The organism is Flavobacterium cheongpyeongense (assembly GCF_003202435.1).
GTDB classification, from domain to species: domain Bacteria; phylum Bacteroidota; class Bacteroidia; order Flavobacteriales; family Flavobacteriaceae; genus Flavobacterium; species Flavobacterium cheongpyeongense.
This window is the reverse complement of the sequence record NZ_QJHK01000002.1, coordinates 230,686-288,356: the sequence shown is the minus strand read 5'-3', so window position 1 is coordinate 288,356 and position 57,671 is coordinate 230,686. Positions and strand designations below refer to the sequence as shown.

The following is a 57,671-nucleotide window of genomic DNA, read 5'->3' as shown; positions in this document are numbered from 1 at the left end:
TCTTTAGCCCGAATTCGGTTTGCTGAAAGATTTGTTACCTGAATTTTTAAAATATTTTTTCCTTGTTTTAATTTTCCAATATTCAATTTATACGGAACCGACCAAGCCGTACCAATAAATTCATCGTTAACCCATACTTTTGCACTTTCCCGAACGTCACCCAAATTTAAGCTCCATGATTCTGTTTTAGCATTCGGATTGTCAAATTCAAGCGTGTATGTTGCTGATCCTGAAAAAGCTTCAGCTTCCGGACTAAGCTTTGTCCATGATTCTAAATTTGAAGTTGTTGCAGATGGAGGTAATACTGGTCCGCCTTTGTCAAAATTTATTTTCCAGTTTCCTTTTAATGCGATTGGTTCAGCAGTTGGTTCGAAGTAATTCCATTTTTTTTGAGTTGCTGTGTTTTCAGTTTTTAAGAAAAAAGATTGTCCGGGATCAATTTTTATTTTTACTAAAGTATTTTTGGCCGTTTTTTGAACAATGGCATTTCCGAAGTTTCTATTTAACGGATCAAAAATAACAACTTCTTTATTTCCTATTTCTAACGGAATAAATCCATCAATTGTTTTTGAGGTATGATTCACCAGATAATAGATTTTTTCGCCGTCAATAGTTCTTCGAATGAATTTTAAACCTGTATTTACAAGATTTTCAGGATATATCTGAGCCTTTTCCAACGTTTTAAAGATATTCGGTACAGGTTTTACAGCTTCTTTATTTTCAGTTAAAACAGATTGAAGTTTTGCTTCCTGATTTTTGTAATCATTAAATCCGGGAACAGACTCCGGTAATCCCTGAAAAATAATTTTACCACCGGCTTTTTGCAGTTCAATTAGTTTTTGCAAGGTAGCCAGAGGCATTTTTTTGCAGGACGGAACAATTAATGATTTGAAAGTACCACCCTGAAGACTGATTTCTCCATTTATTATTTTAGCTTCAGCAATAAAATTATCAGAGATAAAATCAACTCCGTAGCCTTTTTTCATTAGCTCTTTTGTAGTATCATAAAATGGAGTTCCATGTAACCATTCAGATAAAGAATGTATTTTGAATTGAAAAAACAAAGTTCCATTATGGTATTTCTCCCATGTATCAAAAATAGGCCAGTATAGTAATATTTCATTGTCTGATTTCCCCTGCTGCAATATGGACTGGCAGTTTGAAATATAAGAGAACAGGGCAGGTGCATCCTCCCAAATACTGTTGGTTGTATTAAAATTTACAGAGGCATAAAATTTCCATCCCGGCCACACTGCCCGTTCGGGTGAATAAGTAGAGCCATGAAGAAAAATATGATTGACGCCATTGAGCATTAAATCTTCTGCTTCGGGCTTGCATTGTGACAAAGCGGTTTTAAAATGCTCTCTCAGCCAGGTAAAGGTTTCTGAGGATACCAGATTTTTTCCAGAAATATGTGCTGCTGATGATGAGAATTTTAACATTACAGGATCTGCATCACCCTCTCGGATATCTTCTTTATCACGTCTAAAGCCCGGAATTTCGAATGGCATTGATCCAAAAGTTTCACATTCCGGAATATCCGCTGATGCGTATAAATCAATTAAATTCCCTGGTGATCCGTGTGCCTGAAGTTTTGTTTTGAAGTTTTTTGAATGCGCCCATTGTGTCCATGGCCTATCAAATTTATTCAATAATAAGTCGGCTATGGTCTGTCTGTAATCACTTTTTATTCGGTTAGCAATTTCATTATCAGTTTCACTTAATAGTAATGGTAATTGTTTTTTAAGGTCATAACCTCTTCGGTTTTGGAATTCTTCGAAGAAATTTGGTGTAAAATCAGTTCCGTAAACTTCATAACTATCATTAAAAATAGCCCTGATTTTTCCTTCTCTTCCTTTAAAAGCATTATTAAACGGAATGACATAAGCATTCAACGCTTCCTCTGAATAATGATCTAATGTATAGCCTTTACCACCTGGTGCAGCTCTTTTTACCTGCTGTCCGGTTTTACCGCTAAAAACAGCATATAGAGTATAATCTGTTTTTTTAGCTTTCCATTTTAATTTGTCAGTTTCTAATGTATTGGGTAATGCTATTTCAGATCCTTCAATTCCTTTATCAATACCCTTTAAACTTCTGTTTTTTAGCTGATCTGTAAGGTTAAGATAGCTTCCGTCGCTTCCATAGGCTACCACATACAAGAGTTCAGCAGGTATTTTTTCCTTAACATCCTGCAGTTTTATAGAACGATCAATTGTTTCGTTCTTTTTGAGCTGATATTTTTCTACAATCAATTTTGTAGCGGCGTGAGGTAATGTAACATGAGAACCACCGTAAGGCCAGCCTGTACCCAAAACCATATCGACCTGCATATCAAGACTATCTGAAACATGAATGGTATAATCCAGCATTTCCATCCATTTTGGCGACAGATAATCTATAAAGTTATTCTCTTCTCCTTTTACACCATATATAGGAGTAATTTCTACACCGCCAATTCCGGCCTTATGAAAATCTATAAGACTCTTTTTTAAGTTTGGTTTATCTACAGCACTGCCCATCCACCACCAACGTGCCCAGGGCTGATTGATATTGCTGGATTTGGGCCATGGTGATACGCCTGACTCCTGAGCAAATGAATTGAAAATAAAGCAAAGAATAAATAAGGAAGAAAAATAGGTTGGGTTAAGTTTCATTATAATAGATGTATTCTATGGTTATTGAAGATTATTTGCCCTAATTGATAAATTATGAGTTTTTATGTTTAGGCTAATCGAGTAAAAATATAAAGTTTTTGTCAAATTGCTATCCTGTTGCATCCTGTAGTTAATTATTAATAATAAATTAGTAAATAGATAATAAGGTGTGTTTTTTTATATTTCACAGTTTTTACTCCAAAAAAGTATGAATGCTTAAAAAATAATTTAGTTAAAGTTTTGAATTTTATATTGTGAAAAATGTGTTGTGTTTGACGTTGCTAATCAATAAGTTGTCTGTTGTTTCGCTAAATAAGAATTAAAAATTATTTATAAGGTATTGAATGTTAACAGGATGCTGCAGGATGCTGCAGGGAAGTCTTATAGATAAATTTGGCAAAACTAATAATAACCAAAATTAATTTTTTATGAAGAACAAATTTAGTTTTCTGTTGATGATAACTCTGTCTGCATTATTGCATGTATCAGGGTATGCGCAGAACAGAGAGATTACGGGTGCAGTTACTGACCCGGCAAAACTCTCTATTCCAGGAGTGAATGTATTGGTAAAGGGAACCAATAGAGGAACCAGTACAGACTTTGATGGAACATATAAAATATCTGTTTCTCCAGGAGAAACTTTAGTTTTTTCTTTCGTTGGGTTTGTTTCGAAAGAATTAAAAGTGGGTGCCTCTAATAATTATAATATTTCTTTAGAAAATGAAAGCTCGAACTTAAATGAAGTTGTAGTTATTGGTTATGGAACTCAAAAGAAAAAATTAACTTCGGGTGCCATGTCTGGTATTAAAACAGAAAATTTTACAGAACGACCTATTTCAAGAGTTGATCAGGGGTTGGTTGGTCAAATTGCAGGTGTTCGTGTAAAACAAACTACTGGTTTGCCTGGGCAGCCATTTAGTATAGAAATTCGTGGAGCAGGTTCTATTACTGCGGGAAACGAACCTTTGTATGTGGTTGATGGTTTTCCTATTTCTACAGAAGGAACAAATGTTAATGGCGGTTTTTCAAGCGGAAGCCCTTTAGACAATATGAATCCAAATGATATCGCTTCTATTGAGGTATTGAAAGATGCGGCTGCAGCTTCTATTTATGGTTCACGAGCAGCAAATGGTGTTGTTTTAATTACAACCAAAAAAGGTACAAAAGGAAAAACGAAATATACTTTTAATACGTATGGAGGTATAAATAAAGAAGCGAACAGAGTGGATATGTTATCTGCTGAGGGTTGGATTAAAAGAGCAAAAACCATGATTGATTCGCAATGGGTAGGTTCGGGTATTGCCGGTGCTTCAGCGAGTCAAACCAATGCTGAGCGTATTGCAGCCTATAATGCAGTAAATCCATCAGCACCGCTTGTTACAACTAATAATAGATATTTTACATATTTATATGATGAAAGATGGGATATGCCAGGACATCCGGGATTGGATTATATTGATTGGCAGGACAAAGTTTTCCGCACAGGAGAGTTCAGTAATTATCAATTATCTGCTTCTGGGGCAACTGATGTAGTTAACTATTATGTTTCTGCTAATTATCAAAAAAACACAGGTTATATTGTTGGTACTGATTATACCTTGTTTTCTGCAAGAGCTAATATTGACTTTAAATTATCAGATAGTTTTAAAATAGGAATTAATTTTTCTCCGTCTTATTCAGAAAGAAATGACCCGGGTGTTGAAGGAAAAGATAATACATTATTCAAAGCATTAGTAGCAACTCCTGTTTTTGAAAGTGCCCCAAATGCAGCAGGTGAAAAATATACAACCCGATATGCGTGGGGAAGCAGTACAACGAATATGCTTAATGCATTGGCCAGAACTGGAAAAAACTCTATGTATAGAAATATTGTTTCTACTTATGCTGATTATAAATTTGCAAAGGCTTTTACATTTAAAAGTACAATTAACTTTGATAATTCAGATAATACATTCGAGAGTTATACACCCAATGATGTTCTGGCTAGTATAAGGGGAGCTTATAATACCTATAGAAGATTAAATTTTGTAAATGAAAATACTTTAACTTATAATAAATCAGTAGGCAACCATAGTTTTAATGTTCTTTTGGGTCAGTCATTTAGTTCTTATAAAATTACGCGATCAAATCTTTCTTCCGGAGGACTTTATAATAGTTCAACGATAGAAACACTTCCAACAGGTTCTTTGGGGTCTACTAATGCAGAAAAAAACACTTTATTATCTTATTTCAGTAGATTTCAATATGATTATAAAGAAAAATATATGCTTTCTGCAAGTGTAAGAAAAGACGGTTCGTCTAAGTTTGGAAGTGAGAAAAGATGGGGGACATTTTATTCTCTATCATTAGGATGGAGAGTTAAGCAGGAATCATTTTTAGAAAATGTTGATTGGTTGAGCGAATTAAAAATAAGAGCAAGCACAGGAACTAATGGTAGTAACAATATAGGTAGTTATTCACCTTTTTCAATATTAGGGTCTTATAATTATTCAATTAATGGTGCTGTAGGAATAGGGCAAGGAGTAAGTTCTATAGGAAATCCATCATTGCATTGGGAGCAATCAAAAAGTATTGATTTAGGATTGGATTTTTCAATCCTAAAAAACAGAATTTCAGCAACATTCGATATGTACAGAAAAAAGAATACAGAATTATTGCTTAGGCTTCCGGTTCCTGCGGCATCAGGTTTTACAAGTTATCTTACCAATGTAGGGGCGGTGCAAAATCAAGGATGGGAATTTGAATTGAATACGGTGAACGTTAAAACTAATAATTTTGAATGGAAAACATCTGCAAATTTAAGTCATAACGAAAATAAGGTATTGGCATTAGGACCGGATCAGACTAAAATTGAAATTAGCAGTGAGTTTGGAGCAGGGGTTCCATTTGTAAAATTAGAAATAGGAAAACCAATGTACACCATTTTTGGTTTGCAGCAAAATGGTGTAGTAACTCAGGCTGATATTGATGGTGGTGGTACTACTATAGGCGGAAACAAATTAGTTTTAGGAGATCCAAGATATATTGATCAGAATGGTGATAAAAAAATTAATACAGAAGATCGCGTTGATTTAGGAAATCCAACTCCAAAATATACCTGGGGTGTAACAAATACTTTTAAATACAAAAAATTAGATTTAAGTGTATTGGTACAAGGTCAAAACGGTGGAACAGTTTACGGGTTAACAGGAAGAGCAATTAATCGTACCGGAATGGGGTCAGTAGAAAATGCATTAAATGTTGATCCGGCTGTAAGAGGTAACTGGAAAACTTCTTTTGGTTTTCAGCCGAATTCTGATTGGATGTATAAGTCAGATTATGTTAGTATAAGAAGTATTTCACTTGGATATAATTTAAAAGATGCTGTTAAAAGCTTAAAAAGAATAGATAATATGAGGCTTTATATAACAGGTGAAAACTGGTTCTATTGGAATAAATACAAGGGAGGCTTTAATCCTGAAGCGGTAAATACCTCTGGAAGTTCAAATAATGATTTTGCAGTTCCTGTAGATTATGGAGGTGCACCTTTGGCAAAATCAATCGTTTTAGGTCTTAACGTTAATTTTAATTAAAATGAAAAAATATATTTATTTATTAGCAGCAAATTTGCTTTTATTGGGAACAGTTTCCTGTACGGATGAACTGACGCAAATTCCTTTATCACAAGGAACTGAGGAGAACTTTTATGCTACACCCGGAGATTTTATTCAGGCAAGAAATGCAGTTTATTCGGTTGCATTTCATGGAACAGGTACTTATGGTTATGCAAATAGAGTATTGAATTTAAGTGAAACCAGATCAGATAATTTGCTGGCATTGACGACGGCTTCGAGAGATTGGGAAGGAATTAATAGTTTTTATACCTCTATTAGTGCTAATACTTATGTAAAAGAAGCTTATGTAAGTAATTTTAATGCCATCTACAAAGCGAATCAGTTGTTAGAAAAAATTGCTGAAAAAGGAGATCAGATTTTTACAAATTCGGCAGATAAAGCAACAATGGTTGCCGAAGCTCGTTTTTTAAGAGCATTTTGTTATTTTGATTTATTAAGATGGTTTGGAAGAGTTCCTCTGATTGAAAAAACAATGACAGCTGAGGAGTCTACAAAAATTGGAAGAAGCCCGGTTGTAGATATTTATAATCTGGTTATTTCAGATTTACAATCAGCAATTGCAGATCTTCCGGCTTCCACTACAGATGCAACTTATGTTGGTCGTGTTACTAAATATGGAGCAAAAGCTTTACTAGGTTTGGTTTACATGACGCGTTCAAGTCCGACTTACGGTATTGATGGTGCTATGCTTGGTCTAAACGAATGGGATAAAGCATATCAACAATTAAACGATGTTAAAACAAGTGGTTTATATACTTTTGGGACTGATTATGCTACCATTTTTAAAGTAGAAGGAATTACTAATAAAGAAAATGTTCTTACGATTCCTTATACACAAAGTTTAACAGGCTCTGTGGGAGGGAATTTCATGGTTGAAGTTGGTTATGAACCTTATTTTGCATCAATAGGTATAAATACACAACAAGGATCTTTAGAGCCAAGACCAATTTCAACAGGATTCTTAAATATGTTTGCAGCTAATGATAATAGAAAAACAATTGGAATTGCAACAAGTTATACAGTGGCATCCGGTACTTACAAAGGAAGTTATACGCTTCCTGTTTTCAAAAAATACATTGATGCAGCCAGATACGGAACTGGTGGACGTGAAGACTGGGGTGTAGACTTTATGGTAATTCGTTACACAGATGTATTGATGTTGATGGCAGAATGTACACTTCATGGAGGTGGTGGTACTCAGGCTGATGTCGATGCAATTGTAAATCAGGTGAGAACAAGAGCAGGTGTGCCAGCAAATGCCTTAAATATCACTTTGGATCAATTATTTGATGAAAGAAGGAAAGAATTCTTTTCTGAGGGTACAAGATGGTTTGATTTAATCAGGTCAGGAAATGCTATAACTATCATGAATGCATGGAAAGCAGCTGAGGACACTGGTAATAAAATTAGAACAATCGATAAAAATTCATTGCTATATCCAATTCCTTTATCTGAAATCTTAGCAGTTCCAGGATTGTATGATCAAAACCCTGGCTACGATTAATATCTCTCGTTTTTATTTTAATACAATTTGACCATTTTTTTCATTTTTTAATAACCGTCTCATTTTTTGGGACGGTTTTTTCATGTTAAGTAGCACGCAACAGGATTGCTGTAACAACTCTAATAAATAAACTTGAACATTAAATTTTTCAAAAAACAGTTTGAGATTTTAATGGTAATGATAAAAAATAAATGGTTTTAATTTTACAGGGCAGTAACATCGTTATTGTCTTTTTTTGTCTGATATATTAACAGAAACAGGGAAGCACAGGATAGAAAAATGATTTTGGTTGCCTACCTTTAAAACTCTAGTTTTAAATTTCAATCCCTATGACTTACATCAAAAATCTGTTTTCATTTTTAATTTTTTTAAGTGTTTCATTTTCCATAAAAGCACAAGTTAAACTACCAGCATTGGTAAGTGATAATATGGTTTTACAGCAAAATACAAAAGTCAATTTATGGGGATGGGCATCTCCAAACGAAAAAATAAACATTCAGTTAGGATGGCAAAACAGTTCAGTAGAAGTTGTTGCAAATGCAGCGGGAGACTGGAAAGTTGCTGTTGATACTCCTCTGGGAAGCGAAAAACCATATTCCATAACGATTAATGCCTCAAACAAAATTGTACTTAATAACATTCTCATTGGCGAGGTTTGGATTTGTTCCGGTCAGTCAAATATGTATTTTCCTGTTGGAAAAGAAGAAGGTACATGGAAAACTGGCGTTAAAAATTATGAAGAGGAAATTGTAAATGCCAACTATCCTAATATCAGATTGTTTACGGTTTTAACGAATGCTTCTCCAAAACAACTTGAAGATGTTACTGGGAAATGGACAACATGTTCGTCTGATTCGATAAAAACGTTTTCCGCCGTAGCCTATTTTTACGGAAGAGAGCTGTATCAGAAATTAAAAATTCCGATTGGTTTAATTTCAACTTCATGGGGCGGAACAAAAGCTGAAGCCTGGACCTCTCAAAATGTACTGGAAGAAAATCCAGATTTTTTAACCATTCTGGAAGAAGATGCTAAAAATGAAAAATTGTATCAGGAAAAGCTTGAGACCTATTATCTCAATTTAAGAAATGAAAAACAGGCTAATAATAATGCTTTAAAAACAGAACTTAAAAAGCCTAAAAAGGAAGCCAATAAGACTTCGTATGTACTTTATAATGCGATGCTGCATCCACTTATAAATTACACCATGAAAGGAGTAATATGGTATCAGGGCGAAAGCAATTCCGGAAAAGCACAATTGTATCAGACTTTATTTCCGGCTATGGTAAAAAACTGGCGTGATGACTGGAAACAAGGTAATTTTCCTTTTTATTATGTTCAGATCGCACCACATAAAGGTCAGACACCAGAAATTAGGGAAGCACAATTATTATCATTAAAAACAATACCAAATAGCGGAATGGCAGTTACAACTGATGTTGGTGATGTAAATAATATTCACCCGATTGACAAACAAACCGTAGGACACAGACTAGCATTAATAGCCTTGGCAAGAACATACAACGAAAATAAATTGGTATATTCAGGACCAATTTATGATCACCTGAAAATCAAAAAAGATAAAATTCAGTTGTTTTTTAATTATGTTGATTCTGGTTTCAAAAAAACAACTGGAGACTTAAAAGAGTTTGAAATTGCCGGGGATGACAAAGTTTATTATCCTGCGGTTGCCAAAATTGATGGAAAAACAATAGTAGTTTTTTCAGAAAAAGTAAAAAATCCTAAATCAGTCCGTTTTGCATGGAAAGCAGTACCGGAACCTAATTTGTTTAATGTTGAAAATTTACCGGCTTCTCCTTTTCGCACAGACCTAACTAACTAAAATTAGAGAGTATATTATATTTAAATCTCTTGTTTCCCGGTTTATTCTCATCTAAGAATAAACCGGGATTTATTTTATAGAAAAAATTACTGTTTATCAATTTGTTAATAATTTATTTTATAATAATAGTAATGGTTGAGATTTATTTAATTGATTATCAGTATCTTGATTTTGATTCGTATTGATAACAGACTATAGAATTCTAATTTTAAAAGAATTAGCAGGGTAGTGCAGGATACTGTTAATGAATTATCACGATAATTTTAATAGTACTAACCTTTTAACCAATCCTTTATGAAAAAACAAATACTTTTTGAATCATCTGTGATCCATCTTCGACAGAAACTTATTAGAATTCTTCTTTGTACGATTTTAAATCTTTTAGTAACTCAAAATTCTTTTTCCCAAAATTGGACTATTTTAGGCAATGAATCTCAGGTATCTGCCGCTGCCTCAAGTTATACTTCTATAGCCGTTTTAAATGATGTACCTTATGTCGTGTTAAAGGAAGGAACAGGACCTTTCGTAAAGGTAAAAAAAAGAAATGCTGCAACCGGAACTTGGGATCAAATGGGTAATGATATTGGAGGGAATCTCAATTTTTCCAGAATTTTGCTTGATAAAACCAATCGCTTTTTTGTGACTTACGTAGATGCAGCGAATGGAAATAAATTAGCCGTCAAAGTTTATAATGAAACAACTGATTTCTGGGAACCATTGAATAATGATACCAATAATCTTTATGTTTCAACAGGCTCAGTTACTAATTCTGTTTCACAATATGGCTCAACACCCAGATCTTCACTCGCTTTTGATTCGGATAATAATCCTTATATAGCTTTTGGTGAAGGGGGTTCTTTAACACCAACGGTTAAAAAATTTGATGGAACTTCATGGATTACAGTAGGGACTATTCCATTAAACACTACAACAAATGTTGCCCAGATAGCTGTAGGAGTAAACCTGGCAATCGATGAAGCTGATGTACCATGGCTGGTGTTTTGTAGTTTGACAACTGCCACAACTTCAACCGGCACTATGGCCTTTTATAAATTCAGTGGAGGAACGTGGAATTATATTACTCCAACAGTTACTGCCGGTATCCGACATACCAGTATGGCAATTAATTCGGCAGGTAATCCTGTTATTGCGTTTTTTAATACGGCAGATTCAAATAGGGCAACAGCTATTGAGTACAATAAAACTACAGCGACCTGGAGTTCAACAACAAGAATAGGTTCAAGAGATTCGCCAAGCTTAAGTTTAATTAAGGATGTTTCAGGTAACCTGTATTGTTCTTTTATAGATAATGTTAGTAGTACTCCAACTTATTCTGCCCGTGTATTCAAACAAATTGCCGGTGCTTCGGCATGGACAGAAATGAAAGATCCGACCGTAATTAGAGGAATTGATGAACCGGTTGGAAATTTAACGATCGCGGCAGGAAGTTTATATCCTTTTGTCGTTTATACCAAAACAAATTCCAGCAGTATTGTAACTCCTGTTGTCAGAAATTATATTCCAGCACCTCCACCAGCAGTTTTGACTACGAACGCAGTTACAAATCTTACTTCTACATCGGCAGAATCCGGAGGCGATATTACTTCTGATGGAGGAACAACAATTACAGAAAGAGGAATTGTATATAGTAGAAATAGTAATCCTACTGTCGCTAATACAAAAATTATTGCCGGCACAGCAGGAACAGGCAGTTTTTCAGTAAACATTTCAGGTCTTACTCCGGCAACACTCTATTATGTCAGAGCTTATGCTGTTAATGGCGGAGGAGCAAGTACTACCTATGGCGAAAATATCAGAATCAATACATTGGCATTGCCGGATGCAGTAGTAAATACACCCAAACAAGTAGAATTTTTAAACAGAGGAGTTGTTGCCCTGCGTAAATCTGCCAATGAGGTTTTTATTAGTTGGCGATTGTTAGGAAATGACCCTTCGGATATTGCTTTTAATGTGTACCGTGATAATGTAAAAATTAATGCTACTCCAGTTACAACTTCGACAAATTACATAGATAATATTTCAACAAATAGTACCTATTCAATAAAACCGATTATTAGCGGTACAGAAGCAGCTGCTACGACTCCTGTTTCAGTATGGGCGAACAATCAGCTATCGATTCCGTTGCAAATTCCGCCGGGAGGTACAATTCCGGATGGTACAGCTTACACTTATACAGCAAATGATGCCAGTGTTGGTGATGTTGACGGAGACGGCGAATATGAAATTTTCTTAAAATGGGATCCTACTTTATTGAATCATAATGGTGGAGGATTTTCAGGAGAGCAGATTTTCGACTGTTATAAAATGAATGGAACTTTGCTTTGGCGTATCAACTTAGGTAAAAACGTAAATGCAGGTCCGCATTTCAATCAGTTCATGGTATATGATTTTGATGGGGACGGAAAAGCTGAAATCATCTTAAAAACGGCCGACGGAACAATTGATGGTACTGGAACTGTTATTGGCAATTCTACTGTTGATTATCGGAATTCAGGAGGTTGGGTACAGGCTGGTCCTGAATTCCTGACTGTTTTCAATGGTTTGACAGGAGCCGCTATGTCAACAGTTGCTTATCAGCCGGCGAGGGCAAATACCGCAGACTGGGGTGATACTTACGGAAACCGTCAGGATCGTTTTGTTTCTGCAGTAGCGTATTTGGATGGTGCCCGTCCGAGTTTGATTATCGGACGTGGTTATTATGATAAATTAATGAGAGCCGCTTATGACTGGCGCGATGGTCAGTTAACGCTTCGTTGGATTTTTGATAGTAAAGATACAAATGACCCTGCCAATAATGCGCTTTCAAGTCAGGGAAATCACCAGATGACGATTGGCGATGTTGATGGTGACGGAAAAGACGAAATAATCAATGGTTCAAGTGCTATTAACGATGATGGAAAACGTTTGTGGACATACGGTCAGGGACATGGAGACGCACTTCATATGTCGGATATGGATCCCGATCGTCCCGGTCAGGAAATCTGGCAGTGTCTGGAGTCTGAAAGTCAATACAGTCCATACGGAATCAGGCTTAACGATGCCAAAACCGGAAAAATGATTTTTGGAGCCGTTACCACCGGAGATGTAGGCCGTGCTCTGGCTGCAGATATTGACCCAAATCACAGAGGGTACGAAATGTGGAGTTCTTCAGGAAATTTATACAATGTTCAGGATGGTCAGATTGGGACAAGTAAACCAACTAACGGAAGCCAGGCTGTAAATGCAGCTGTATGGTGGGATGGAGATTTAGGACGAGAATTGTTAGATGGCACCATAATGGACAAATGGAATCCGGTAACAAAATCGTTAAATCGTTTGTTTACTATTTATCAGGCAGCTCCGGTTTCTTCCAATAATGATTCAAAAAAGAACCCCGCTCTTACAGGCGATATTTTGGGTGACTGGAGAGAAGAAATTATTCTTCGCCGTACAGATAATACAGCTCTGATTCTTTTCACAACAAATATTGTCACAGATTACAGAATTCCGACTTTGATGCATGATCCGCAATACCGTACAGCAATTGCATGGCAAAATTCAGCCTACAACCAGCCGCCGCATCCGGGTTTTTTCCTTGGTTATGATATGGCTCCGGCTCCAACACCAAATATTGCTATAAAAGATATTTCTAATTTAGGAGTTAAAAATGCCACAGCAACAACGGCAGAAGTATTGGTTTATCCAAATCCTTCATCCGGACAATTTAATGTTCGGTTCAACGGTTTTAAAACAGCAAGGGCTACAGTTGTAATTTCTAATATCACCGGTCAGATTGTACTGAAAAAAGAAATAGAGCTTACAGGTAATGATCAAAATGTTGCTTTTAGTATTCCGAATCACAATTACGGAGTTCATCTTTTAAAAGTAATTAGCGATGAAGACACTAAAACAATTAAAATTATAATTGAAAAATAATTGTTTAAAACATCAGCGTTTTAGTGTAGACAAAGGGAACAAAAAATGTATCAAGAATTATTTTTTGAGATAATTTTTCTGTAAAAAAGAAGGTTTACAGTTTTTTTGTAAACCTTCTTTTTTATGCTTAAAACTTAACAGTATAGCACAGGATACTATTAGAAGAATAAGTAGATATATTTGAGGATATCCTTATTGTTTTTTATGAAATTTACCCTCATAAAATTCACAAAAATAGTGCTATTTTGTCTTCCCTTTTTTGTTCAAAAACGCTTTACAAAAGGCAAAAAGTGCGTGATAAGCCAGTCAAAATTAAACTTAAAACAAAAAAAATGACAAAAAAAAATACAATTAGAAATGCTTTTAAAATGAAATTAAAACCAGGTTTTGAAGTGGAATACAAAAGGCGACATGACGAGATCTGGCCTGAATTAGCCAGTTTACTTTCTGAAACCGGTATACAGGATTACAGTATTTTTCTGGACGAAGAGACATTGATATTATTTGCCGTTCAAAAAATTAGTACCGATTTTGATTTTGAACTATTACCCAATCATCCGATTGTAAAAAAATGGTGGGCCTATATGGGTGATATTATGGAAACCAATCCTGACAATTCACCAATAGCAGTAGGTTTGAAGGAAGTTTTTCATTTAGATTAATTATTTTTGTGATTCGTCCTATTTATCGTACTAGAACAAGAAGAGGAAATTTAAAAATGAATTATGAGGCTTCATATAAAAAATACATTGTTTCGGGCGTTACTGTTTTGCACCTTGTTTCAATGTTGGTCGCAGGACAACAGGAATTTTAAGGCTTTTCAATTTCCTGCGAATAAAATCCCAACCATTGACGGGAAAGCAGATGACTGGAAAATGGTTCCCGAAAGCTATACAGTTGGTATGGATCAGTTATGGGAAGACAGCGGAAAGCATTTAAAAGCAAATCCTGAAAACTTAGATGTAAGTGTAAAAGTTGCCTGGGTAAAAGGACTGAATCGGCTGTATTTTTTGTATGAAGCGTATGATGATTATTGGGATTTTTCTCTACCAGGGCTGCACAATGATACTTTTGAAGTTATTGTTGATGCTGACCAGTCAGGTGGCCCATTTATAGACCGATTCCATCCTAATAAAGTATTGGCAAACACAATGGATGCCTATTTTTCGTATCATGGTGTTCATGCACAAAACTATCATATTTTTACTCCCGCAGAAGGAAAGGACTGGACATTAGTCTGGGGCAGTCAGCCTTGGATTAAGGAATTGCCGTATGCAAATGCTGCAACCAATTATAATTTTAAACCTGGAGAGTCTGGAAAACTTACTTTAGAATTTTGGATAACACCTTTCGATTATGCAGGAAATGATCCATCCAGAGCAGTAGAATCTATTTTAGAAGAAAATAAAAACATAGGTCTATGCTGGGCAATTATCGATTATGATGATGTGAAAGACGAAAAAAACAATGGTTTTTGGAATTTATCGAAAGAACATACCATGTATGGAAACGCTTCTTACAGTCTTCCGTTTAAATTAATGCCATTGGAAAAACAATTCCAAAAGGAAATCAGTGCAAAATGGACTTTCAATGTGATTGATAAAAACAAAAGAACAGTAGCTTTTATCAATCTGTCTGAAGGTGAAATTGAATCTTATAAATGGGATTTTGGAGATGGAAGTTTTTCATCAGAAAAAAATCCGGTTCACGAATATAAAGAAGCAGGAAAATACATTGTTGTTTTGGATATTTCTGGACCAAAAGGAAAATCGAGATTGTCAAAAATCTGGGATGTTGCAGTAAAATAAGTAGTAAAATAAAATCATAATAATGAAAACGAAACTCTGTCTTTCAATAGCTTTATCGGCTCTTGTTTTTATAGGTTCTAAAGCTCAAAAATCGCAATCGGCTAAAATTGTTTTAATCAATAATTCGGATTTAGAATTACCTCAAAAAGCTATTTCAATAAAAAGAAACTTGCTTAATGCAAAAGGCACCGAAAAATCTTTCCCAGTACTGTTGCAAAAATCAGATACGATTCCGGCACAGCTTAATGACCTAAATGGTGACGGAAAATGGGATGAATTGTTTTTTGTAGCTGATTTTTCTGCTAACGAAAAGAAAACAGTTGAACTTAAATGGTCAAATGTCGATCCTAAATTTACAGTAAAAACAAGTGTCCGTTTCGGAAAAAGAGAGGCTGAAAACCTGCCTGTTCAACCTGTAACCGATGAGGTTTTAATGGCTAATCAGGTATACAAAAAGCTAGGTTTTCAAAAATATCAGACCGATGGACCAACATGGGAAAATGATAAAGCAGGTTTCAGGCATTATCTGGACGGAAGAAATAGTAAAGATGTTTTTGGTAAAAAAACTCCCGGAATCACCCCTGAAGATGTAGGTATTAACAGCAAAGGTGCCGTAGAAGACAATTACCATCAAATGCACGATTGGGGAAGGGATATTTTTCCTGTTGGAACTTCAGCGGGATTAGGTGGATATGGATTACTCGTTGGAAATGAAATCAACAGACTCGGAATTCTGATCAATGATACGATCAATAATGTTGAAAAAACAACTTTTAAGATTGTAAGTGAAGGTCCTGTGAATTCGGTTTTAAATTATAAATATCAAAACTGGCAGGCTTCCGGCAACAAATATCAGGTACAGGAAACTGCTTCCATCTGGCCGGGAATGTACGGCTATAAAAATACTGTTTCGTTAAGCGGTCTTAAAGGAAATGAAACTTTAGTTATTGCATTTTCGAATATCAATAACCAAAATCCGCTACAGGTAATCGATGCTGGTGATTATGTTTGTTTTATCCTTCATGATAAACTGACTTATGAACGTCAATGGATTTTGGGAACAGCCATAATTCTACCAAAGGATGCTTACCTGGGATATACTGAAGCACCCAAAACAGGTAAATTGACCAATTCTTATCTCATAAAAATGAGTACAAAAAATAATCAGCCAATTAGTTATTATCCTATTGCTGGATGGGAATTAAGTGCTGATCCAAACTTTAGAGACCCAGCTTATTTCACGAATTATGTAACGACTTTAGCCAAACAGCTTTCGGCTAAAATAGAAGTGAAAATAAGCAAATAAATAAAACGCTTTACGAACCAAAAATAGCTGACCATGAGTTATAAATCAACCAAAATTAGTACACTTTTTGCTTTGGGACTAATTGCCTCCGCAAATGCGCAGACCAATGATGCCACAACGCCTTTGCATCTAATGCAGCCTGATTATCCAACACCTTATATTATTCCACAAAAAGAAAATATAAAGGCAGTTTTAGACAGAGTATATAACTTTTTAGATAAAAACTCAGCTTCTAAAATTGTAAATGCTGCAACAAAGGCAGACATTAAAGATTATAAAAAAAACAAAGAAGATATTGTTTTCGAACCGGGAGCTTTCAGGCTGACCAGTTATGAATGGGGGGTTACCTATGCCGGAATGCTTTTGGCTTCTAAAGCTACAGGTGAACAATATTTTGCGGATTATTCGAATAAGAGAATACAGTTAATCGCTGATGTAGCAGAAAATATTCAGGAAAAAAACATCAAAGACAAAGACATGCTTAAAACGCTTCATCCCGAAGCACTGGATTTTGCAGGAGCGCTTTGTGCAGCCTTTATAAAAGCAAAAAAAGCAGGTTTAAAAGCCAATATTGATCCTTTGGTAAATAATTACATTCACTTTATTAGCAAAGAACAGTTTAGGCTGCAAGATGGAACTTTGGCCCGAAACAGACCTCAGGATAATACGCTTTGGTTAGACGATATGTTTATGAGCGTTCCCGCTTTAGCGCAAATGGGGGCTTATACAGGTGATGCACAATATTTTGATGATGCCGTAAAACAGGTCAATCAGTTTTCTAAAAGAATGTTCAATCAGCAAAAAGGAATCTACATGCACGGCTGGGTAGAGTCGATGGAAGTACATCCACAGTTTCACTGGGCCAGGGCAAATGGCTGGGCTATCATGACAATGGTGGAATTATTGGAAGTTTTACCTAAAAGCCATCCCGGATACCCACAGGTTTTGGCTCAATTGCAAAAACATATCGCCGGATTAGTACAATATCAGCACGGCACCGGTTTTTGGCATCAGTTACTCGATAGGAATGATTCGTATTTAGAAACTTCTGCTACTGCCATTTATACGTATTCAATTGCCAGAGCTATTAACCGTGGATATGTCGATAAAATGACATACGGTCCTGCCGTTTTATTAGGCTGGAATGCAGTGGCTTCAAAAGTAAATGACAAGGGTCAGGTAGAAGGAACCTGCGTAGGTACAGGTATGGGCTTTGATCCTGCTTTTTATTATTATCGCCCTATAAATGTTTTTGCTGCACATGGTTATGGTCCTGTTTTATTGGCTGGAGCAGAAGTGATTTTGTTATTAAAAGACAATCAGTTTCAGATAAATGATAGTGCTATACAGTTAAAAGTTGAAGGGAAAAACAATTTGCATAAGTAAGGAGAAGGTGAAAATGTTGTGTGTTAAAAGTTAGAAGTTTTGAATTTGAGTCATAATAATGATTATAGTAAATCTGTTGGGTGAAATTATTAAAAAACGTCAGGAGTGTTTTTGTTTAAAGAAACGGAACAAAAAAAGTATCAAAAACTAATTTCACTCAACGGGTAAAGTAAATTATTCTAAAGTCAAAAAAAATGAAGTATTATTGAGATTTCAATAGCCTCCAGTTTTAGCCGGGGGGGGCAAAATAGTCATGCATTAAGGGCTTTAGCCAAATTCTATTCCTTATAAATAAACCTAGCATCTTTGCGCTTTTGCGGGATTAATTGAACGGTAAATCAATTAAGATCCTTTTGGCATCTGTTAATTCCTAAAATAAAACCAAGATGAAAAATCTAAATTTAGTCTGCGATGCTTTCTCTATACAAGCGTACCATCAACAGGTGCATTATAAATATTCCTAAAGAATGGCTGAAGTGAAAATAAAGAATTTAGAAACAGCAGTATAGAACAGGATAGTGTAGATCGTCGTAAAAAGTATATTTGATCTTGTGCTAAAATTTAATTGCAAATAATGCCAACAAAGTGCCGGTTAATTTTATGGTTTTTGATGATGGGAACTTTTATGTACGTTTCAGTTTCGTATGCACAGCATTTCGGAAAAATGGATGCGATCTATTCAGGAACACCCTGGTTTGACCAAAGCGGAAATGTTGTAAGTGCTCACGGAGCAAATGTTATTAAAGAGAAAGATACTTTTTATCTTTTTGGGGAAGTTCATACGGACACCAGCAATGCATTTGCAGGATTTAACTGTTATTCATCCAAAGACCTTTACAACTGGAAATTTGAAAATATTGCACTTCCGCTTCAAAAATCAGGTAAACTGGGACCTAATCGTGTTGGCGAAAGGGTAAAAGTGATGAAATGTCCTAAAACCGGTGAGTTCATCATGTACATGCATGCAGATACATTAACTTATAAAGATCAGTTTGTGGGGTATGCGGTTTCTAAAAAAATAAAAGGTCCTTATCAGTTTAAAGGGCCACTTTTGTTTCAGGGAAAATCGATAAAAAAATGGGATATGGGAACTTTTCAGGATACAGACGGATCTGGTTATATATTGACGCATGGTGGTGAAATTTACAAACTGAATGACGATTATAAATCGATTAAAGAGAAAGTAAACGAAAATATAACATCCGGATTTGAGTCTCCAACGATGCTTAAAAAAGACGGATTATATTATTTTATTGGATCACATTTAACGAGCTGGGAAAAAAATGATAATTATTATTACACAGCATATTCATTAAAAGGTCCCTGGCAATCTCATGGTTTAATTGCTCCCGAAGGTACACTTACTTGGAATTCACAGTCGACTTTTGTTTTCCCAGTTCAGGGTAAAAAAGACACGACTTATATATTTATGGGAGACCGTTGGTCGTTTCCAAAACAAGCTTCATCAGCAACTTACGTCTGGCAGCCGCTTACAATTTCAGGAATTTCAATGTCGATTCCTGAATACAAGGATGCCTGGCATATTGATACTCTAACAGGAATTTCATCTGTTGCAACGAGTAAAGACGAAATTATTCAAAATACAGATAAACAAATTCAGTACAAAGGCAACTGGAAACATCTGGAGCAGCCATCATTAGAAAGCAGAAGTGATGAAAAAAATGCTTCATTTTCGATTCAATTCACAGGTCAGCAAATCGGATTGTATTGTTTTACCAGTCCTGAAAATGGTTATGCCAAAGTTATTTTGACCAATGAAAAAGGCAAGGTAATTGTTTCAGCTCTTGTTGACATGTACAGCAAATCTTCGTCACTGACTCAGGTATTCAGGTCTCCGGTGCTGAAAAAAGGTTATTATGATTTATCCATTTCTGTTGTGGGAGAAAGACCAAATTGGTCTGATAAGAAAAAAACACAGTATGGAAGTACAGGATATTATATTTCTATCAGTCAAATTAAAATAAAACCTCATAAAATTTAAAAACCAAAAAAATACAATGAAAAAATTATTGACGCTTACAATCTGCATTTTGGGAATTTTCCAGACTGCATTTTCTCAAAATTATACAAACGACACATTTCCTGATGGGAGTGCCATTACGCCCTGGTTTAAGGACCACACTAAAATTCAGTTGAAAGATTTAGGAAAACAATATACCATTACAGATTTTGGTGTTATTAAAGACAGTACCAAAATTCAAACCGTTGCGATTCAAAAAGTAATTGACAATGCGTCTAAAAATGGTGGCGGTGTGATTGTGATTCCAAAAGGAGTTTTCCTGAGCGGTGCTTTATTCTTTAAACCTAAAACAAGTTTATATGTTGCTGAAGGAGGTACCTTAAAAGGTTCTGATGATATTTCGAATTATCCAATCATGCCCTCCAGAATGGAAGGGCAGAACCTGGATTATTTTCCGGCTTTGGTAAATGCTTATGGTGTAGATAATTTTTCGATTTCAGGAAAAGGAACCATCAACGGAAATGGTTATAAATATTATCAAGCCTTCTGGGCAAGACGCAAAATAAACCCAAAATGTACCAATCTTGAAGTTTCAAGACCAAGACTGGTTTTTGTGTGGAATTCCAACAGTGTGCAATTTCAGGATGTAAAACTGATTAATTCAGGTTTCTGGACGAATCATTTTTATAAATGCAATAATGTAAAATTGCTTGATTTGCATATTTCTTCTCCACACTTAGAAATTAAAGCGCCAAGTACTGATGCTATCGATATTGATATTTGTACCAATGTTTTGGTAAAAGGGTGTTATATGTCGGTTAACGACGATGCAATTGCCTTAAAAGGCGGAAAAGGTCCTTATGCCGATCAGGATAAAAACAATGGAGGAAATGCAAACATAATTATTGAAGACTGTACTTACGGATTTAGCCATTCTGCCTTAACAAACGGAAGCGAATCTATTCATAACCGAAATGTCATTATGCGCAATTGTACCATTGAGGGGGCAACGAGAATGCTGTGGTTAAAAATGAGACCGGATACACCTCAGAGATATGAATATATCAGAGTTGAAGATATTAAGGGAACAGCAAAAAACTGTCTGGTTGTATTGGCATGGAAGCAATTTTTTGACTTAAAAGGGCGTCCTGATGTTCCATTGTCTTATGGAGATCATGTGACTTTAAAAAATATAAATATGAAATCGGATACGTTTTTTAATGTAGAAAAAGACCCAAATGTACGTTTGTCCAATTTTACTTTCGAGAACTTGAATATTGAAGCCACAAAACCAGCTATAGACAAAAGCATTGTAGATGGAATCACTTTAAAAAATGTGCGTATCAATAATCAGGTAGTTGAGTAATTTTCTTAGAATATAATGATACAGGAGTTCAGGTTTTTTTAACGTAAATGGATTGAAACTTTGAACTTTTGTTTTTTAGGGAAATATAAAATCGAACTTTTGAGGATTAATAGTATTTAAAGATGAATAAAAAAATATTTATTGAATTCCTGTTGATATTTATGTTTTTATGCATCAGTTCTTACTGTCAGGATAAAAACTCAGTTAATTTTACGATTGCAAATCCTAATCAATCTGCTTCGATTTATATAGATAAAAACACTGATCCGCTTATCGTTTGGGCAGTCAATGAACTGGCTGATGATGTAAAAGAAATGACAGGCAAAAGACCGGAAATCATAGAAACTGCTGCATTTTCTAAAAAAGGAATTTATATCGGAGAGGTTTCTTCACATCTTTTTAAATCAAAAAGCATTCAGAAAGAATTAGGAAATCAATGGGAGAAATTTTCGATTAAAAAAGAGAAAGAAAATCTTATAATTGCCGGAAGCGATGTAAGAGGAACGGTATATGCTGTTTTCGAAATTGCAGAACGTCTTGGAATATCGCCATGGAAATGGTGGGCAGATGTTTACCCGATAAAGAAAGAAAACGTAACACTCCAATTACCTAAATATGGTATCATTTCATCTCCATCTGTACAATACAGAGGCATCTTTTTGAATGATGAAGACTGGGGATTACAGCCCTGGGCAGCGAAAACTTTTGAAAAAGAAACGGGTGATATAGGGCCAAAAACCTACGAAAAGATTTTCCAGTTATTATTACGCCTGAAAGCCAATACGATCTGGCCGGCAATGCATCCTTCAACAAAAGGTTTTTTTACCCTTTCGGGGAATAAAGAAATGGCACAAAAATACCACATGATTATTGGTTCTTCGCACGCTGAGCCGATGCTTCGTAATAATGTTGACGAATGGAAACCTAAAATTCACGGTGATTACAATTATTTCACTAATAAAACAAATGTTGATCAATATTGGCAGGATCGTTTAGACGAATTAAAATCGGCTCAAAATGAAACCATTATAACGTTAGGCATGCGTGGTGTTCACGACAGCAAGATGGAAGGCGCAAAAGATTTGAAAGAGTCTGTCGATATGGTGGAAAAGATTATTTTAAATCAGCGTGAAATGCTTTCGAATACTTTTAAAAAACCTTTAAAGGAGATTCCGCAAGCTTTTGTACCGTACAAAGAAGTATTGGAATTATACGATAACGGACTTAAAGTTCCGGATGATATAACACTGGTTTGGCCCGATGATAATTACGGTTATATTCGTCGTCTGAGTAATGAAGAAGAACAAAAAAGGACAGGAGGAAGCGGTGTCTATTACCACATCAGTTATTGGGGAAGACCACATGATTATCTTTGGTTAAGCACGACACAACCGGGTCTAATCTGGTACGAAATGACCAAAGCCTATGAAAACGGAGCTAAAAAAATGTGGATTGTAAATGTTGGGGATATAAAGCCCGCTGAATACAATACAGAACTTTTTCTGGATTTAGCCTGGGATATTAACAGTATAAAATCGGATGGAATCAATCAGTATCTGAAAAATTGGACTACCAGAGAGTTTTCTCCGGAAACAGCAAACGATTTGACTGCCGTATTTGAAGAACATTACCGATTGGCATTTCTCAGGAAGCCTGAATATATGGGATGGAGTCAGACCGAACCAACTACACAAATAAAATTATCCGATTTTACCGAAGAAGAATGTCTGAAAAGAATTAAGGCATACGAGAATTTGGTGAACAAAATAGGTAATTTGTATTCGACTGTTGCTGTAGATACAGGCTCATTTGTTCCTGATGAAAGAGAAAATGCTTTTTTCCAATTGGTAATTTATCCCATAGAAGCGGCTGCTAATATGAACTATAAATTTCTGTCCTGGAACCTGGCTTCCAGGACTGCAGATGTAAATCAGAAGAATAAATATGAATCACTATCAAACCAAGCCTACAGCAAAATAAAAGAACTAACTGATTTTTATAATGAGAAACTCAGCAACGGCAAATGGAATCAGATGATGTCAATGCATCCGAGAAACCTGCCTGTTTTCGATGCTGTTAAAAAAGCCGAATTTTCTAAAGAAGTACCAGTTCAGGAAACTTCAAAAGCAGTAAAATTCATTAATGCAAATCAGTTTATTTCTAAAAATGAATCCAAAGAATACCAATGGAAAGCCATTAACGGGTTAGGTTACAGCAATAATGCCATTACTTTGTTTCCGTTTAAACATACTTATTTTAAAACCGAAAAGCCTGCCGTTTCCTATGAATTTGAAATCGAAAATACTGGAGATTACGAAATAGAGATTCATCTGCTGCCAACACATTCCAATAATTTTGATCATGAGATTGAAGTACAGATTGATGGCAATAAATCACAATTGTTTTTGATCAATACAAAAGACCGGGATAAAACCTGGAAAGAAAACGTATTGCAAAACGGTGTTATCGTAAAACTACCTGTTACAATTGCAAATAAAGGAAAGCATACGATTACAATGAATGTAAATCAAAACGGAATTGTACTCGATTATATAACTGTAAAAGTTAAAATCTAAGTTGAGTTGAACCTTAAAAAGGATAAAATATGAATACAAAAATGCAATTTTTAGTGCTGTTATCGTTTTGTTTTTCATTTTCGTATAGTCAGAAGAATCAAAAGAGCCCAATAGAAAAACCAAATATTATTTTGATCATTGCAGACGACGCCGGATGGAATGACGTTGGCTATCACGGTTCAGTAATCAAAACGCCCAATATTGATTTTTTAGCTAAAAATGGGGTAGAACTGGATCGGTTTTATGCCAATCCAACCTGTTCGCCGTCAAGGGCAAGTTTGTTTACAGGAAGGCCTTCAAGCCGTATGGGAATTGTAGCGCCAATTAGCGATAAAAGTCAGTTTAAGCTTCCGGATTCCATTGCGACATTACCTAAATTACTGCATAAAAATAATTATCAAACAGTACTTATTGGCAAATGGCATCTGGGCTTGCAGCAAAGCAGCGGACCAACTGCATACGGATTTGATTATTCGTACGGTTTTTTACACGGACAGATTGATCAGTATACACATCTTTATAAAAACGGAGACAAGAGCTGGTACCGAAATGGTGAATTTATCGAAGAGAAAGGTCATGCCACTGATTTGATTACGAATGAGGCGATAAAATGGCTTTCAGAAAAAAGAGATCCTAAGAAAAGCTTCTTTTTGGAAGTAGCTTACAGTGCGCCGCATTTTCCGTTGCAGGAAGAGCAAAAATGGAAAGACCCTTATATGAAATCTATAAGAGACAGTTCCAGAAGAGATTTTGCTGCAGCCATGAGCCACATGGATCATAGTATTGGAATATTGTTGGAAAAACTCAAAGAGACAAATCTGGATAAAAATACGCTGGTAATTTTTATGAGCGACAATGGTGCCATGAAAAATTGGGATTCAGGAAATGAATACAACGGAGTGCACCCTTCAAATGATGTTTTAGGCGACAATACGCCACTTCGGGACTGGAAAACATCGAATTACGAGGGAGCAATCAGGGTTCCTTGTCTATTTTACTGGAAAGATCATTTAAATAACCATAAAAACGAAAATTACACTTCGGTTATAGATTTGTTGCCAAGTATGTTGTTTTTAGCCGGAGATAATCATCTTCCAAAAAGTATCGAAGGAACAAATATCTGGTCAACAGTATCAGAAAATAAAGCAATCACGGATAAGGATATTTATGTCAGAGGTCATTTGCAGGAATCTTTAATAAGTAAACCATGGAAAATAATCAGGACCAGACATACCAACGCTCCTGCAGATTTAGAACTTTATAATATTGAAAAAGATCCTGAAGAACAGAGAAATTTAATACTTGAAGAGCAGTCTGTAGCTGAAAAAATGGAAATTGCTCTGGAAATTCAATTTAAAAAAGATGCTAAAAAGGTGAATTATGAGAAAATCAAGTAGTGTTTTGAGCGTTTTAGGCGAATCGTATTAAAAAAAGTATCATTTTTGTTTTTTTGTAACAAGCTGTTTATTAGGTGATAAAGTCTTTAAAAAAAGAATAGTAACTCAATTAGGAAAAACTGTGATAATTTTAACAAAAAACTTACGTTAGCTATAAAGCAAACTTATATTTTTGCGACTTAATTTAACATAAATAAGCATGAAAGATCTATTAGTAAAAATCAACGCTGAATTAGAAGTATTCAAAACAGAATCAGAATCATTATCTGAAAAAGGTGTTAAAGCAGCAGGAGCAAGAGCACGTAAATCATCTTTAGAAATTGAAAAACTTTTAAAAGAATTCAGAAAAGTTTCTATCGAAGAATCAAAAAAATAATATTCTTACAGAAGTAAAAAACCTCGTTTAAATTGAACGAGGTTTTTTTATGCATTAAAAGTGAAAAGTGAAAAGTGAAAAGTGAAAAGTGAAAAGTGAAAAGCTGCAAATTCCCCGTTCACTTAATTTATGACACTGTCCTAAAAAGTGTGTAAGTTTAAAATAACGGGGTTTGACTTTTTAATTAAAGTTGAACCCTTTTTTCAAATATAGTTAAGAACTGATTGAGTATTAATCCCCAATTATGGATTGGCATCGTCCATTTTTTGGTAGCTTCTCTTAAAGCCAAATATACAGATTTTAAAACTGCTTCATCGGTGGGGAATGATAATTTATTTTTGGTGTATTTTCTAATCTTACCGTTTAGATTTTCGATTAGATTAGTGGTATAAATTATTTTCCTAATTTCAACTGGGAAGTCAAAGAATACGGTAAGTTCTTCCCAATTGTCTTGCCATGATTTTACAGCATATGGATATTTACTATTCCATTTATTAGCAAAATCTTCAAGAGAAGCCCTGGCAGCCTGTTTGGTTGGAGCATCATAAATCTGCTTCATATCTTTAGAGAATTCCTTCTTATCTTTCCACACCACATAACGCGCTGAGTTGCGTATTTGGTGCACTACACAGATTTGAGTCTGTGATTCAGGGAATACATTTTTAATAGTCTGAGTAAAGCCGTTTAGGTTATCTGTAGCCGTAATTAATATATCCTCAACACCTCTAGCTTTTAAATCTGTTAAAACTCCTAACCAAAAGCTGGAACTTTCATTCTTGCCCAACCACATACCCAAAACTTCTTTTTTTCCATCTCGATTCAGGCCAACAGCAAGGTAAACAGTTTTATTAATAACCTTTGAGTTCTCCCGAACTTTAAAGACAATCCCATCCATCCAAACGATTAAATAAACAGGTTCTAACGGGCGATTTTGCCAAGCTGTTATATCACTGGAAACTGATTCGGTAATTCTAGAAATAGTGGAGGTTGATATGTCAAATTTATAAACTTCTCTTATTTGTTCTTCAATATCACTAACGGTCATTCCTTTGGCATAAAGAGAGACAATAACATTCTCTAATCCATCAACCATACTTTGACGTTTTGGAATAATCATGGGATTAAAAGAAGCTTCTCTGTCCCTTGGAACCTGAATGTCTGATTCTCCAAATGAAGTTTTTATCTTCTTATTGGAAAAACCATTACGAGAATTAGTTGAAGGCGTCTTTTCGTGTTTCTCATATCCTAGATGAGAATCCAGCTCTCCTGATAGAATAGCCTCTATTCCTCGTTTTTGTAATTGGGCAAGAAAACCGTTTAGGTCTTCACCTGTTTTGAATTGTTTTAAAAATTCATCTGATAATAAATCTTCTTTTTTCATAAGACTGTGTAAATGTTAAAGTTAAAAAAAAATGATGCTGGTTTAATAACCCCATCATTTTTTAACTTACACACTTAGTGATACACTGCCTAATTTATATTCTTAAATTTCATAAAACATTTTACATTTTACATCTAACATTTTACAGATACCATACAACTTACTTCGAAATTTCAATATATTCCCTGAGTCCACAATCTTTTATCTTTTTGAGGCTCTCTGCAACTGCAAGTGCATTAAAAGTGGCTCCTTCTGCACCTGTATGCGTATGATCTTTTGGGAAAAACGGTTTTACTTTTTCTTTGCCTAAAGCTTCGTATTTCAGGGCTACAATTTCATTCAGATCAATGAAAAAAACTTTTTCTCTTTCAGCAGCAATTTTGGACCAGCTTCCATAGGTATCCGCTCTTCTTTCTACTTTATCGTTTGGCCATTCGTTTCTTGGTGTCTGACTTAAAACAATCGGAATTGCTCCTTTTTCTTTACTTTCCCTGATAAACTTTTGCATGTACCAGCCAAAAGTATGAACCGTTTCGGTTAAGCTGTCACGAATGACTTGCTGCGTTTCGTCACCGTTTCCTTTTAGTGATCCCCTGAATTTTTCTTTATCAACAGCTCCGGCATCATTATGACCAAACTGCATCATTACAAAATCTCCCGGTTTCAACTGATTTTTGACAGCGTCCCACAAACCTTCTTTTTCAAATGTTCGGGTACTTCTGCCGCCACGGGCTTTATTGATTACTTCAATTCGGGTAGTGTCACAATATTGAGCAAAAGCAACTCCCCAGCCAATAGCATTTTCGTTATTATTGTTTGCCATAGTAGAATCACCAATCAGGTATACTTTTTTCTTTGCGGGAAATACAATTTTAGGGTTTGGCAGAATGTATTTTTTTAATGAATTTTTGCTTTTTTTGACTTCATTGACAATTATAGAGGCCGCTAGGGCAGCACCTTTTGCAGAAGGATGAGTATGGTCTTTTTTGTAGAAATAAGTTCCGGTTACTTTTTGCTCTCCAAGCTTTTCCATTTCAACCGCCATATTATCGTTCAATTCGATAAAAGTGACATTCTCTTTTTCTGCAATTTGTTTCGCCCATAATCCGTATGATTTGTTGTTGCGTGGTACTTTTCCTTCTTTCCAGTCATTTCGTGGAATAGGGGAGCAAATAATCGGAATTGCGCCTTTTGATTTGGCTTCCTGAACTACTTTCTGAATGTACCAGCCATAAGTATGCACCGTTTCATGCTTTTTTGTAAGCATGTTATCGATTTCCTCGATTTCCTTTCCGATTCCCTTGATTGTTCCTCTGGCGCGAAGGGTATCGTTTAAGGGACCGTCGTCGTTATGTCCAAACTGAATCAGAACATAGTCGCCTTTTTTCAATTTATTCAAAACCGCTGTCCACAAGCCTTTGTCCTGAAAAGTTCTGCTGCTGGTTCCGCCCAATGCATGGTTTTCGACATTGACTTTTGTAGAATCTAAAAACTGCCCGATATAGTCGCCCCAGCCCCAAAGTCCGCCGGATCCGTCGCCTTTGCCGTTTTTTACAGTAGAATCGCCTACGGTGTAAACGGTAGGCTTATTGTTTTGTTTTGGAGTAAAATTTAAAAATAAGAAGCCTAAAAAAAGTATTGTAATTATTTTAATTGATTTCATATTGTGTGAAATGTGTTGTGTGAAATGTAAAATGTAATTTTTCTCAATTTTGTCATTTCAGAAATGAGATACTTTGTGTTAAGGTTGGTTGATAAAAAACCTGAAACAAAGAAAACCTGAAACTCTTTTTTACGCTCTGAAATCAAACCATAAATTCATTTTGATTCCGTCATCACCGTTTTTGATACGAATATTGGTTGCCTGACTTTCTGGGCCCTGATGTTCTAAAGGTTTGAAATCTCTCATAGCCGGAATTTCATACATAAACGAAATATCTCCTTCCGGAAATGTTGGCTGAGGGTAACTTCCTGCGAAACCATTTTTAGGCAAATCCGGTGTAAACAATCTCAAAAATAAATTATCAGATTCGCTGAAAACTTTAAAAGATGATGCTCCTGCTTTTAAATTTGCCCCCAATAAATTAGCGTGATATCCTTTAAACTCCGGATATACCAGATTCTCAAAACTTTCGCCAGTTATGGTCGTGTTGTAATCTTTTTCCCAAATACCGTATGTAGTTCCTTTCAATCTGTTTTTCCAAACGTGGTAGGGCCCTTTTCCCAACCATTTGATTCCGGTTACATCTTTTTCAGGAAAGCTGAAAGTAATGCCCCAGGAGTTTATTTTATCTTCAAAAAAAGCGCCGTCAAAACCTTCTCCTCCTGAAGTATTTTTCAGGGCAATCAATTCCATTTTAAACCTTCCATCGGGTTCCATAATCCATTTGATCGAGGATAAACCGCCTGAATAGGTTACGTTGCAGACTGCTTTATCACCCTCCTGAGAAACCTGAATGTCTTTTAATTTGGCTTTCATACCGATTGGTCTTGGGCCATTTGTTAGCGGAATTGTATTTCTTCCGTTTTTAACTGAAGAAATTTCCCCTGTTGCAGCATCTAAAACAACTGTAACGTCACTTCCTTTTAAAGTAATTTCATTGCCGGCTTTTACACCTGAAGCTTTAGTTTTTGTATTCTGAACCGCTAAAAATTTAGCAGCATAATATTTTGCTTTATGAATGGACCAGGTCCAGGTATAAATTTCTTTATTGAACTGATCATAAGCCGTAATCGATAAAATGTCTCCTTCAGCAAAATTAGACGGAACTGCGAATTTAATTTTACGTGTTTCACCCGGATCAATGTTTGGAATTTCAATTTTACCTGAGCTGATTGCTGTCGAAGTTCCGTTTGTATATAAAACATCATTATTAGATTTTAGCACTTTATAGTCCATTTTACAGGAATTCAGATTACTAAAAAGATAGTCGTTTGTAATTAAGAAAGAACCATCAAAATCGGTATTAACCTGTTTTGGCTGAAACTGAATTGGTGCCCAGACTTCTTTTACAGTGTAATAGCTGCCTTCTTTTTCACGGTGTGGTCCTAAAATACCATCAGCTGCCAAAGAGCCTTTTGAGTCAAATTTAGCATTGTCTTTCCAGTCTGAACGGAAAACAGCTTCGTCTAACAGCGCCCACATAAATCCTCCGGCAAAAAGCGGACTTTGTTTGTATCGTGTCCAGAAATCTTCCAGCGCAGCTCCGTGTCCGTTATCATAGGTTCCGTGCATGAATTCGGTTGGGAAGAATACATTTTCTCCGGCATTAAAACGATGCATTCCTGTTAAATAAGTAGGATAATGATGTGTATCCCAGCCATTAAAGTCAGCCCAAGGGTGAATTACGATTCTTTTTTGCGGATCGTTGTCTTCAAAAACCTTGTCAACATCGTAATTCCATCCGCCTTCATTACCGTTATCCCAAATCATTACTGATGGGTGATTGACATCCCGGGTAACCATTTCGGTCACTAATTTTGTTCCGGTTTCGGTATCATAAGAGTTTTGCCACCCAGCCAGTTCATTTAAAACAAAAAGCCCTAATGAATCACAAACGTCAAGAAAGTGCTCGTCAGGAGGATAATGTCCGCGAACAGCATTCATGTTCATGTCTTTTAATAATTTCACATCCAAATCACTAATTCTCTTGCTGGTACTGCGACCACCTTCCGGCCAGAAGGAGTGACGGTTGATGCCTTTCATAATGATTTTGGTACCATTTACATAAATTCCGTCTTGTTTCTTAAATTCCAATGTTCTGAAACCAATTCGTTTTTTATATTCATGGATGATGTTTCCATTTTGTTTTAACACCAGTTCCAGATTATATAAATTCGGACTTTCCGGATTCCACGGTTTAATGTTTTTCCATTGTGCTGCTATCGATTCTTTGGTACTTTTTGCTTTTATCGGAAAAGTAAAGGTTTGGAAATTTTCTCCGTTTAAACCTTTCAGGGAAGCTTCCAAAGTAGAATTTTTGGATATATTTTTAAGTTTCAGATCAACTGTAATTGAACCGTCCATTTTTGGATTTATGGCAATATGCTGAATGTGTGTTTTAGGGGAAACTTCTAACCAAACCGGACGATAAATGCCACCAAACAGCCACCAGTCGGCTCTTCTTTCGGCTGCATTTACCGATTTATTGGCAGAATGTTTCCAGACATGGACTTCTAAAGTATTTTTAGAACCGAATTTTAGTAGAGATGTTATATCATATTTAAATTCATAAAAACCTCCCTGATGAATCGCTCCGGCCAGTTTTCCGTTGATTTTTACTTCGGTATCCGTCATTGCTCCTCCAAACGCAATCAGGATGTCCTTATCTTTATAATTGGCAGGAACTTCAAATTCATATTTGTATAAACCCTCTTCTTTGCTTGGTTCTTTTTGATTCAGTTCTTTGTACCATCTTCCGTAAGTATATTCTCCAAAACCTTCTAATTCCCATTGAGACGGAACGTTAATTTTGGACCATTTTTGGCTGTTATTGCCTCCGGTGCAAAAGAAATCCCATTGTACAGGATGTTCAAAATCTTTCCCGGAAAGGTAGATTTTATCAGTTTGCTGTGCTGTGCTATTTTGGTATGAAAACAAGGCAACGGCAGCGATCGTAAAGTTTTGAATGGTGTTTTTTAGTAACATAAGAGGTTATTTCTATAATGGTTAGTTGCCATCTGGTTTAGTAATTTCAAATCGGTCACTCGTTGGAAGTGTCCAGTTCGAAATATAATTTGGTTTTTTTGGATTGTAATCTGAAACTTCTTTTTTGATTTGTTTTTTTAACGGAATATCCAATTCGCGAATTCCCTTCAAGACACAAAGTGCGATTTCGTTTGCCCCAAAGCTATTAAAATGAGTATTATCCTCCAATGTTTTTATCTGACCCGGGAAAGTATTGGCAGGATATTGTACAAAAGCTTTTCTGGAAGGCTCATCGCCCCAGGCTTCGTATAATTCGGTTGTCATTTTGGTGACGTCAATAAGTGCGACGTTGTTTTTTTGTGCAACAGTTCGCATCGCATCAGGAAAATCGCCATGTGTTTCTTTTAAAGTTCCGTTTTCATTAAAAGCACGGCGTTGTGTAGGTGTAACCAAAACCGCAATTGCTCCTTTATCTCTGGCAGCCTGAACAAATTCTGCTAATAAAGTAGAGTAAGAACCCCACGCACCATTTCCTTCCCCTTTTATTTTTTCGTCATTATGGCCAAATTCGACAAATAGGTAATCTCCTTTTTTAATTAATGAAAGAATCTTTTTTAAACGATTTCCTCCTTTGAACGAGCTTAAAGCCGAACCCGAAACCGCATAATTTGCTACCACTACGGAGTTATCAAAATGGTTGGTTATAAATTGTCCCCAAGAAGCCCAAGGCTCCACGTCCTGATCGGTTACAGTTGAATCCCCGGCTAAATAAACCACTGTAAGATTCTCTTTTTGTGTAATTTTTATACTTTGAATCGTAACGTCTCCTAAAAATTCAAGTGTGAGTTTGTCGTCCCAGTTTAAAATATCTTTTTCTCTGTCCTTTAATGCAACATTCTGACTATCATCGATTTTTGGAGTTCTTACATTTACATTGAAAATACGGGTTACCGGTTTTCCTTTTTTTATCGAAAGCTGATCCAGCATCAATCTTCTTGATTCGGCCTTAATGGTAATATTGGACTCTTTTTCTGGGCTTCCCATAACAACTTCAATCTGGTAATTTCCCTCAGGCACTTTTACAGAAAAGTAAGTTGGTTTAAGGGCAGAAAAGCTATTCGTGTTTATTTTTACATTTGATGAAGAATTAAGATCAAAACCATATCCTTTGGCATCATATACTAAAGAAGTGTTTACTAATATTCCTTTTGTTTTTTTTGATGAAGTTCCGAAATTAAATAATTGATTTTTAGTCGTATTAAGCGAACTTATTTCAGTTAAAAAATTAATATGGGATGCAAACAAATTTAGCTGCATTACCAAGCAAAAAATTAGACAGAAGGAAGTATTACATTTTATCAAGGTTTTCTTTTTTAAAATTATTATAAAATCAAAACTAAGAGTTCCTTATTTATATAGTATCCTGTACTATGATGTTAAAAAAATGAAATAATATAAATTATGGTATTGTAAAAAATCAGGTAGGTACAGGATGCTATCCCGCAAAAAAACAAAGAAATTGCGTTTAAATTATCAAAAAAAAACTGTATTTGATACTGATGTATACGCCTTGATTACTAAAAATATGAAAACCAAAAACTTCGCCATCCTAATTTTTATTAACTTATTACTGTTGTGCCCGGTCTTGCTTGCAGGGCAGGAAAAACAGACTGTGCGTAAGATACATTATGCTCCGGAGGGAAATAGTTTTGTTCTGAAAAATGGTACCCGAAAATTCAACCGTGCGCTTTACGGTTCGAATACAGGATTTAGGGTTGAAACCGGAGATTTACCGGAATTTGCCATGTATATGCCGGGAATGGGCGGGAATTTTAAACTGGGTTTAATAAATGGCAAAGAAAGCAAATGGATTACTGAAGCAGCAAAAATCAGTACCAAATATGTATTGGGTACGATGCAATACGAAATTCAGGACCCTATTTTAGATAACGGAAAACTGATTGTGAAAGTAGTTGCCTTAAAAGAAAAAGAAGGCTTTATTGTAAAAGTATCAGGCGAAAGTGTATCCAAAAAGATAAATTTAGTCTGGGCATACGGCGGTGCAACGGGAAAAAAATTCAGTCGTGACGGCGATATTGGTGCCGACCCTGAGTCGGTGTTTTATTTACAGCCTGAATATTGTACCAATAATAAATATACGCTAAAAAAACAGTCTTTTTTACTGGAATACGGTTCTGAAAGCAATAAAGAGAAAACGGGTAATAACAAAAAACTAACAGGCTATTTTCCGGGTTCTGATATAAAGCTGGCCAATCCAAAACAGCAGAAAACACCTTTGGAATTATACAGTTCCAATCCTGAAAATCTGACGCTTGTTACAGGAAAAAATGCCATTTCAAAAAGCGAAATGTTTTGGCTGTTTTCAAGTGAGGATTTTAAATCGGATGTTTCTCAGAAGGGATTATCGCAATTGTATGACAAATCGGTTCAGGAAACATATCTTTTGGCGAATAGGGTAAAGGTTGTAACTCCGGATCCTTACATTAATACATTAGGTTCAGCACTTTCTATCGCAGCAGATGGAATTTGGGAAAGCCCTGCGTATCTTCACGGAGCAATCGCCTGGAGAATGCATCTGAATGCCTGGCGTGGTGCTTACACAGCAGATCCGTTAGGCTGGCATGATCGTGCGAAAACACATTTTACAAGTTACAGCAAATCACAGGTGACAACACCGGAAAGCGGTCCAGTAGTTTTGGATACGGTTCGTAATTTTGCCCGGCAGAAAGAGGTCTTGGGAACCTCAATGTTTAGTAGCGGTTACATTAGCCGAAATCCGAACAAAAATGCGGTGGCACATCATTATGATATGAATCTGGTTTTTTTCGATCAGATGCTGCGACATTTTAAATGGACAGGTGATACGGCTTTTATAAAAGAAATGTGGCCAACAATTCAAAGACATTTAAACTGGGAAAAAAGAAATTTCGATCCTGATAATGACGGACTTTATGATGCCTATGCTACAATATGGGCGAGTGATGCTTTGCAATATAGTGGTGGAGGTGTGATTCATTCTTCGGCTTATAATTTTTATGCGAATAAAACGGTTGCCCAAGTAGCCAAAAAGATTCACCAGGATGAAAAGTCATTTGCTATTGAAGCAGATAAAATCCTAAAAGCTTCAAAAGATCAGCTTTGGATTCCGAAAAAAGGCATTTTTGCAGAATATAAAGATGGTCTTGGAAACAGATTATTGCATGATGTTCCCGGTGTCTGGAGCATTTATCACACTATCGATTCCGAATTATCGAATCCGTTTGAGAGTTATCAGCTGCTGAGTTATGTGGACAAGCAGATTCCGCACATTCCAATTTCGGTAGAAGGACTTGATAAAACCGATCTTTATATGATTAGCACTACCAATTGGCAACCTTATACCTGGTCGATAAACAATGTGGCGCTGGCAGAACAACTGCATACTTCTTTGGCTTTTTGGCAGGGCGGACAATCTGAAAAAGCATTTAAGATGTGGGAAAGTGCTTTGGTAGAAAGCATGTATCTGGGCGCTTCTCCGGGTGGTTTTGAACAGCTTATGTATCAGGATGCCATAAGAGGCGAGCTGTATCGTGATTTTGCTGATCCAATCGGAATGGCTTCCAGAACTCTGGTAGAAGGTCTTTTCGGAATCCAGCCGGATGCACTGGAAGGAGTTCTGACAATTCAGCCGGGATTTCCGGTAAAATGGAATCACGCCACTTTAGATATTCCGGATATTTCAATTGCTTTTAAAAGAGAAAACAAAACAGATTCTTATCTTATAAAAAATCAGTTTGCAGCAAAAATGAACCTGAAATTGGTTGTGAATGCACCTTTTGATGGAATTCAGGAAATAACGGTAAATTCAAAATCAGTGGGCTGGAAAATTATTCAGGAAAGTATCGGAACTCCAAAAATTGCTATTGAAGTACCGTATGATGCTGCTTATGATGTAAAAATTAATTGGAAAGGAGATATTTTAGATGAGATACCATCTATTCCTTCTTTTGCCGCAGGAGAAGCCTTTGGAATTACAACATCCAAAGCAGAAATTGTTTCTGTTTATGATCCGCAATCTATTCTTAGTGAAATTTCAAAAACCAATAAATCGTATCAGGCAATTGCATATGGTATTAAAAATAAAACTTTTTTTATTCAGTTAAACCAAGGTGATGTAACATGGTGGCAAGCTGTTGAAGTGGATTTAAAACCTAAAATTGAAATAGAAAAGATTCAATTAAAGAACAATAATGTTGAAATAGGCCTGAAAAATAATTCGGAAAATAAGATTGAAGGGAATGTAGTTTTTGATGCTTCCGCGAAAGATAATCAGCAGAAAATTATTCTGAATGAAAATAAAAAAGAGACTCTTGTTATTCCGCTTGAAAAATTAGTTCCCGGAACGAATAGTTTTTCGGTTCAAACGGATTCAAATGTCAAAGAAGAAATCACTTTTACGAACTGGGACATTCCGTTTAACAGTTCAAAAATTCAGGAAACGGTTTCACTTTCGTCCTTTTTTAATTTAAAAGTAACCGATGTTTTTAACGAGAAATACTTGTCTCCAAGACCGCAAACGGTAACTTTACAGCTTCCTACAAATGGAATTGGAAATTGGTGTTATCCGAATGTTTCCATAAAACTGAACGATTCAGGGTTGCGTCAAAAGGCAAAATCAAACGGAGAAATTACAATTCCCGAAGGAATTGTTTTTAAAACGCCTTCTGATGAAAATCAAAAAAATATTGTTTTTACATCACAATGGGATAATTTTCCAAAAAGTGTCAGTATTCCGTTAAACGGAAAAGCTTCGCACATTTATTTTATGGTTGCCGGAACTACAAATCCAATGCAAAGCCGTATCGTAAACGGTGAAATCGAAGTAAATTACACCGACGGAACTTCAGCCATTTTACAACTAAAAAACCCTGAAAACTGGTGGTCGGTTGAGCAGGATTATTTTGTTAACGGACTCGCTTTTACAACTGATGCACCAAAACCGCCAAGAGTCTATTTGAAATCGGGTGAAATTTCGAGAAGGTTTAAAGATTTCATGACTATAAAAGGCTTTTCTAATTTTGGAGTTGACGGAGGAGCCGGAACGATTCTGGATTTACCTTTAAATAAAAATAAAACCTTAAAAAGTCTTACCCTGAAAACCATTGCCAACGATGTGGTTATTGGATTGATGAGTGCTACTTTAATTAGATAAAAAGAATTCAATGTCAATATCAATTTCAAATATCAATCAACTTGAAATAAATTAACTGTTATATGAAATGAGCATGACTAAAAGATTGGTTATAAATACCATCGAAGATGTGCGAATTACAAATTACCAATAAAAAAATAAATATCTAAATATGAAAAAAATATTCTCCCTGTCTTTTTTGATGTTGTCGATTTCTTTGTTTTCACAACAAAAAATAGATAGAAAGGCATTGGTAACAAGGCATAATGTCGAAATTACTGCAATAGATACTTTAGCTTCTTTAACGGTTGGAAATGGTAGTTTTGCTTTTACCGTTGATGCTACAGGTTTACAGAGTTTTCCTGAAAAATACCAAAACGGAATTCCGCTCGGAACGCAATCGGAGTGGGGCTGGGACAGTTATAAAAATACGGAGAATTATAAGTTTTCTGAGACTTTAAAAGACGTAGATCAGTATGGTCGTAAGATTTCGTATTCAACACAAATTAAAGAACCTGCACGAAAAAAAGAAGCAGTCGAATGGTTTCGTCAAAACCCGCATTTATTGCAATTGGGAAATATAGGTTTTGAAATCACCAAGAAAGATGGCAGTTTGGTGAAGCCGGAAGATATTAAAGCGATTAATCAAAAGCTGAATTTATGGACAGGAAAAATTGAGAGTTATTTTGAGGTAGAAGGCACTCCTGTGAAAGTGATAACGGCTTGCGATCAGACAAAAGATGCTTTAGGCTTTAAAGTAGAATCGGGTTTAATTCAACAAGGGCGTTTGAAAATTCGTATTCGAATCCCTTTTCCAACAGGACTATGGGGTGATATGGGGACGAAATGGGAAGAAAAACAGGAGGTAGCTATTTCAACGGTTGCTATTGCGGGGACTGATACGGGGAAAAAATGGGGAGGAAAACAAGATTATACAAGCAATCTGAAAATCAAAAATAAATCAGAAGCGACCATTACACATATAATGGATAGTATTTCGTATGATATTAATTTGAAATGGAGAGGCACTGCATCGATTAAAGAAAAAGCAAAACATTATTTTGTTGTAGAACCTTCAAAAAGCAATACAATCGAATTGAGTTGTTCGTTCGTTCAAACAGATAAAAACAAATCTTTAATTCCTTCTTTTGAAGCGATTGATAAAAGCAGTATCGCTGGTTGGGAATCCTTTTGGGAAAGCGGAGCAGCAGTTGATTTTTCAGGAAGTACAGACAAACGTGCATCTGAATTGGAGCGCCGTGTGATTCTTTCGCAATATCTGACCAAATTACAATGTACCGGAAAAGTTCCGCCACAAGAAACAGGTTTAACCTACAACAGTTGGTTTGGAAAACCACACTTAGAGATGCATTGGTGGCACGGAGTACACTTTGCTCTTTGGGACAGATCAGAATTATTAGAAAAAAGTCTCCCGTGGTATCAGAAAGTTTTTGACAAAGCTAAAAATATTGCCAAAAGACAAGGTTTTGAAGGGGCAAGATGGCAAAAAATGACCGATCCTGATGGCAATGAAAGCCCATCTTCTGTGGGGGCATTCCTGATTTGGCAGCAACCACATTTTATTACCTACGCCGATTTGATCTATCAGACCAAACCAACAACCGCAACATTAAATTTATACAGCGAACGTGTTTTTGCTACAGCAGATTTTATGGCTTCGTTCGCCAATTTTGACGCTAAAAATGATCGTTATGTTTTAGGACCAGGCGTGATTCCGGCGCAGGAACGTTTTAAAGCGATGGAAACTTTTAATCCAACGTATGAATTGGCTTATTGGAACTGGGCTTTGAAAACAGCGATAAACTGGAAGAAAAAATTAAACCAAAAAGTGCCTGAAAAATGGGAAGATGTTTTGAAAAAACTATCGCCATTGCCTATTGCGAAAGAGGTATATCTGGCAACAGAAAGCGCTACGGATTCGTACACCAATCCGGAGTTTAAAACCGATCATCCATCGGTTTTAGGAACTTTCGGAATGCTTCCGGAAACGTCTCTTCTGGATAAAAAAATCATGAAAAACACATTTGATTTAGTTTGGGATACCTGGACATGGGATAAAACCTGGGGTTGGGATTTCCCAATGACAGCAATGTCGGCAGCCCGTTTGCAAATGCCGGAAAAAGCGATTGATGCTCTTTTTATGAATGTAGTTACCAATACCTATCTAAAAAACGGACATAATTACCAATCGCCAAGGTTAACCCTTTATCTCCCGGGTAATGGAGGATTATTAACAGCTGTTGCCATGATGTGCGCAGGCTGGGAGGGAAATACAATCGAGAATCCGGGGTTTCCTAAAGACGGGACATGGAAAGTCAGAAGTGAAGGATTTAAGAAGATGTTTTAAGTTTTTAATCTCGCAAAGTCTCAGAGTCGCAAAGTTTGATTATATATTTTCTTTGCGTTTTAGCGACTTTGCGAGATTATTTTTTACCTAAGTAAACCTTATCAGCTAAAATCAGTCTAAACATCAAACTTTACCAACCAAAACCAATCATGAAAAATAAAATTTTAGTAACGTTATTCTTTTTGTCAGGTTCAATTTTGTTTGCACAAAGACAAATGGAAAATTTAGACCGTGGTGTAATTGCAATTAAAAACAACGGTCAGTTTTTTATCAGCTGGCGTGTTCTGGGAACAGATGCGGATGATCTGGCTTTTAATTTATATCGAAAAAGCGGTAGTAAAAAAGCAATCAAATTGAATGATGCACCTATTACCGGAGCGACTAATTTTCTTGATATTAAAGCAAATCCTCTGGAAGAAAATACCTGGTTTGTAAAAACGGTTTTAGAAGGAAAAGAAAAAGATGAAAAAGGAAATTTTACAATTCCCGCTTCAAGCGTTGATAGAGATTATTTGTCAATTGTGGTAAAACCGATTGAAGGGTATATTCCTAATGATCTTTCTACGGGTGATTTAGATGGAGACGGAAGATATGATTTGGTTGTACACATGACGGGGAAAGGGCATGATAACTCGCATACCGGCATTACGGATCTGCCTATTTTTCATGCGTATACTTTAGATGGAAAGTTTTTATGGCAGATCAACTTAGGTAAAAATATTCGTGAGGGAGCTCATTACACACAATTTATGGTATATGATCTGGATGGTGACGGAATTTCAGAACTGGTTTGTAAAACCGCTGACGGCACTACTGACAGCCAGGGAAATGTGGTTGGAGATGTTTCAAAAGACTGGGTAGACAGAGACCCAAAATCGGGTACTTTTGGTAAAATTTTAAAAGGTCCTGAATATCTTTCTGTTTTTGATGGAAAAACCGGAAAGCTGGTTACAACCACTGATTATATTCCGGTACGTGGTGATTTGGCAGGCTGGGGCGGACATGGCGGAAGTGGAGGCAATGATACCAAAGGAAACAGGATTGATCGTTTTACCGCTTGTATTGCTTATTTAGACGGCATCCATCCAAGCGTGGTAATGTGTCGTGGGTATTATGGAAGAACCGTTTTAGCAGCCTTTGATTTTAAAGATAAAAAACTGACTTCAAGATGGGTTTTTGACAGTAAAGATGCCGAAAATCCATATTCAGGAATGGGAAATCACGGACTGACGGTTGCGGATGTTGATAATGATGGCAAAGACGAAATTATTTACGGATCGATGTGCGTTGATGCTAACGGAAAAGGTTTATACACTACTGGTTTCAGACATGGTGATGCTTTACATGTTTCTGATTTAGATCTGGATGTTCCGGGTTTGGAAGCTTTTGGAATCCATGAAATTGAAAACAAAACAACAGGTCCGGGTGTAACGTTGTTTTCTGCTGCAGACGGGAAAGTTCTATTTACGGATTCTCCCAATGAAGACGTTGGGAGAGGAGTAGCTGATAATATCGATCCAGCCCGAAAAGGCGCACAATGCTGGTGGTCCGGTTCTAAGTTTTTATATGATATGAAAGGAAATAAAATAGGGGATGCACCAAAATCAATTAACTTTTTGATTTACTGGGATGGAGATACTTCAAGAGAAATTCTGAATTCAAATTATATTGATAAATATAGAAAAGGAAGGTTGTTCACCGCAACGGGAGCTGTATCGAATAATGGTACAAAATCAACACCGGCGCTTTCTGCGGATATTTTTGGCGACTGGAGAGAAGAACTGATTTTAAGAAGCGCAGACAATACCGAATTACGAATCTATTCCACCACAATTCCAACTGATGTAAGGCAATATACTTTAATGCATGATCCGCAGTATCGTTTGAGTATTGCCTGGCAAAATGTAGGATACAACCAGCCGCCTCATACCGGTTTTTATTTTGGAAGCGGCATGCAGAAGGCTCCAAAACCTAATATTGTTTTGATGCCTTTGAAGTAAAATAGCAAAATAATCTGGATTAAAAAATGTATTGTTTTTGTACTAAAGAGAAAAGTACCAAAGAATATCTGTCAGTAACAGTTTTAGGATAATAAAAAAAGGGTCAGCTTTTAAATAAAGCTTAACCCTTTTTTAAATTATACATTTCTTAGAATAATTTTCTTCTTCCTAATAGTATTTTCTTTTTAAAAGTCTCGAATGAATCTTTTCCCCGGATATCAATTCGTTGTACTTCATAAATGGCTTTCATCGGAAATACATTAATTCTGTTCCCTATTCTAAGTCCATATTTAATTCCGTATTTTTTTAGTAATTCGAAAAACTGCTCTTGTTTAGGTCCTTTTTTTCTATAATACCCTCCAAAAGTATACGCTAAGGCAGGAAAAACATTTAAATTTTCTTTTGCGATTATTTCCTGACAAAGTTGTAAATCCTTTTCTATGTCTTCCAGTGATAAATGAGCATAATTATCATGCTTAAAAGTATGATAACCTAACTCAATATGAGAGCCAATTGCTAACAACTGTTCTTTGTTCATCAATTGCATATTATCACTTATAAATTTTCCATTCCAATCTACTTTCTGCCCAATCCTTCCAAGCACCATAAAACAGACTGCTTTAAAATCATACTCTTTTAGTAGAGGATATAGTTCTGTATAATTGTCTAAAAAACCATCATCAAAAGTAAGTACAATTGCTTTTTTGGGTAATTTTTGCTTATTATTTTTTAAAGCATCAACCTCTGAAAGCCATAATGTTTGATAATTATTTTTTTTAAGATACTCAAATTGTTCAATTATTTTATCTTTTTTAATTGTAATCTGATCTTCAAAACCATTTGTTGAAATAGAATGATATTCTAAAATTCTTAATTTATTTTTAGAAGGGTAAAATAATTTAAACTGGATATTTATTACGATTAAAAACAATAGTAATAAGACAATTAAAACAGAAACAATATAAATCATACTTTTTTAAATTACGAGATTAGTAGCTACTTCATTAATTACACTTAATATTTCAGTACCAATAATTAAGCGTGTAGAGGTACTCATGAGAAAATCAAATCCTTTTTGAACAAATTTATCTCTCATTATAGTATTGTCAATAAGTGTTTCTACTTTGTTTGCAAAATCAATAGAATTTCCAGCTTCTGCAAGTAAACCGGTTTCATTATTTATCAAAACTGTTGGTATTCCGCCTGCATTTGCTGCTACCACCGGAACTTTGCACGCATAACTTTCCAGAATTACTCCTCCGGTTGCTTCATTTTTAGATGTAAATAAAAACAAATCGAAATCGGGAAGACATTTATATACATCATTTCTAAAACCTGTAAAAATAATTTCATTTTCCAGTCCCTTTGAACGGACATAATTTTTTATTTCATTCTGCAAAGATCCTTCACCAATTAAAACATATTTTGCCTTTAGACCTCTCTTGTATAATTCTTCAACAGTATTTACCCAGGTAAAATGGTCTTTTACTTTACAAAAAGCAGAAACATTACCAATTATTTTATGATCTAAAGGAATATTAAATTCCTGATGAAGGAAACCATTTTTAGAACTGAATATAAATTTATCAGTATCTACAACACTGCCTATGACAGTTAACTTTGTATGATCTTTTATAGATAGTTTCAGTATATCTGATACAGGATCTGATATACAAACAATTTTTTTTATTGATTTGTAATTGTATTTATATTTTCTCAAGAAATTTGTCCCAACATTTTTTATTAGTGTTCTAAACAAAACCATTGGTGTTTTTAATCCAAAAACCATTGCGGCCAATACAGCAATAGTGTGTGCTTTACTATTATGAAGAAATACAATATCCGATTGAAATTTATGGGCTTCATTTTTAAATTTCTTAGCAAGACCAAGGCTGTACTCAGATTTAAAATCGACTCCTAAAACCTTTAAGTTTTTTTTAATGGCAACCTTAAATATCTCAGAATCTTTAGGACAAATAATCATTTGGTCTTTTACAAAATTATTATCTCTCAAAGACTCAAAAATGTCTATTATCATTTGCTCGTGTCCTCTCCAGCCAAGCGAAGATGTAAAGTGTAGTATGCGCATAATTTTGAGAGGTCTTTTCCTTCTGCGAAAGTAATAGTTTTTTAAATTGTAAACTCTTTCATACCAAAAAAGTTATCTTAAGAATTACTTAAAATAAAATTACCCTGATTATACACTGAAAGCTTCAAAATTTCTTAACTTAAAAACGTTTGATAAATTGTTTTGATGCCTTTGAAGGAATCGTTTTTTATAAAAAGAAGAATAAAAAAGTCCGTTTCAAATGCATGGAACGGACTTTTAGGTTTGTGATTTATTGGGGCAAAAAACAAACTGTGTTTACTATTGAAAACTATTTGATTATTATTTTCGTGGTTGAAGTCTGACGGTTTTTAGTCAGTTTTAAAATATACAAACCCGTTTTTAAATTTAAATGAAGTGAATTGTTATTCGTTTTACCTGCAGCTTGTTTTTTACCTAATACATCAAACACTTCGTATTGTATAGTTTCATTATCAGCATTATTGATAAAGAAATTTCCATCAGAAGGATTTGGATATATTGATACAGTTTCTAATTTGTCCTGATCTTTTACAGAAAGGGTAGGAGGAGTGTAGGTGAAAAGTTCCTGTCCGTCAGTTCCGGTAGCTGCAAAAAACAGTTTGTTTCCTGCTTTTGTTAAGTTTGAAACGTTGGTTGCTCCTGAAATAGCAACGGTACCTGAAGGAGTACCATCAGTTTGCCATAATTCTCTTAAGCCATCTTTATCGCTATCAGCTGTAAAATATATTATTCCGTTTAACTCTATATAATCAACAGTAGCAGATGATGTTATTGTATTGAAATCCACCAATTTTGTCAAGGTATTATTATCATATTTATAAAAATCATAATTGATACCGTCATCAGAAGCGAAAAAATAGAGTATACCGTTTACTGATTGAATCTGATCAGGTGTTGAGCTGCCTGTTCCAGGATTAATGTCGACAACTTCTGTTGTTCCTGCTTCTGTTCCGTCAGTTTTCCATAATTCAACTCCGTTAGGGCCATTTGCTCTGAAAAAAGTAATATTTCCTGAATTTGTAAAACGTGTAGGAGCAGAGCCCGTAGTACCGGGATTAATATCTTTTACCAATGATGTCTCCACTGTAGCACCATCAGTTTTCCATAATTCAAATCCTGTTGTTCCGCTGTTTCCCTGAAAATAAATAATGTTTCCATTTTTTAAATAAGTTGTTGCTACTCCATGAGAAATTCCTGCATAGATATCTAAAATCAAAGATGAATTAGTAGATGTAGCGTCATATTTGTATAATTCTCTTCCAGTAGTAGTAACAACTAATTGACTTAAAATGGCATTACCATTTAGGTTTTCAATCCAGCTTATACTATTACCTGTACCTGGCTGATCAATCACATTTAGAGTTCCTGATTCTGTACCATCTGTTTTCCAAAGTTCAACGCCTCCAACACCGTCAGTAGCAGAAAAAAGCATAGTTGTTGGGTTAATTATAGTAAATAGCTGTGGGTTTGAGTTTGCTGTTCCTGCATTTATATCTTTGACCATAACTGTTCCAGCGCTGGTACCATCTGTTTTCCAAAGTTCGGAACCATTAGCAGTTGTTCCGTTTGAAGCTGTAAAATAGATTTGATTATTAAATGCAGTAAAATTTGCTGCATTTGAGTTAGATGCAGCACTAGTTGTAGTATTGATGTCCTTAACCATTACTGTTCCGTCATCAGTACCATCTGACTTCCATAACTCGACACCATTTGTACCATTAGTAGCTCTAAAAAATAAGGTTCCATTAAAGTCGAAGAGATTTGTTGGAGTTGAAGAATTCGCACTTCCGGGATTTATATCTTTAACCTGAGCTATTTGTCCAAATGACAGCGCAGAAATTAATAATAAAAAGAGATATTTATTTTTCATATTTATTTAGTATTGAATTATTTGTTACTTAATTTTATTTTTATTGATATTGAAAATTAGCTCATTACTTAAATAACTCTTTACTATGGACTAATTACTATGGACTAATTACTATGGACTCAATACAATTATTTCGGAAGATCCGGTGCCATAATTCTTCTCGTTGGCGTACTTAAAGTTTCGATAAAAGCCAGCAGATCGCTCATTTCTTCTTTGCTTAAATTTAATTTTTTGAGTATCGGATCTACTTTTGGAATTAAAGAATCGCGTGGCGTTCCCAGATATTTTTTCTGAACAGGTGATGGATTTCCAAGATTATACAATTCTACAACATCCAGTAAAGTTGGAAAATGCCCATGATGCATCCATGGTCTGGTGTTCACCACTTCACGAAGCGTAGGCGTTCTGAATTTACCTATATCTTTAACATCTTTCGTTACATTATATCGACCGAAATCTTCATTTTCTTTAAATATTTTAGTGTTGTTTTTATCAAGATTTCCTCTTAAGGTAAATTATGGCTGGTATAGAAATTATAAAAGGAAATAATATAGATAATAATATTGCAAGATATGGAGTTTTCAATTTAGTGGAGTTTTTAAAAATATAGTAAGTAGATATTGAAACTAAGATTATGTGTAATAAAATAGAAGTTTGATATATATATAAGCCTACTGAGAATTGATCTATTAATTTGTCCATAAAATAATAATTTTAGAATGATTGATGCTTTATTTTCAATATCACTTTAGAAAGTTATATTAAAAATAATTTTATTAATTTTATTTTAACTGAGTATCAAATCAATTTCGATACTCAGTTACTTAAATGAGTTGTATTATATTATTGAATATTAGTTTGATGGTTTTTGACAACAATCTTCTTTTCCACATCCCTCTCCTAAATTTTTTTCTTCAAGAGCAGTTGGCTGTCTATTATGTTTGGCAACAAATTTTCTAATATTACTTTTTTTGATACTTTCTTGTTTTAGTTTAACAACTTTTGGATTATTTTTAAAAGAAAATGCTAAAAGTTGATCTACAGTCATTGTCTTCAAATCAATATTTCCAAATTGTAAAAAAAGTTTTTTTCTCAATTCATCTATTTCAATTGAAACTTTTTCATTATTGTTTTTGATTAATTCTTGTAATCTATAAGGATGATGGATATTATTTTTTTTTGCAATTTCAATAATTTCATCTTTTTCCTTCCATAAATAATACCCGACTCTGTCCCAAGAATATGTTATTCTTAAGTTTGCAATTCTGGTAGCATCCCAATCGTTAAATTCTGCCATTAGAACCACATTTAATGAATCTGAATAATTAAATGTTTTATTTAAAATAAATTTATGTTCAGTAAGAGATTTGTTATATACATCTTGCTTTATGTTTATTTTAAATGTTTTATCAAGATATTTATAATTATAACTTAAAAAATCTGTCTTAAGAATAGAGTCTAATTTTTTAGAATTTGAAATACTATCCTGTGAAAACGTAATATTTGTCAATAGAAAAATGACAATAATGCTTAATAATTTCATATTAATATAGATTTTCTTCTTGATGAGTTAATATAGTACAGTCTGAGGTAGGATATGAAGAACATAATAATACAAAGCCGTTACTGATTTGTTCATCATTTAAAAAACTTTGATCTGCTTGATCTATTGAACCACTTATTAATTTTGCAGCACATGTAGAACACGCACCAGCTCTGCAAGAATATGGTAAACCAATTCCGTACTCTTCTGCCTGATCTAATATGTAAACATCTCTAGGACATTCAATTTCTTGTTCTTCCCAGTTTATTAATTTTACTTTGTAAGTAGGGCCGCTTAAGTCTGCTAAATCTTTGGAACAATTGCTTCCATTTTTTGAATAGTAGCCAGGAATTTCTGAACTTGTAAAATTCCAAATACTAGATTCTGGATCTTGCCAATATATGACTTCTCCAATTGGATCTATCTGAAGACCGTATCCAATAGTTATTTTGGCATTAATTTTTAATGTTTGGGTATTCATATAGTTAACTGTAGATCCCATATCCTTAATATGCATTCCAGCTACAAACCCTCCCAGTCCAAAATCAATTCCATACTCATATTTATCTGAAAAATTATATGTACCACTGCAGTAACGGTATTGTAAAGTTCCGTATACATTTGTCAGTGCAAATGATTGGCTATAAATGTGGGTGTCATTTTGCCAAGTGCCATATATGGAAGAGCTTTTTTGTACATTTTTAGAGACGGCATTAGAATATCTCGGAAGAATGAATGATTTTCCATTATAATTATGGATTACAATAGTATCTGATTTTGTTACTTTTTTACTGCTTAAAGTTTGTAAGTTTTCAAAATTATAAGGCTGTAACTTTTTAGCCCAAATTTCAAATTCTTCAAACGTTTTAAATTTTTTAAAAATTTTACTTTTTTTAGTTTTTTTAGTATTGATTTTTTCAAAATTATATTTTCCATAAATTTTAAAAGTGTCAATTACTTTTGGATTAATTTCAGTTGTAATACTTGGTTTTTCAGTTTTGCTTTGAATTATACCTTCTTCACTTGAACAAGATGATAGAACAATAAATACGAGCAATAAATAAAAATTTTTCATAAAAAAATATGGCTTCCCTTTTGGTTTCGTTAAATTTTACGGGACGATGGCTTCAGGTACTGTTTTTGGTTATGCACCGCCCATTTATTTGATTTCGAAATTATGTTTAACTAAGGTTTCGTATTTCTTTGAATTATTCATATGTAAATTCTTCAGAGCCGTATATTTAGGAAACTATAAATTAGGAATCAACTGCTTATTTAGGTAAATTAGGTGATTTTATTCTAATAGAAGCTGTACTTAGAGTTTCAATAAACGATATAAGGTCATTCATTTCAGTTTTGTTTAGTTTTAGCTTTTTTAAAATAGGATCCGATTTTGGTATTAAAGAGTCACGTGCTGTTCCTAGATATTTTTTTTGAATTTTTGCAGAATTTCCTAAATTGTAAAATTCAACCACATCCAGTAAAGTTGGAAAATGCCCATGATGCATCCATGGTCTGGTGTTCACCACTTCACGAAGCGTAGGCGTTCTGAATTTGCCAATATCTTTTACGTCTTTCGTAACATTGTAACGCCCGAAGTCTTCATTTTTTGTTCCGAATAAAACCTGTCCGTCATTATGAAACTGGTTGTCGCTGAAATAAGGCGTGTTATGACAGTTGATACATTGTGCCTTGGTTCTGAACAAATGCAGTCCTTTTACCTGCTGATCCGTATAAGCATCTGATTTTCCGCTAACGAAATAATCAAACTTACTTTTCGGACTGTTGATGGATCTTTCGAATGTAGCAATAGCATACTGAATTCTTTCGAGCGTAACTTTTTTGTCTCCAAAAGCAGCTTCAAAAAGCGGGTTGTAACCCTTTATCTTTCCAATTTTGCTTACTGCAATCGTCAGTTTTTCGTTCATTTCTAAAGGATCACCTACAGGGAATTGTGCCTGATCTTCTAAACTCTTGGCACGACCATCCCAAAATAAAGAAGTTGCGTAAGCCGAATTTAAAATAGTCATCGAATTTCGTTTTCCGGTCTGGCGGTCATGACCAAAAGAACGGGTCAGGTTATCTGTCCATCCTAATTCCGGATTATGGCAGGAAGCACAGGCAATTTGTCCGCTGTTGGATAATCTTGGATCAAAAAATAATACTTTGCCCAGACTTTCTTTTTCCTTAGAATAGGGATTGTAAGCAGGATAAGGAACAGCAGGAAGTACCCCGATATCCTGAAATTTAGATTTGTCGATACTTTCATGCAATTCCGCAGCAGGCCATTTTGAGGTATCTCCAGATGAGTATACTTTTCTTAGTTCCTGGATATCTGTGTAATCAGGTTCTTCGGTGCTTTTATAAGCTGTTAAACTCAAAAGCAGTAAAACGGGTATTATTAATTTTTTTAATTTCATAATTATAATGTAACTTCTTTAGGACAAGATTCATTTAAAGGTGCTAATGTTGGATAAACTTTATTATTGTAAATCCTATATTGAGAAGAGACTGTTCCTCCAAAAAGTTTATCGTTGGTTAATTTCAATTCAAAAGAAATTTCAAATAAACCCGTACTAATTTCTTTGTAAGTTCCTTGACCTGAAATTGCAATACTATAGCTGTTTTTATTCGTTCCGGTAATTGTGATATATTGAGGAATTACGAGAACTTTTCCATTCGTTTTGCTGTTACCGTTTTCAGGAAAAAATTCTAATGCTGATGTAATATTAAATCCTGGTGAGTTTGCGCTAGTAGTACTTTCGTTAGAAAACCATCTTTTTAGATTAAATGAATTGGTTGTATTAGTACCGGTAGATACATTAAACCCAATTTTAAAAGCATCATGGTAAACATCATCATTAGGGTTTGTGTTTCCTTTGTCACTGTACAAGATGGCATTTTCATTATCCTTTGTTACTACCACAGGAAAAGTAAAAGCATTAAAAGCCTGCCATGCACAAGTACCACTTCTATCAAACCAGTTTTCACCATATGTCAGGTAAAATTGATTTGATAAATCATAGAATTTAGAAGCAGGATTTGCAAGAATATCACGATTCGATTTTATAGGTTTAACGATTTGTAAGACACTCGTTCCCGTAGCAATATAATCTCCTGCATTTACAAGTGTAATGCTGGTTTCATAATATACATCGTCTTCCTGAATATCTTCTAAAAGAGTTAAGTGATAGGTAATTGATTTTCTGTTATCCCCAAAGTCATCATGAGTTAAAGAATAATCAAAGCCATTTAGAAATTTGAAAATAGCAAGATTTTCAATTTCTGAAGGAATAAATCCGTTAGGAAAATTTACTTTAAAGTCAATTGTTTCGCCAGCAGCTCCTTTTACAACTATTCTATTTGCTGACAATGAATACGGTGTACTCACTTCGCCTAATGTGATTGTTAGGACGTCATTTGAAACAGATGTATTTAAATTACCAATATGAATTTCAGGATCAGATGTACTTTCTAATTTTAAGGTTATAGTTTGTTTTTCTTTCCATCTTTTTTCAAAAGAAATAAAGATAGTATCAGTTAATTTACTTCCTTCAAAAAGTAATTCGTTTGTAGGTTCTATACTAAAACTATTTACATCTCCGGAAGTAACAGCACTAAATTTTGCTGTAATAGCAGATTTTAAAGGTATTGAACTTAATGTTACCGGTACTTTTAATGTTTTTACCGATTTGTTTTCAAAACTAACTATAGGAGCCAAAACGGTATTAACAGATGGATATTCCAGTGGAATATTATTTGAAGTGTTTACCAATAAATTAAACCTTATAAAAGGATCAAAGTTTTTTGAGTCTAATCTATAGTCGTCCTTAGAACAAGAAAAAAATAATGTTGCAACGATATACAATACAGATATAATTTTAATACGATTCATTTTGTTCTAAATTTGAGTTAACGTAAAGAGTATTTAGTGGTATTGGTAATACATACTTAGGTGATGGGTAGGTGAGTCCGCAGTTTAACGATATGCAGCCATCAGTACGAGAAATATCCTTTTTGTTCCTTGCTATATCAAAAAACAGGTGCCCTTCAAAACAAAGCTCTTTTCTTCTTTCCAGAAACAAAGCTTCGGCAATATTATCTGTAGTAGTTAATAAAGCAGCGTTTGCTCTTTCTCTTATAATATTAATATCTTTCTTTGCCTGTTCCGGGTTATTAAGTCCTATTGATGCTTCGGCCCTTATTAAATATTGTTCACTTAACCTAAATGCCACATATCCGGGATTTCCCTGGAACTTTTTAGTAAAATAATAGTTAAGCATTACCGGTTGTAAATTCACCAATGTAGAAAGTGGTTTTACTAAAAACAGCTGTTTTCTAATATCATTGGTTTCATACAGATCAATCAAATCCTGCGATGCTGTATACCTTTCATAATTAGTATCAAAAGTATATCCAAAATAGGATGATAATGATCCGGTAAAAGATCCATCGGTATTTTTAGTTACAGAAAATTCTAATAAAGTTTCGGATGTAGGGAGATCTATCTTTTCCCATTGTGAAATATAATCGGCAGAACTTATCAGGCTTACACCAGAATTTTCGATTACATCATTTGCCGTATCATAAGCATTTTTCCAATCCTTTTTAGAGAGATAAACTCTGGCCAACAAAGCTTTTGTACTGTTACTATTAAAATAAGAATAAGCAGGGCCATCGAAAAGAACCGCGTTACTATATAAATCAAGAGATGTTTTAAGATCATTTATAATCAATGAATAAGTATTGGCGGCAGTTTCCCTTGCAGGATAAGTAATACCTTTACCAATCGAGTGGGTACTGTAAACAATCCCCATATGAGAAGCATCCTGAGTATATCCGTAATTTTGACTATAGATTTCGCTTAGCAAAAAGTGCATGTAAGCCCTAACAGTCATAGCCTCAGCTTTTATTTGACTTTTTTCTGCTGCAGTAGCATCTAACAGAGCATCTGTATATTCTAAAATAAGATTTGCCTGATTGATAATACTATAGCCATTTGTGTAGAATAATGCAAAATCAGATTCCACAGACTGATCTTCGAAGGAATATACTTCTTTTATGTTTTCAGGAATGGTGATTTCTCCTTTTGTACCGGCTACCAGAGAAGGGCTAAATTTTAAATTACCGCCCTGCAGGTCTGCATAAACAGAAAATATTTCTCCACTCACATTATTTTTGAGGGCCAAATATAAACCGTTTAATGCCATTAATACTCCTTTCTTATCTTTTAACTGTTCTGTAATTGAAGTTTTATCTCCTGGCTCCTGTTCTAAAAAATTACTACAGCTATACATTAAAAAGCTTATAGTTAGAATGATTATATATTTTGATCTAATGATACTTTTTAAATATTTCATCTTTTAAAATTTAGTATTAATACCACACGAAATAGTTCGTGCTTGTGGATAAGTATAGCTGAATTCTCTAATGCCGTTCATTCCTTCCGGGCTCTTTTCTTTATACCAATACAATGCATTTGTGACATTTGCAAAAACAGTTAAGGCATCCAGAAAAGTATTTTTTATTGGAACATTATAACTCAGGTTGATATTACTGATTTTGATGTAGGTAGCATCGTAAATGTTTCTGTCTAAATTAGGTACTAAAGCAGTATTGCTTGGAGCCGGCTGAGAAACAATATCTCCTTGTTTTCTCCAGTAATCATAAGCGTTCACAGACATATTTCGGTTTGAAGTAATTTGATATTTTGAAATAATATTATCAGAAACTAATTTATCCCCACCCCATTGAAAAGACCCTGTTATACCTAATGTGATGCTATTATTTAAAGAAAAGCTATTGTTAAATCCACCAAAAGCTTTAGGCTGTGAATCACCAATTGGCTCCCAGTCTGCTGCTGTAAATGTCCTGTTATATGCTGCAGCATCATAAATTTGCCCATCTTTATTTATTAAATCCCTTCCAGTTGCAGGATCAACTCCGGCCCACTTAGCTCCCCAGATTGTTGTAGTACTGTAACCAATTTTTTGTGCAAGTGCGATTGATGCTGTTGAGTAATCACTGCCTAATCCTACTAAATCAGTTACTTTACTATCTACAGTAGAGATATTAAATGCAGTTGTCCATTTAAATTTGCCTTTCTGAAACCATTTGATTCGCGTACTTAATTCAAAACCTGTGTTATACATACTTGCAGCATTTAACTGTACAGAACTATATCCGGTTTCTACAGGAATATCCCTGCTTGTAATCAAATCGCTGAGATCATCATAATAATATTCTAATGTTAATTCGATAGTTTTAAAAACATTAAAATCTACACCGGCATTAAATTTTTTATTTTTTTCCCATTTCAAATTTCCATTAGGAGCATCGCTTGGAGTTGCATATTCTCCACCATTGTATCCATTTTCTAATATATTATAGAGTCCTTTTGATCTGTAAGAACCAATTCTTGAATTACCTGTAGAACCATAACTTACTTTTAGTTTTAAGAAATCAATCCACGAACTTGATCTTAAAAAGTTTTCATTACTTGCTAACCAGGCCAGGCCAGCACCACTGTTTAGGGCTACATTGGTGTCATTACCAAAAACGGAACTTTCATCACGCCTAAAATTTCCTAAGAAATAATATTTTTTCTTATAGTTGTAATTAATTTGAGAAAAGAAAGAGACTCTTGAATTATAATTAATATCACTTTCAAAAGCTTGTCTTGCCTTAGATTCATCCACTAAAGGGGTTAAAGGATCATCATCCTGAATAGCATCTTGGATATCGTTTATTATATTTGGATTTACAAAACCTCTGGCGGATGAATAGTTAAAATCAGTTCTCTCTTCAGAAAGTTCAGAGCCTAAAACACCATCTATGGCATTATCCTGATTGATTTGTTTATTAAATAATGCCTGTCCCTGCCAATTCCATTTGGTTGAATTTCGCTCATTGATAAGACGTCTTCCATAAGCAGGATAGATATTGCCCTCATACATAAAAGAACCATTTGCCTGACCACTTTCATTTTCAGCAGAAAAATAACGATCCTGAGTTTTATCTTTATAATCCATACCGAATAAAGTAGAAATTTTTATGTTTTTATTCAGCTCGTATCCTAAGTTCAAACTTCCCAAAACGCTATACGAATCTGTTACGTTCATATTTTGATCAATAGCTGCTAGGGGATTACCTCCAGTTATACCATTCAATCCAACTTTAGAATATGTTCCGTCAGCATTATAAGGGGATAGGTTTGGTAAATATGCAAAATCATAATAGATGTTTGGAGCATCTTTTTTGATGTAACTAGGGTTGAGAGATAAGTTGATATTCCATTTGGATGTTCTGTAGCCTAAATTTATTCCTCCATTTAATTGCTTCGTTGTATTGCCTAACTGAGGTTCATCAATATCTAAATACGTTAAATTAGCATTATAAGAAAATTTAGAAGTTGCGCCTGTAACACTAAAATTGTATTTGTTATACATACCTGAATTATTTAATAAATCAAACCAGTTAGTATTTATGCCGTTATAGGGAACCGGAACATAATTAGCTGTAGTATTTTTTAAATAATCATTTCTAAGTTCAGCATATTGAGCACCATTGAGATATTTGATTTGATTAATAGCAGTCGAAGTTCCAAGCTGATTCGAAAAACTAAATTTAGCTTTGCCTTTTCTACCTTTTTTGGAGGTAATCAGTATAACTCCATTTGCGCCATCTGCACCATATAAACCTACTGCCGCTGCATCTTTCAATACAGTAAAACTTTCAATATTATCAGGAGATATTCTTGCCAGAGGATTTGATAAGTTTTCACCATCACCTCCAACGCCAGTAAAGAAACCATTATCAATACCGGTTTCTTCTGTCATAATTATTCCATCAATAATGATTAAAGGTTGCGAGGATGTACTTATAAGATTTCCATTTAATGGTTTTAATGTTCCCTGTCCACGAATATTAATTTTTACAGGACCTCCAACGCCTGAAGTATTTTCAACTAAAACACCAGCCATTTGCCCTTCAAGCATTTTATCAATACTTTCTGAGGCTTGATGCACCGGGATATCTTTTGCCGTAATAGTTGAAATACTTCCTACAATTTCTTCTTTTAACTTTTTTGTTCCGTACGAAGATGTAATAATAACCGGATTCAGCTCATCTACAGCTTCTTCCATATAAAAAGTAAAATCATTTTCATTACCAACTTCCTGTTCCTGAGTTACCATTCCGAGCAGTACAACCTGAAGGACAACATTAGCGATGTGTTTTTCTTTCAACTGATAAATAAACCTTCCGTCAATATCCGTTATAGCACCTCTTCCGGTTCCTTTTACCATTACTGTTGCTCCGGGTAACGGCGAGCTATCTTTAGCATTCAATACAATTCCCTTGATTGTTCTTTCTGTTTCTTCTGAATTATCTCTTGAAGGAGGAGTAGAGTTCGTTAATAAAACCTGTTTTTTCTGAATATAAAACGAAATATTTTTGCTTTTAAATAATTGTTTTAAAACAGCTTCCAAAGAGGCATTTTTTACATTTATACTCGCTTTTTGATCGGCATCAATTTTTTTTGAATTATAGATGATCCTAAAATCAGTTTGTTCTTCAATAGATTTGATAATCAAGCTAATTGGTTCATTTTTAAAATGCAGTGTAATTGATTTGTTTTGTGAAAAACCCTTTAAACCTGATAATATAATGGCTAAGAAAAATAGAATTTTTCTTGAAAATTGTGCAGTAAGATTCATATTTTAGGTGGTTACGGAAGATTGGTAATGGTGATGGTATTTTCTTTAATAGTGTAATCAAAGGGTGTGTCACGTTTTAGAAGCTCTAAAATGTTTTTTACGCTTGATTCACTAATTTTAATGGTTCCGGTGAAAGTCTGTTTGGCTAAATCTGAATTTTTATTAATAATCTCAACATCATAAGTCCGCTGAATTATTTTAGTGATGGTCGAAAATGGAGTATCTTTAAAAGTAAGTTCATCTTTCGTCCAGGCAGAATAAAAAGAAGGATCAACTGATTTTGTTGTAATTTTATTTGAGCCGTTTTGCCATGTAGCCATTTGGTTTGGTTTTAGCAATGCAGAATTTGAAGGACTTGCAGTTTCATATATGCGAATGCTTCCTTCGACCAAAACACTGTTAACTATAGAGGTTTCAGGATAAGCATTTACATTGAATTTGGTACCCAAAACTTCAATGTCGACCTCATTAGCATTTACAATAAAGGGATGTTCTTTGTCTTTAGCTACTTCAAAAAAGGCTTCTCCTGTTAAATAAACAGTTCTTTTTCCGTTAACACCAAATTGTTCCGGATAGCGTAAAGTGGTTCCGGAATTCAAACTAATAACAGTTCCATCAGAAAGTATAACTTTAAATGTTTTACCATAAGGAATTTTTAATGAGTTATATAGTACTTCATTATCTTTAACTTTACCAAAATAAACAATCTGACCATGAAGTTTTTTAGCAATCACTTCTCCTTTGTTATTTAATAAATTGCTGTGATTGTTTTTTGTAATGTATTCTGTCTGTCCATTGCCAAGTTCGAGTACAATCTCTTTTGAATGTTTTGTCTTATAATTAAAATTAAAAGCAATTTTTCCTAAACCCAGCAGCACTAAAATGACAGCGGCATATTGCAAATATTTAGCAGCTTTATTTTTTGGTTTAATCTTAATTACCGGAGTTGAATTAACTGAAATATCTTCAGACAAGGCAGTAAGTACCCATGTTTTCTTTATAGTGATAAACTGTTTTTTATTTTCTTCAGAAGCTTCAATCCATTCAAAAAGCGTTAGAATTTCCTGTTCAGAGGCTTCGTTTGATAAGTACTTATAAATTATTTCTGATTTCATAATCTGAATTTTAACTTCTCGTTATGATAAGTACACTTCAGAAATAAAATACCCTACTATTTAATTTTAATTATTATAAATAAGAATAAAAATCAAAAATAAATAATCCGACAATTTAGTTCTTAAAATCTTCAAAGCCTTTGTCATATGGGCTTCAACAGCTTTTAGGGAGACCTGCATTTCTTCTGCTATTTCTGCATTTTTTTTATTCTCAAAGCGCTTTTTTATAAAAACTTCACGAGTTTTTGGAGGTAAATCGTTTATAGATTCATTAATTATACGTTCTAATTCAGTTAGTTCTAAAGTATCAAACTGAATCGAATTTAGGACTTCGATATTGAGCTCTCTTTCCGTATGATTTAATAAATCGTTTTTGAATTTGTCTTTTACTTTATTATGCCGAATAATATTCAGACATTTTGATTTGGCGTAGGTGTATAGAAAAGATTGTATTCCGTTTATAGATTCAATATTTTCCCTGTTTTGCCATAAATTAATGAATGCTTCCTGTGTAAGATTTTCAGCTTCCTGTTGGTCATAAATAAACTGTACATTAAATGAGGTAATCCGACGGAAGTATTTGTCGTAGAAATAAGTAAACGCAGCTTCATCTCCCTTTTTAAAAGACTCAAATTTATTGGATTCAAAGCTGGTATTACTATTCATCTTTAATTGGCTCTGGTAAAGGATTAGTACAATTAATTTGTTATCCCAGGTGGTATTAGGCCAGAATGCGAGACAAAGATAAAATATTATTTATATTAGTTCTAAATAAAAATCAAGATTTAAAAAATTAACATTTAACAACTAATTATAATCATATAGAATTTCTGTCGATAAAATTAAAAGGAACTTTTACTTCTCCTTTTTCTTTGTTTAAGATCATTCTGGCAGCAATTTCTCCCATTTTATTAAAATCGGTTGACATAACGGTTATCCCCAATAAATCTTTTAGCGGAGTATCGTTGTAAGAAATTACACCAATGTCCTGACCTAAAATA

The 57,671-nt window shown here is 34.7% G+C and carries 34 protein-coding genes (2 of these 34 only partly in view); 16 read left to right on the top strand and 18 right to left on the bottom strand.

What is annotated here, in order from left to right; all coding sequences use genetic code 11:
- Positions 1-2,657, bottom strand: the 5' portion of a protein-coding gene (locus DMB65_RS03200; protein ID WP_110305222.1) for a glycosyl hydrolase. Its footprint begins 157 nt before the window's first position; the window shows 2,657 of its 2,814 coding nt (coding positions 1-2,657); the start codon lies at positions 2,655-2,657; its stop codon lies off the left edge, out of view.
- A gap of 428 nt (positions 2,658-3,085) precedes the next feature.
- On the opposite strand from DMB65_RS03200, the gene DMB65_RS03195 reads away from it, so the two are divergent.
- From DMB65_RS03195 to DMB65_RS03135, 13 genes are all read left to right on the top strand, one after another.
- Positions 3,086-6,229, top strand: coding sequence for a SusC/RagA family TonB-linked outer membrane protein (locus tag DMB65_RS03195; protein WP_110305221.1), 3,144 nt, complete (start codon positions 3,086-3,088; stop codon positions 6,227-6,229).
- Between the two features lies 1 nt (position 6,230).
- Positions 6,231-7,775 (top strand): RagB/SusD family nutrient uptake outer membrane protein, encoded by a 1,545-nt coding sequence (locus tag DMB65_RS03190; protein ID WP_110305220.1) that lies wholly within the window; start codon positions 6,231-6,233, stop codon positions 7,773-7,775.
- A 329-nt stretch (positions 7,776-8,104) separates the two neighbouring features.
- On the top strand, positions 8,105-9,616 hold the full coding sequence (locus tag DMB65_RS03185; protein ID WP_110305219.1) for a sialate O-acetylesterase: 1,512 nt from the start codon (positions 8,105-8,107) through the stop codon (positions 9,614-9,616).
- A 294-nt stretch (positions 9,617-9,910) separates the two neighbouring features.
- Positions 9,911-13,552 carry a rhamnogalacturonan lyase family protein gene (locus DMB65_RS03180; protein ID WP_110305218.1) on the top strand — a complete coding sequence of 1,214 codons (3,642 nt, stop codon included), beginning with the start codon at positions 9,911-9,913 and terminating at the stop codon, positions 13,550-13,552.
- A gap of 332 nt (positions 13,553-13,884) precedes the next feature.
- Complete coding sequence (rhaM, locus tag DMB65_RS03175) at positions 13,885-14,214, top strand: L-rhamnose mutarotase (protein ID WP_110305413.1); 330 nt, start codon at positions 13,885-13,887, stop codon at positions 14,212-14,214.
- Between the two features lie 63 nt (positions 14,215-14,277).
- Positions 14,278-15,360: a PKD domain-containing protein gene (locus DMB65_RS03170; protein ID WP_110305217.1), complete on the top strand. Its 1,083-nt coding sequence runs from the start codon at positions 14,278-14,280 to the stop codon at positions 15,358-15,360.
- Positions 15,361-15,382: 22 nt separating this feature from the next.
- A complete protein-coding gene (locus DMB65_RS03165) occupies positions 15,383-16,666 on the top strand; it encodes a DUF4861 family protein (RefSeq protein ID WP_165834845.1) in 1,284 nt (427 codons plus the stop codon).
- 33 nt (positions 16,667-16,699) lie between these two features.
- Entirely contained in the window at positions 16,700-18,052 is a 1,353-nt protein-coding gene (locus DMB65_RS03160) for a glycoside hydrolase family 88/105 protein (RefSeq protein WP_110305215.1), read from the top strand.
- Positions 18,053-18,626: 574 nt separating this feature from the next.
- A complete protein-coding gene (locus DMB65_RS03155; RefSeq protein WP_110305214.1) occupies positions 18,627-20,054 on the top strand; it encodes a family 43 glycosylhydrolase in 1,428 nt (475 codons plus the stop codon).
- A 16-nt stretch (positions 20,055-20,070) separates the two neighbouring features.
- Positions 20,071-21,399, top strand: coding sequence for a rhamnogalacturonidase (locus tag DMB65_RS03150; protein WP_110305213.1), 1,329 nt, complete (start codon positions 20,071-20,073; stop codon positions 21,397-21,399).
- A gap of 122 nt (positions 21,400-21,521) precedes the next feature.
- On the top strand, positions 21,522-23,975 hold the full coding sequence (locus DMB65_RS03145; protein ID WP_230470588.1) for a glycosyl hydrolase 115 family protein: 2,454 nt from the start codon (positions 21,522-21,524) through the stop codon (positions 23,973-23,975).
- A gap of 29 nt (positions 23,976-24,004) precedes the next feature.
- A complete protein-coding gene (locus tag DMB65_RS03140) occupies positions 24,005-25,372 on the top strand; it encodes a sulfatase-like hydrolase/transferase (protein WP_110305212.1) in 1,368 nt (455 codons plus the stop codon).
- Between the two features lie 199 nt (positions 25,373-25,571).
- Positions 25,572-25,748, top strand: a complete 177-nt coding sequence (locus tag DMB65_RS03135; protein WP_031453507.1) for a histone H1 — start codon at positions 25,572-25,574, stop codon at positions 25,746-25,748.
- 184 nt (positions 25,749-25,932) lie between these two features.
- Here DMB65_RS03135 and DMB65_RS03130 read toward each other — a convergent pair whose 3' ends face one another.
- From DMB65_RS03130 to DMB65_RS03115, 4 genes are all read right to left on the bottom strand, one after another.
- Positions 25,933-27,129, bottom strand: coding sequence for an IS256 family transposase (locus DMB65_RS03130; protein WP_110305211.1), 1,197 nt, complete (start codon positions 27,127-27,129; stop codon positions 25,933-25,935).
- A gap of 160 nt (positions 27,130-27,289) precedes the next feature.
- A complete protein-coding gene (locus tag DMB65_RS03125; protein WP_110305210.1) occupies positions 27,290-28,792 on the bottom strand; it encodes a rhamnogalacturonan acetylesterase in 1,503 nt (500 codons plus the stop codon).
- A 129-nt stretch (positions 28,793-28,921) separates the two neighbouring features.
- Positions 28,922-31,777 (bottom strand): glycoside hydrolase family 2 protein, encoded by a 2,856-nt coding sequence (locus DMB65_RS03120; RefSeq protein ID WP_110305209.1) that lies wholly within the window; start codon positions 31,775-31,777, stop codon positions 28,922-28,924.
- Positions 31,778-31,798: 21 nt separating this feature from the next.
- Positions 31,799-33,094: a rhamnogalacturonan acetylesterase gene (locus tag DMB65_RS03115; RefSeq protein WP_110305208.1), complete on the bottom strand. Its 1,296-nt coding sequence runs from the start codon at positions 33,092-33,094 to the stop codon at positions 31,799-31,801.
- Positions 33,095-33,362: 268 nt separating this feature from the next.
- Between DMB65_RS03115 and DMB65_RS03110 the strand changes: the two genes are divergently transcribed.
- From DMB65_RS03110 to DMB65_RS03100, 3 genes are all read left to right on the top strand, one after another.
- Positions 33,363-36,989 (top strand): DUF4450 domain-containing protein, encoded by a 3,627-nt coding sequence (locus DMB65_RS03110; RefSeq protein WP_110305411.1) that lies wholly within the window; start codon positions 33,363-33,365, stop codon positions 36,987-36,989.
- Between the two features lie 151 nt (positions 36,990-37,140).
- Entirely contained in the window at positions 37,141-39,336 is a 2,196-nt protein-coding gene (locus tag DMB65_RS03105; RefSeq protein WP_110305207.1) for a hypothetical protein, read from the top strand.
- A gap of 149 nt (positions 39,337-39,485) precedes the next feature.
- On the top strand, positions 39,486-41,336 hold the full coding sequence (locus DMB65_RS03100) for a rhamnogalacturonan lyase (protein ID WP_110305206.1): 1,851 nt from the start codon (positions 39,486-39,488) through the stop codon (positions 41,334-41,336).
- A 148-nt stretch (positions 41,337-41,484) separates the two neighbouring features.
- Here the strand turns inward: DMB65_RS03100 and DMB65_RS03095 are convergent, their stop codons facing one another.
- The 13 genes from DMB65_RS03095 to DMB65_RS03035 all read right to left on the bottom strand — a co-directional run.
- Positions 41,485-42,306 carry a polysaccharide deacetylase family protein gene (locus tag DMB65_RS03095; protein ID WP_110305205.1) on the bottom strand — a complete coding sequence of 274 codons (822 nt, stop codon included), beginning with the start codon at positions 42,304-42,306 and terminating at the stop codon, positions 41,485-41,487.
- Between the two features lie 6 nt (positions 42,307-42,312).
- Positions 42,313-43,425, bottom strand: a complete 1,113-nt coding sequence (locus tag DMB65_RS03090; RefSeq protein ID WP_110305204.1) for a glycosyltransferase — start codon at positions 43,423-43,425, stop codon at positions 42,313-42,315.
- 289 nt (positions 43,426-43,714) lie between these two features.
- The gene (locus DMB65_RS03085) at positions 43,715-45,295 is read right to left on the bottom strand and encodes an ELWxxDGT repeat protein (protein WP_110305203.1); all 1,581 of its coding nucleotides are present in this window, start codon (positions 45,293-45,295) and stop codon (positions 43,715-43,717) included.
- Positions 45,296-45,423: 128 nt separating this feature from the next.
- Positions 45,424-45,681: a hypothetical protein gene (locus DMB65_RS03080; protein WP_196239566.1), complete on the bottom strand. Its 258-nt coding sequence runs from the start codon at positions 45,679-45,681 to the stop codon at positions 45,424-45,426.
- 467 nt (positions 45,682-46,148) lie between these two features.
- Complete coding sequence (locus DMB65_RS03075; RefSeq protein WP_110305202.1) at positions 46,149-46,838, bottom strand: hypothetical protein; 690 nt, start codon at positions 46,836-46,838, stop codon at positions 46,149-46,151.
- A 1-nt stretch (position 46,839) separates the two neighbouring features.
- Positions 46,840-47,913 carry a ferredoxin gene (locus DMB65_RS22750; protein ID WP_317048108.1) on the bottom strand — a complete coding sequence of 358 codons (1,074 nt, stop codon included), beginning with the start codon at positions 47,911-47,913 and terminating at the stop codon, positions 46,840-46,842.
- 196 nt (positions 47,914-48,109) lie between these two features.
- Positions 48,110-49,258 carry a cytochrome-c peroxidase gene (locus DMB65_RS03065; protein ID WP_110305201.1) on the bottom strand — a complete coding sequence of 383 codons (1,149 nt, stop codon included), beginning with the start codon at positions 49,256-49,258 and terminating at the stop codon, positions 48,110-48,112.
- 2 nt (positions 49,259-49,260) lie between these two features.
- A complete protein-coding gene (locus tag DMB65_RS03060; protein WP_110305200.1) occupies positions 49,261-50,733 on the bottom strand; it encodes a hypothetical protein in 1,473 nt (490 codons plus the stop codon).
- A complete protein-coding gene (locus DMB65_RS03055) occupies positions 50,720-52,198 on the bottom strand; it encodes a RagB/SusD family nutrient uptake outer membrane protein (RefSeq protein ID WP_110305199.1) in 1,479 nt (492 codons plus the stop codon). Before DMB65_RS03055 ends, DMB65_RS03060 begins: the two co-directional genes overlap by 14 nt.
- Before the next feature lie 3 nt (positions 52,199-52,201).
- The gene (locus DMB65_RS03050) at positions 52,202-55,555 is read right to left on the bottom strand and encodes a SusC/RagA family TonB-linked outer membrane protein (RefSeq protein ID WP_110305198.1); all 3,354 of its coding nucleotides are present in this window, start codon (positions 55,553-55,555) and stop codon (positions 52,202-52,204) included.
- 11 nt (positions 55,556-55,566) lie between these two features.
- Positions 55,567-56,670, bottom strand: a complete 1,104-nt coding sequence (locus DMB65_RS03045; protein ID WP_110305197.1) for a FecR family protein — start codon at positions 56,668-56,670, stop codon at positions 55,567-55,569.
- Between the two features lie 66 nt (positions 56,671-56,736).
- Positions 56,737-57,336 (bottom strand): RNA polymerase sigma-70 factor, encoded by a 600-nt coding sequence (locus DMB65_RS03040; RefSeq protein WP_110305196.1) that lies wholly within the window; start codon positions 57,334-57,336, stop codon positions 56,737-56,739.
- 151 nt (positions 57,337-57,487) lie between these two features.
- Positions 57,488-57,671: the end of a GntR family transcriptional regulator gene (locus DMB65_RS03035; RefSeq protein ID WP_110305195.1), read on the bottom strand. It continues 857 nt past the right edge of the window; 184 of the gene's 1,041 nt are visible here — the last part of the coding sequence; its start codon lies off the right edge, out of view; its stop codon occupies positions 57,488-57,490.

Excerpts from the sequence above, each read along its gene's own strand:
- DMB65_RS03195 (WP_110305221.1), top strand. The coding sequence starts at position 3,086 with ATGAAGAACAAATTTAGTTTTCTGTTGATGATAACTCTGTCTGCATTA.
- DMB65_RS03190 (WP_110305220.1), top strand. The coding sequence starts at position 6,231 with ATGAAAAAATATATTTATTTATTAGCAGCAAATTTGCTTTTATTGGGA.
- DMB65_RS03185 (WP_110305219.1), top strand. The coding sequence starts at position 8,105 with ATGACTTACATCAAAAATCTGTTTTCATTTTTAATTTTTTTAAGTGTT.
- DMB65_RS03180 (WP_110305218.1), top strand. The coding sequence starts at position 9,911 with ATGAAAAAACAAATACTTTTTGAATCATCTGTGATCCATCTTCGACAG.
- rhaM (WP_110305413.1), top strand. The coding sequence starts at position 13,885 with ATGACAAAAAAAAATACAATTAGAAATGCTTTTAAAATGAAATTAAAA.
- DMB65_RS03170 (WP_110305217.1), top strand. The coding sequence starts at position 14,278 with ATGAGGCTTCATATAAAAAATACATTGTTTCGGGCGTTACTGTTTTGC.
- DMB65_RS03165 (WP_165834845.1), top strand. The coding sequence starts at position 15,383 with ATGAAAACGAAACTCTGTCTTTCAATAGCTTTATCGGCTCTTGTTTTT.
- DMB65_RS03160 (WP_110305215.1), top strand. The coding sequence starts at position 16,700 with ATGAGTTATAAATCAACCAAAATTAGTACACTTTTTGCTTTGGGACTA.
- DMB65_RS03155 (WP_110305214.1), top strand. The coding sequence starts at position 18,627 with ATGCCAACAAAGTGCCGGTTAATTTTATGGTTTTTGATGATGGGAACT.
- DMB65_RS03150 (WP_110305213.1), top strand. The coding sequence starts at position 20,071 with ATGAAAAAATTATTGACGCTTACAATCTGCATTTTGGGAATTTTCCAG.
- DMB65_RS03145 (WP_230470588.1), top strand. The coding sequence starts at position 21,522 with ATGAATAAAAAAATATTTATTGAATTCCTGTTGATATTTATGTTTTTA.
- DMB65_RS03140 (WP_110305212.1), top strand. The coding sequence starts at position 24,005 with ATGAATACAAAAATGCAATTTTTAGTGCTGTTATCGTTTTGTTTTTCA.
- DMB65_RS03135 (WP_031453507.1), top strand. The coding sequence starts at position 25,572 with ATGAAAGATCTATTAGTAAAAATCAACGCTGAATTAGAAGTATTCAAA.
- DMB65_RS03130 (WP_110305211.1), bottom strand. The coding sequence starts at position 27,129 with ATGAAAAAAGAAGATTTATTATCAGATGAATTTTTAAAACAATTCAAA.
- DMB65_RS03125 (WP_110305210.1), bottom strand. The coding sequence starts at position 28,792 with ATGAAATCAATTAAAATAATTACAATACTTTTTTTAGGCTTCTTATTT.
- DMB65_RS03120 (WP_110305209.1), bottom strand. The coding sequence starts at position 31,777 with ATGTTACTAAAAAACACCATTCAAAACTTTACGATCGCTGCCGTTGCC.
- DMB65_RS03115 (WP_110305208.1), bottom strand. The coding sequence starts at position 33,094 with ATGCAGCTAAATTTGTTTGCATCCCATATTAATTTTTTAACTGAAATA.
- DMB65_RS03110 (WP_110305411.1), top strand. The coding sequence starts at position 33,363 with ATGAAAACCAAAAACTTCGCCATCCTAATTTTTATTAACTTATTACTG.
- DMB65_RS03105 (WP_110305207.1), top strand. The coding sequence starts at position 37,141 with ATGAAAAAAATATTCTCCCTGTCTTTTTTGATGTTGTCGATTTCTTTG.
- DMB65_RS03100 (WP_110305206.1), top strand. The coding sequence starts at position 39,486 with ATGAAAAATAAAATTTTAGTAACGTTATTCTTTTTGTCAGGTTCAATT.
- DMB65_RS03095 (WP_110305205.1), bottom strand. The coding sequence starts at position 42,306 with ATGATTTATATTGTTTCTGTTTTAATTGTCTTATTACTATTGTTTTTA.
- DMB65_RS03090 (WP_110305204.1), bottom strand. The coding sequence starts at position 43,425 with ATGCGCATACTACACTTTACATCTTCGCTTGGCTGGAGAGGACACGAG.
- DMB65_RS03085 (WP_110305203.1), bottom strand. The coding sequence starts at position 45,295 with ATGAAAAATAAATATCTCTTTTTATTATTAATTTCTGCGCTGTCATTT.
- DMB65_RS03075 (WP_110305202.1), bottom strand. The coding sequence starts at position 46,838 with ATGAAATTATTAAGCATTATTGTCATTTTTCTATTGACAAATATTACG.
- DMB65_RS22750 (WP_317048108.1), bottom strand. The coding sequence starts at position 47,913 with ATGAAAAATTTTTATTTATTGCTCGTATTTATTGTTCTATCATCTTGT.
- DMB65_RS03065 (WP_110305201.1), bottom strand. The coding sequence starts at position 49,258 with ATGAAATTAAAAAAATTAATAATACCCGTTTTACTGCTTTTGAGTTTA.
- DMB65_RS03060 (WP_110305200.1), bottom strand. The coding sequence starts at position 50,733 with ATGAATCGTATTAAAATTATATCTGTATTGTATATCGTTGCAACATTA.
- DMB65_RS03055 (WP_110305199.1), bottom strand. The coding sequence starts at position 52,198 with ATGAAATATTTAAAAAGTATCATTAGATCAAAATATATAATCATTCTA.
- DMB65_RS03050 (WP_110305198.1), bottom strand. The coding sequence starts at position 55,555 with ATGAATCTTACTGCACAATTTTCAAGAAAAATTCTATTTTTCTTAGCC.
- DMB65_RS03045 (WP_110305197.1), bottom strand. The coding sequence starts at position 56,670 with ATGAAATCAGAAATAATTTATAAGTACTTATCAAACGAAGCCTCTGAA.
- DMB65_RS03040 (WP_110305196.1), bottom strand. The coding sequence starts at position 57,336 with ATGAATAGTAATACCAGCTTTGAATCCAATAAATTTGAGTCTTTTAAA.